Source organism: Streptomyces sp. 4N124 (assembly GCF_052245395.1).
Lineage (GTDB): Bacteria > Actinomycetota > Actinomycetes > Streptomycetales > Streptomycetaceae > Streptomyces.
Genome location: NZ_JBQQBS010000005.1, coordinates 167509 through 223946, shown reverse-complemented (window position 1 = coordinate 223946; position 56438 = coordinate 167509). Strand labels below are relative to the sequence as shown.

The window sequence follows — 56438 nt, the reverse complement described above, 5'->3', positions numbered from 1 at the left end:
ACCGCTCCCACCCGGCCCGCGCCCCGCACCTGGACCCGCAGGGAGCGGCGGGCCGCCAGCTGCCGCATCGCGTCGCCCGGTGCGGAGGTGGTCAGGGTCAGGGAGGCCAGGTCGGGGCGCAGCCGGTCGAGGACCTCCTTCTTTTCGCGCAGCGCCTCGGCGGCAGGGCCGCCGCCTGTCGCGTCGTCGACGAGGCCGGACCGCGCCAGCCGCTCCACCAACTCGTCGACATGACCGTCCGGTAGATCCATGCGTCGGCCCTCTTCGCGCAGCAGCGGGAGTCCGCGCGTGCCGTTGAGCAGATCGAGAAAGCTTCCCGTCGCCGTGTCCATCGGACCCAGCGTCATCGCGTGCGCCGGTGTCATCCCGAACTGCACGGTGTTGAGGTCGCGCCAGCCGCGCCTGAGCGCGGGCTTCACCATCGGATGCATGTCAGGCCCCCGTAGCCCCGTGAAAGATCCCCGTACGTTCCCGTACGTCCCCGTTCGTCGGAGAGGCGTGGTCAGTGCTCCGCCGACGAGTGCCAGCATGCCCGCCCCCGCGGCCGGACGCCGAAAGTTGTCCACAGGCGGTGGGTATTCTTCGTACAAATCAGACGCCCGGTGGGGGATCGGAATCGAACCGTCCCGGAGTCGGGACTTCCCCCATGTGCAGCGGGTAACGTCGGGGCGTGTCCGCCGACCCACTGCACCGCGCCGGAACTCCACAGCGCAGTACGACGAGCCCGCCGCCGAGCGGCCCGGGGGCGAGCGCGATCGAGGTGCGCCGGAGCGCCCGCAGACGCAGGACGGTCTCCGCGTACCGCGAGGGCGATCGCACCGTCGTGCTCATCCCCGCCCGGATGTCCGAGGCGGAGGAGCAGCGCTGGGTCAACGTCATGCTCGACAAGCTCGCCGCCCAGGAGAGCAAGCGGCAGCTGGGCGACGCCGAGCTCGCCGAGCGGGCGGAACGGCTCTCGGACCAGTACTTCGGCGGTCGCGCCCGGCCCACGTCCGTGCGCTGGGTCACCAACCAGAACACACGCTGGGGCTCGTGCACCCCGGCCGAGGGCAGTATCCGGCTCTCGCACCGGCTGCAGGGCATGCCCGAGTACGTCGTCGACTACGTCCTGCTCCATGAACTCGCGCATCTGCTGGTCCCCGGACACGGGCCCCGGTTCTGGCGCCTGCTGGAGGCGTACCCGCGGACCGAGCGGGCCCGCGGCTATCTCGAAGGGGTGGTCGCCGCCGACCGGCTGCCGCATCTGCCCGGCGCGCGCACCGAGTGACCACTCCTGCCGACGGGATCCGAAGCGCCGTCGAAGGGTGATTGTGTACCGGGTCTGTACCGACTTCGTCCGGTGTCCGAGTTTGCAGTTAGCCTGACGCGACGCACTCGTATTCGGGATGGGGGACGGTCGTTACGCATGGCCAGGGAATTCCAACGCGGCCACAAGGCCAAGATCAGTGACCTCACCGCGGGCACGGATCTGTACGTAGGTGTGCAGATCTCGGGCCCCGGGCTGAGCTTCGACATCAGCTGCTTCGGCCTCGACGCCGACGAACGGCTCTCGGACGACCGGTACTTCGTCTTCTTCAACCAGCCGAAGTCCCCCGAGGAATCCATCCAACTGCTGGGGGCGCAGGCCGGCGACACGGAGTCCTTCCGGGTCACGCTCGACAGGATCCCGCCGCAGATCCAGAAGCTGTCCTTCACGGCGACGCTGGACGGCGCCGGTCAGCTGTCGCAGATCGCTCCCGGATACATCCGCATCGTCGCCGGTGGCGAGGAAGTGGCCCGCTACCCGTTCAACGGCTCGGAGTTCTCCACCGAACGGGCCGTGATGCTGGGCGACTTCTACCTGAAGGACGTTTGGCGGTTCGCCGCGGTCGGCCAGGGCTTCGACGGCGGTCTCGACGCGCTGCTGAAGAACTTCGGCGGCGAGGTCGTCGAAGAGGAGACGCCCGAGCCGCAGCCGCAGGCCCAGGCCGGCGCGACTCCCGGTTTCGCGCCGCCCGCGCAGGCCGCCGCGCCGCCTGCCTTCGGCGCCCCGTCCACCCCGCAACACGCCCCGGCGCCCCAGCCCGCCGCGCAGGGCTTCGCACCCCCGCCCGCGGCCACTGGGCCGGCAGCACCTCAGCCCCCGGCCCCGGCGCCCGCACCCTCCGTGCACGCCGCGCCCACCATCGTCGCCCCGATGACACCGCCGGGCGGCGCCCAGGTGCCGCCCCCGGCCCCCGCACCGGCGCCCTACGGCCAGCCACCCGGCCAGCAGCAGCCGCCGTACGGCCAGGCCCCCGGCCAGACCGCCCCGCTGCCGCCCGGCTACGCCCAGCCCCAGGCACCGCAGGCCCCCCAGGCACCGCAGTCACCCACGCCGCCGCCCGGCTACGGTCAGCCGACCCCGCCCCCGGGCTATGGACAGCAGCCGCAGTTCGGGCAGGCCCCGGGCCAGCAGGCAGCCCCGTACGGCGCCCCTCAGGGAACCCCGCAGGCTCCCGGTGTGGCCGCCGCGCTCCAGAAGTTCAAGGAGACGCCCACCGGACAGCGCTGGACGCAGCAGAACAAGAAGATGGTCCGCGTCGACCTCGGCGTCGGCGGGCAGCCCGTGCTGGCCCGGCAGGGCAGCATGGTGCTCTACCAGGGCAAGGTCGACTTCAGCTACAAGAGCGCGGGCTTCGCCGGCCGGATCGCGGGCAACGCGACCGGCCAGGAGATGCAGCTGATGCGCTGTACCGGCCAGGGCCAGGTGTTCCTCGCCGAGAACTCCACGATGCTGCACCCCATCGAGCTCCAGGGCGACGGCATCTGTGTCTCCGCAGAGAACGTCCTCGCCTTCGACGAGAGCCTCCAGCACGAGGTCCGACGCATCGAGGGACACGGCATCCCCGGAGGCGCGCTGTTCACGATGCAGTTCACCGGGACCGGCACGATCGTCGTGAAGACGCACGGCACGCCCGTGGTGCTGCCGGTCACGCCCACGACGTTCGCGGACTGCAACGCCGTGGTCGCCTGGTCGGCCGCCGCCCAGGTGGTCGTCTCCAGCCAGGTCCGCATGCGCCGCAACGCCTACCCCGGCGACACCGGGGAGAGCGTCAACCTCCAGTTCCGCGGCGCGCCCGGCAACTTCATCGTCGTCCAGCCGTACGAGATCTGAGGGAGAGCCCGTCATGAACCAGCCGCTCGCGGGCTACGCCCCCGCACCCGTCACGGCCCGCATGGAGAACCACGGCAACCACATGCTGAAGGTCGCCATGCAGACCGGAAACGACCTCCTCGCGCGCGTGGGGTCGATGGTCGCCTACGAAGGGTTCGTCCAGTACGAGCCCAACCCGCCCGCCGTCCGCCAGATCGCCCGTGACTGGGCCACCGGCGAGGGCGCGCCCCTGATGAAGTGCTCCGGCGACGGCCTGCTCTACCTCGCCGACTACGGCGCCAACGTCGTCGTGATCAACCTCAACGGCGACGGGATCTCCGTCAACGCCACCAACCTGCTCGCCTTCGACGCCCACCTCACCTGGGGCGTCGAGCGGGTCAAGGGACTGGCGAAGTTCGCCGGGCAGGGCCTGTGGAACACCAAGATCTCCGGGCAGGGCTGGGTCGCGCTGACCTCCCGGGGCAAGCCGATCGTCGTCGACTGCGGCGGTGGCGAGGACGAGACGTACGTCGACCCGGACGCGCTCGTCGCCTGGTCCCCGAACCTCAAGGTGAAGGGCAAGCGCAGCTTCAAGGCGCAGTCACTCATCGGCCGGGGCAGCGGTGAGGCCTTCCAGATGGCCTTCTCCGGCCAGGGCATCGTCGTCGTCCAGCCCAGCGAGGACAGCACCGACCGTATCCGGGTCCGGGGCTGAGGGGGAGCACCACCATGCAGAGTCCGCTTTTCGCCTACAACGACCAGCAGACCCAGGAGCGTTGGAGCCTGCAGAACAAGCAGATGCTCCGGGTCGCCGTGGATGGTCACGAGGACCTCCTCGCCCGCAAGGGCACGATGGTCGCCTACCAGGGCCTGATCGAGTTCGACGCCGAGTACCAGAGCCGCAATCAGGGACGCGCGCGTGCCCGCACGGGCGAGGGCCTGGACCTGATGCGCTGCCACGGGCAGGGCACGGTCTATCTCGCCAACCTCGCGCAGCACGTCCATGTGATGGAGGTGGACCACGACGGGCTGACCGTCGACAGCAGCTACGTCCTCGCCATGGACTCCTCGCTGCACCACGAGGTCATCGCCGTCGACAGCCTCTACGGCATCTCCGGCTCCGGGAAGTACCAGCTCAACATCACCGGCCGCGGCAAGGTCGCGCTGATGACCTCGGGCGCCCCGCTGATGATGCAGGTGACACCCGACAAGTACGTCAACTGCGACGCCGACGCCATCGTCGCCTGGTCGACCTCCCTGCGCGTGCAGATGCAGGCCCAGACGCACTCCTCCGGGATCTGGCGGCGCCGCGGCAACACGGGTGAGGGCTGGGAGCTCAGCTTCATGGGCAGCGGCTATGCCCTCGTCCAGCCCAGCGAGCTGCTGCCGCCGCAGAACGCCCAGATCGGCTCGGGCGCCGCCGCGCAGTTCGGCATGGGGCAGCAGGGGGCGCGGGGCCAGAACCAGGGCAACGCCTGGAGCTGACCCTACGTGACAGGTAAGGGGTGACCGCCAGGGCGGTCGCCCCTTACACGTTCACAGCCTGGCGCGCGTCGCTTCCAGCAGTCGTACGACCGACTCGTCCGCTACGGTCGCCACCTCGTCGTAGGCGAACCAGCGCAGGTCGAGGGACTCGTCGCTGATCGTGTGCACCGCGTCCGGCGGTGCCAGGGCCGCGTACTGGACGTCGAAGTGGCAGTGGCACGGCGGCGGGATCGGATGACGGTCCAGGCGCACCGGGCCGCCCGGCAGCAGCGTCAGCCCCGCGACACCGGACTCCTCGGTCGCCTCGCGCAGCGCGGCGGCCTGCAGAGAGGTGTCCTGCGGTTCGCAGTGGCCGCCCATCTGCAGCCACATGCGCATCTTCTTGTGGAGCGTCAGCAGCACCTGCTCGCGCGACGGGTCGATCACCATGGCGCTCGCCGTGATGTGCCCGTCCTCGCAGGCCTTCCACATGCCGTCCGGGTGTGCCGCGAGATGGTCCAGGTACGCCTGGCGCAGCTCTTCCTGGCCCTCGTACCCCTTCAGCACGAGGACCGCGTCGTCGTACAGGCTCACTCGGTGTCGTCGTCCTCGCTCTTGTCCCGCTTCTTGAGGTCGGGCTTGTCCGCGGCCTCGCCGAGCATCTTGTCCAGCTCGGAGAAGTCGAGCTGCTCGCGGTGCACGAAGCCGTCGGGGTCGTCCAGGTCGGTGGCCGTAGGCAGCATGTCCGGGTGGGCCCACAGGGCGTCCCGGCCGTCGACACCGCGTGCGTCCGTGAGGGAGGCCCACAGGCGGGAGGCGTCGCGCAGGCGCCGGGGGCGCAGCTCGAGGCCGATCAGGGTGGCGAAGGTCTGCTCGGCGGGGCCGCCCGTGGCACGACGGCGGCGCAGGGTCTCACGCAGCGCGTCGGCGGACGACAGGCGGGGTTTCGCGGCGGCGTGCACCACCGCGTCGACCCAGCCCTCGACGAGCGCCAGAGCCGTCTCCAGACGGGCCAGGGCCGCCTTCTGCTCGGGCGTGTCCTCCGGCTGGAACATGCCCTGCTGGAGGGCGTCCTGCAACTGCTCGGGGTTCTGCGGGTCGAACTGGCCGACCACGTCCTCCAGTTTGGCGGTGTCGACCTTGATCCCGCGCGCGTACCCGTCGACTGCGCCGAACAGGTGCGAGCGCAGCCATGGCACATGGGCGAAGAGGCGCTGGTGGGCGGCCTCGCGCAGGGCGAGATACAGCCGCACCTCCTCCTTCGGCACACCGAGGTCCTTGCCCAGCCCCTCCATGTTCACCGGCAGCAGCGCGGCCTTGCCGGCCGGGCCGAGCGGCAGGCCGATGTCGGTCGAGCCGACGACCTCGCCGGCGAGCACGCCGACGGCCTGCCCGATCTGCGTGCCGAACATGGCGCCGCCCATGGAGCGCATCATGCCGATCAGCGGGCCGGCCATGGCCTGCATCTCCTCCGGCAGGACGTCGCCCATGGCCGCGCCGACGCGCTCGGCGACCGGGTCGACCAGCTCCTTCCACGCGGGCAGGGTCGCCTCGACCCACTCCGCGCGGCTCCACGCCACGGCGGTGCCCGCGCCGGACGGCAGCGAGGTCGCGTCGTCGAGCCACAGGTCGGCCAGGCGGACGGCCTCCTGGACGGCGGTGCGGTCGGCGGGGCCGACGCTCGCGTCCTTGACGCCGTCCGACGTGCCCTGGGAGACCGTCTGGCGGGCGATCTGCTTGGCCATGTCCCAGTTCACCGGCCCGCCCTCGTACGAGAGCATCTGGCCGAGCTGCTGGAACGCGGCGCCCAGGTCGGTGGGGTTCAGCGAGCCGAACATGGCCGCGAACGGATTGTCCGCACCGGGGCCTGAAGCTCCGGGCAGCCCGCCGAAACCGAACGGGTTGGCCGGGCCCTGACCACCACCGCTCTGCTGGTCCTTCTTCTTGCCCTCGTCGCCGTCGTCCGGCTCCTCCGGCGGAAGGCCGAATCCGAATGGGGTGTCACTCACGGGATTCCTCGGCTGTTAAGGCCACCGGTTGGCTCCGGCGGCACGACTGCCCGATAACACCACCCAGCGTAGACACCCGGGGCCGTTCGGGCCTCGGTGCTCCGCCGACTCATGGCCTGCGGCAGGATGGATGCACCTGGTACGCACGCGTCGCTCGCGTTCGTACTGAAGACAACCGCTGGAGACGCCCGGTGAGTTCCCCAGATCCACAGGTTCGCGCAGCGCGAAACCACTCAACCACGCCTGCGTCCGCTCTGCGCGGGCCCGTCGTCGCGGTCACCGGTGCCGCGTCCGGTATCGGTGCGCTGCTCACCGAGCGGCTCGCCGCCTCCGAGGAGATCAAGCAGGTCATCGCGATCGACGAGCGGCGCGGCGAGTGCGCCGGTGCCCAGTGGCACATCCTCGACGTGCGGGATCCGGCGATCGCGGACAAGCTGCGGGGCGTGGACGTGGTGGTGCATCTGGCGCTCGACCTGGATCTGGAGACCGACGCCGCGGCCCGAACGGCCTACAACGTCCGGGGGACACAGACCGTGCTGACCGCCGCGGCGGCGGCCGGGGTGCACCGGGTGGTCGTGTGTACGTCGGCGATGGTCTACGGGGCGCTGCCGGACAACGAGCTGCCGTTGTCCGAGGACGCGGAGCTGCGGGCCACGGCCGAGGCCACCGGGGTCGGGGATCTGCTGGAGATCGAGCGGCTCGCGCGACGGGCCCCGCGGGCGCATCCGGGGCTCAATGTCACCGTGGTCCGGCCCTCGGTGCTGGTCGGGGGCATCGACACCGCGCTGACCAGGTACTTCGAGTCGCCTCGGCTGCTTGTCGTGGCCGGGTCCCGGCCCGCCTGGCAGTTCTGTCATGTCGAGGATCTGTGCAGTGCTCTGGAGTACGCCGTCCTGGAGAAGGTCGACGGGGAGCTGGCCGTCGGGTGTGACGGGTGGCTGGAGCAGGAGGAGGTCGAGGAGCTGAGCGGGATCCGGCGGATGGAGCTGCCGTCCGCGGTCGCGCTGGGCGCGGCGGCTCGGCTGCACCGGATCGGCCTCACGCCGTCTCCGGCGGGGGATCTGGCCTACACGATGTATCCGTGGGTGGTGAGCGGGAGCCGGCTGCATGACGCCGGGTGGCGGCCGCAGTGGACCAATGAGGAGGTCCTTGCTGAGCTGCTGGAGGAGGTCTCCGGCCGGCACACGGTCGCCGGGCGGCGGCTGGGTCGGAAGGACGCGACGGCGGCGGGCGCCGCAGGTGCGACGGTGGCGCTGCTGGGTGCGGCGGCCGTGGTGCGGCGGGCCCGGAAGGCCCGGCGTCGGGTCTGACGGTACGAGTGCCCGGACCCGGGTGCCTGTAGGAGGCTCCGAAGCTCCACGCGCGCGTGCCTGGTGAAAGTTCTATTCCGGGTTGTCAGTGGCGTGGGGCACGATGGAGACATGGCATCCACGAACGATCACCCCGGTGAGCAGGCCGCGCACGATCCCATCCAGCTGATCGCCATCCGGGAGACGGCCCTCTCCCTCGACGAGGTCTTCAAGGCCGTCGGGGACGACGCCGCCGGCGGGACCGCGCTGTTCGTCGGGACCGTGCGGAATCACGACGGGGGTGCCGATGTCGATGAGCTCGGGTACTCGTGCCATCCCAGTGCCGAGGCCGAGATGCGGCGGATCGCCGAGAAGGTCGTCGCCGAGTTCCCGGTGCGCGCGCTCGCGGCGGTGCACCGGGTCGGGGACCTCAAGGTGGGGGACCTCGCCGTTGTCGTCGCCGTGTCGTGCCCGCATCGCGGTGAGGCCTTCGAGGCCTGCCGGAAGCTCATCGACGACCTCAAGCACGAAGTGCCGATCTGGAAGCACCAGAAGTTCTCGGACGGCACCGAGGAGTGGGTCGGCGCCTGCTGACCGAACACCGGGCCACCCTTCCGGTTGCGTAACCCGACCCCCGGCGTGAGCGTTGTCCGTGCAGCTGGTTAATCTGCTGATCAGTCAGTTGCGGTCGCTCATGGGGATGGGAGGACGGCATGGCGGCACTCGCCTGGTTGCTGATTCCGCTTGTGGCTGCGATCGGTGCCGGTCTGTGGGGCAGTTGGGCCAACCGGACCCGGAAGGCGCGGGGTGACGGTCCCGAGCTCGACGGGTACGCACGCTTCCGCGAGGCCATGGAGAAGCCCCGCACCCATACGTGACAGGGGCCGGCCGCCCGGACGGACGGCCCTGACGGTCCGCTGACAGCAGCGTCCCGTACTGTCGTTCCATGCCACGCCGCACTGCGACGATGCTCGCCTCCACCCTGATGCTGATAGCGCTCCTGTGCGCCGGAGTCTTCATCACCGTGCCGTATTCGGAAATGTCGCCGGGACCGACGGTGAACACGCTCGGGGACCACGACGGCGAGCCGGTGCTGCAGATCTCCGGGCGGAAGACGTACGAGACGAGCGGGCATCTCAACATGACCACGGTGCGGGTCACCAGCGCCGACTACCGGATGAACCTCGTCGAGGCGGTCTACGGCTGGCTCGCGCACGACAACAAGGTCGTGCCGCACGACACGATCTACCCGGACGGCAAGACCGAGGAGCAGTCCACCCAGGAGAACGCCGAGGAGTTCAGCCAGTCCCAGGAGAGCGCCAAGGTCGCCGCCCTGAAGGCGCTGGACGTCCCGGTGAAGTCCTGGGTGATCGTCTCGACCGTCCTCAAGGACTCCCCGGCCGAGGGCAGGCTGCACGCCGGCGATGTGATCAAGGCCGTCGACGGGACGACCGTGAAGAAGCCCGAGGACGTCGCCGAACTGGTGACCAAGCACAAGCCCGGTGAGGACGTGGCCTTCACCATCGTGCCCGCCGAGGAACAGGCCGCCGCCGAGAAGGAACAGCGGGCGGCCACCAAGACGGAGAAGGTCACCATACGGACCACGAAGTCCGACGACACCGGCGAGGAGCGCGCCATCGTCGGCATTTCCGCCGGGACGGACCACACGTTCCCGTTCACCATCGACATCAAGCTCGCCGACGTCGGCGGGCCGAGCGCCGGTCTGATGTTCGCGCTCGGCATCTACGACAAGCTCACGCCGGGCAGCCTCACCGGCGGGTCGTTCGTCGCCGGGACGGGCACCATCGACGACGCCGGCAAGGTCGGCCCGATCGGCGGCATCGAGATGAAGACGGTCGGCGCGCGCGAGAAGGGGGCCCAGTACTTCCTGACGCCCGCCGACAACTGCGCGGCCGCCGCCGGCGACACCCCCGACGGCCTCACCCTGGTCAAGGTGAAGACCATCGACGATGCCCTCGGCGCCCTCAAGGACATCCGCAGCGGCGACACCGCCGACCTGCCGAAGTGCACGACGAAGTAGCCGGCCGAGCTACTCCTCGAACGTCGCCGCCAGCGCCTGAGCCAGCCCCGGCACCAGATCGGAACCGGTGAGGACCTCCGTCGGCGTGTCCTTCTCACGCAGCCTCAGGGCCGATTCACGGTCGCCGCCGCGCAGGACCGCGACCGTCATACGGACCTCCTGGCGCTTCGGGTGGTCGGCGACCCACTGGGCGAGCTGCTTCTCGCTCATGCCCTCCGGAACGGACGCTTCGGCGGACGGCGGCAGCATCAGGCGTTCCACGCTGAGCGCGCAGCCGACCACCGCGTCGGGCCAGGCGATGGTGCCGAGGAACTCGTCGAGCGGCTTGCCCGTTGGAAGTTCGTCCTGCTCGATCGGGGTGAGACCGGAGGTGGTCTCCTGCTCGTCCCCCAGGCCGAGCCGGTCCGCGAGCGAGGGCTGCTCGGCCCGCAACCGGGCGGTGTCTACGAGGGCGAAGAGGCGCGCGGGCTGGTCCCAGCCGAGGCCGGAGACGTACTCGTCGATCTCGAGTACGGCCCGGGTCAGGGGGCTCGCTGCCATGGGAGTGTTGGACATGGTCACAATCCTGCCTCGTTCCCTACCGGAATCGGGAACCGAGTAAAGCGTGAGTAAGTTGCATAGGTGAGGGCCTACGATCACGGGGCCCTTCGGATGGCCCGCGAACACGGGGGCCCGACAGACCAACAGCGAACTTCGAGGTGCACACCTTGGCTTTCCAGATGCCGGACCGCGGCGGAGGCCCGACGGGGCCACGGATCAGAGTGGGCCGCCCGTCCCGGCGGGTCCGGACCCTGCTCATGACGCTGGGCGTCCTTGCCGTACTCGGCATGGCGTTCACCATGTTCGCGGGTTTCTGGACCGACTGGCTCTGGTACCGGTCGGTGAACTACTCGTCCGTGTTCACGACCACGCTGTGGACCAAGATCGGGCTGTTCTTCGTCTTCGGTCTGCTGATGGCCCTCGCGGTCGGCTTCAACATCTGGCTGGCCCACCGGCTGCGCCCGCCGCTGAGCGCCATGTCGATGGAGCAGCAGAACCTCGACCGCTACCGCATGGGCATCGCGCCGTACAAGAAGTGGCTGCTGCTCGGCATCACTTCTCTGATCGGCCTGATCGCGGGCGCCTCGGCGTCAGGCCAGTGGCGGACCTGGCTGATGTGGGTCAACGGCGTGCCCTTCAACCAGAAGGACCCGCAGTTCCACCTCGACGTCGCCTTCTACGCCTTCGACCTGCCGTGGTACCGCTTCCTGCTCGGCTTCGGCTTCGCCACCGCGATCCTCTCCCTGATCGCCGCGGCGCTCACGCACTACCTGTACGGCGGGCTGCGCATCACCAGCCCGGGTGCGCGCGCCACCGCTGCGGCCACCAGCCATCTGTCGGTGCTCATCGGCACGTTCGTCGCCCTGAAGGCGGTCGCGTACTGGCTCGACCGGTACGGTCTCGCGGTGAAGTCCAGTGACTTCAAGGCGACCGACAACTGGACCGGCCTCAGGTACGTCGACGCGAACGCCTATCTGCCCGCCAAGACGATCCTGTTCTGCATCGCCGTCATCTGCGCGCTGCTGTTCTTCGCCACGCTGTGGCGGCGCACGTGGCAGCTGCCGCTGATCGGCTTCGGCCTGATGGTGCTGTCGGCGATCCTCATCGGCGGTCTGTACCCGGCGATCGTCCAGAAGTTCCAGGTCCAGCCCAACGAGCAGGCCAAGGAAGCGCCGTACGTCACCAAGAACCTCGAGGCGACGCGCCAGGCGTACGGCATCGACGACGCCAAGGTCACCGACTACAGCGGTGTGAGCAAGACCGAGGACAAGACCACGCTGCGGGACGACGTCGACGCCACGGCGAGCGTCCGCATCATGGACCCGAACATCGTCTCGCCCACGTTCCAGCAGCTCCAACAGATCAGGAACTACTACTCGTTCCCGACCAACCTGGACGTCGACCGCTACAGCGAGAAGGGCAAGGACCAGGACACGGTCATCGGTCTGCGTGAGCTGAACCTCAACGGCATTCCGAAGAACAACTGGATCAACGACCACTTCCGCTACACCCACGGGTACGGCGTGGTCGCCGCCAAGGGCACTCAGGTCGACGCCGAGGGCCGCCCGGTGTTCACGGAGTCCGACCTGCCCTCCAAGGGAGAGCTGGGGACGTATCAGCAGCGCGTCTACTACGGCGAGAAGACCAGCGAGTACTCGATCGTCGGCGGTCCCCAGAAGGAGATCGACTACTCCGACGACAGCGGCGAGAAGACGTACAGCTACGAGGCCAAGAGCGGCGTCAACCTCGCCAACCCGGTCAACCGGGCGGCGTACGCGGTGGCGTTCAGCGAGCCGCAGATCCTCTACTCCGGTGCGATCGGCGAGGGTTCGCGGATCCTGTACAACCGCACGCCCAAGGAGCGCGTCGAGGCGGTGGCCCCCTGGCTGACCATCGACGGCGACGCCTATCCGGCGGTGGTGAACGGCAAGATCCAGTGGATCGTCGACGCGTACACGACGACGAACGGCTATCCGTACGCGTCCCGTACGACCCTCGGTTCCTCGACGGCCGACTCCCTGACCGCGACCAACAACTCGCGCGCGGTGGTGGCCCAGCAGAACCAGGTCAACTACATCCGCAACTCGGTGAAGGCGACCGTCGACGCGTACACCGGCGAGGTCAAGCTCTATCAGTGGGACACCGAGGACCCGGTCCTGAAGACCTGGATGAAGGCGTTCCCGGGCACGGTGGAGTCCAAGAGCGACATCTCCAAGGACCTGATGGCCCATCTCCGGTACCCGCAGGACCTGTTCAAGGTCCAGCGTGAGCTGCTGACCCGCTACCACGTGGAGGACGCGGACACGTTCCTCAGCGGCAGCGAGGTGTGGCAGGTGCCGGACGACCCGACCAACAAGTCGGGCAACGCGGTGCCGCCGTACTACCAGAGCCTGAAGATGCCCGATCAGCAGGCGCAGGCGTTCTCGCTGACGACGACGTTCACGCCCAACGGGCGGGACAACCTCAGCGCGTTCATGTCGGTCGACGCCGAGGCAGGCACCAGTGACTACGGCAAGATCAGAGTCCTGAAACTGCCGACGAGTACGACCGTCAACGGACCCAAACAGGTCCAGAGCCAGTTCAACTCCGAACAGGACATCGCTGAGCAGATCAGGCTGCTGCAGGGCGGCGACTCCGAAGTCGAGTACGGCAACCTGCTGACGGTGCCACTGGACGGGGGACTGCTGTACGTCGAACCCGTCTACGTCCGCGGTGGCGGACTGAAGTACCCGCTGCTGCGCAAGGTGTTGGTGACCTACGGCGGCAACACCGCCTTCGAGGACACCCTCGACGAGGCCCTCAACAAGGTCTTCGGAGCGGAGGGTGCGACGACCGAGCCGCCACCACCACCGGACGACGGCGATACGACTCCGCCGCCGACGTCCACCAACCCGACGGTCCAAGAGGCGCTGAACGACGCCCAGGAGGCCTTCGACGCCGGGCAGGAAGCCCTGAAGAAGGGTGACTGGGAGGCGTACGGGCGGGCGCAGGACGACCTCCAAGAGGCGCTCCAGCGGGCCGAGGACGCGCAGTCGAAGGCCGGCAACACCGGTGGCGGCAGCGGCGGCTCCAGTCCCAGTCCCAGCGCCACTCCGAGCGGCAGTCCCAGTCCCAGCAGGAGCCCGGACAGCAGTTGATCGAGACCGTCCCGCGCCGTGATACGGTTGCCGAACAACGGCGCGGGGTGGAGCAGCTCGGTAGCTCGCTGGGCTCATAACCCAGAGGTCGCAGGTTCAAATCCTGTCCCCGCTACTGATCACGAAGGCCCGGATTCTGAAAAGGATCCGGGCCTTCGGTATGTGTGCGAACGCATGTGCCGACCTGCGGGATGGCCGTGCCGCCGTGGGGAGTTGAGCGAGGTGTGTTTGACTTGTCGTTCTGTGGGCATGTCGACAAAACGCTGAAGTGACCTCACTGGCTGCGGTATACCAGGTGTACCCAGGTTGCAGGTGGTGCGACGATGGACGTTATGGGGGACAAGGCGACTCTGTTGGAGACAGGGCGGTTTGGGGAGCCTGCCGACGTTTCGCAGTCGACGGGTGATATGTCCGTGCCCGAATTCCCGTCACCCAGTGCCTCACCCATGGCCTCATCTGTGACCGATCTTGAGCGTCGCGTGAACGAATTCGTCCAGTCCGCGGACCGGGACGAAACCGGTGATGCCGCCGAGGAGGCCCGGCAGCGGCTCGCCGCCGAAACCGGTGACGTCGAGGCGATGAGTGTCCTCGGGGCCCTGCTGCTGCGCCGCGGCGATCTCGACGGGGCCGAACCCCATCTGCGCGCCGCCACCGCGGCCGGTGACCGGGCCGCCGCCAACAACCTGGGCGTCCTTCTGCACCAGCGCGGGTACGCCGACGAGGCCGCCGGCTGGTGGCGCATCGCCGCCGTCGCCGGTTCCGCCGCCGCCGCGCATGCGCTGGGCCGTCACCACCGGGAGCGCGGCGACGAGCCCGCCGCCGAGTACTGGCTGCGTCAGTCCGCCGAGCAGGGGCACGCCCTCGGCGCGTACGCGCTCGCCGATCTGCTGGAGCACCGGGGCGACGACGGGGCCGGCGCGTGGATGCGGGCCGCGGCGGAGCGGGGGCACCGGGAGGCGGCGTACCGGCTGGCGCGGGCGATCGACCGCAAGGCCGCGCAGGAGGGCGAGACCGGGACCGACGACGGTGCCGGTGCTTCGCTCGTGGGCGAGGCCGAGCAGTGGTACCGGCAGGCCGCCGCGCGCGGGCACCGGCGGGCCGCGCTGCACCTCGGGGCGATCCTGGAGAAGCGTGGGCAGTTGAAGGAGGCAGGGCGCTGGTATCTGACGTCCGCCAAGGACGGTGAGGCGCGGGCCGCCTGCGCGCTCGGGTTCCTGCTGCGCGACGCGGGCGACTCCGAGAGCGCCGCCGTGTGGTGGCTGCGGGCCGCCCAGGACGGCGACGGCAACGCGGCGAACGCGCTGGGCGCGCTGCATGCCGAGCGCGGGGAGACCCAGACCGCCGAGCGGTGGTACCGGGCCGCGATGGACGCCGGTGACGTCAACGGCGCCTACAACCTCGGGCTGCTCTGCGCCGAGCAGGGGCGGACCGCGCAGGCCGAGCAGTGGTACCGGCGTGCGGCGTACGCCGGGCACCGGGAGGCGGCGAACGCGCTGGCGATCCTGCTGCTCCAGGGCGGCGACACGGGTGGTGCCGAGCCGTGGTTCTCCAAGGCCGCGGAGGCCGGGAGCGTGGATGCCGCGTTCAACCTCGGGATTCTGTACGCCGGGCGGGGTGAGGACGAGGTCGCGCTGCGGTGCTACGAGCGTGCCGCCGCCGCCGGGCATACGGAGGCGGCGCTTCAGGTCGGGATCGCGCGGTTGCGTGAGGGCGATGAGCGGGCGGCCGAGAGGCATCTGCGGTGTGCGGCCGGGGGCGGGAGTACCGAGGCCGCGTATCGGCTGGCGACCGTGCTGGATGCGCGGCGGCCGCCTGAGCCGGCGCATGAGCTCGGGGAGCCGGTGCGGGAGCGGAGCGAGTGCGAGGAGTGGTACGAGCGGGCGGCGTCGCAAGGGCATCGGCGGGCGCAGGTGCGGGTCGGGATGCTGGCCGCTGCGCGGGGCGATGTCGTGGAGGCGGCTCGGTGGTATCGGGAGGCTGCGGAGGCCGGGTCCCGGAACGGGGCGTTCAATCTTGGGCTGCTGTTGGTTCGGGAGGGGAGTGAGCCGGAGGCTGCCGTGTGGTGGACGCGGGCTGCTGACGCGGGGCATGGGCGGGCGGCGTTGCGGCTTGCCCTGGTCTACGCGCGTCGTGGGGAGCTGGCTGAGGGGCAGCGGTGGGCTGATCGTGCGGTGACGCTGGGGCCGGCGGAGGTTTCGGAGCGGGCGGGGCGGTTGCGGGACGCTCTGCGGGAGGAACTGTCGGCGTGACGCTGCGCCTGTGCTGCAGCCGCGGCTTGCCGGTTGACCGGCGTGGAGGCTGGGCGGAGGTGGGTCGCGCAGCCCGGCGCTGACGGGGTGCCGCCTGCGCCCACCCGTGCCGCCCCAGGCGGCACGACTGCCCGCAGCTGGGCGGGACGGCTGCCCGCAGCTCAGCAGCCGCGGTTAAGTGATTTGCCTCTGTCCGCGTCCTTGACGTAATGTTCCATTCATCGACGCGGGGTGGAGCAGCTCGGTAGCTCGCTGGGCTCATAACCCAGAGGTCGCAGGTTCAAATCCTGTCCCCGCTACTGAAGGCCTAGGGCCCGGATCCTTTAGGGGATCCGGGCCCTAGGTGTGTGTCAGGGGCGGTGGCCCACTGCCTCCTCGTAGAGGGTTCGGTTCACCGTCTGTGATTCCGGTAGGGGGTCGCCTTCCGCCACGCCCTGGGCGGCGTACGCCGACTGGAGGCGGTCCGTCGTGCCCGCGCGGATCTCCCAGTCCATGCGGAGGGACGGGGTCGACTGGAGGATCTCCTTGTCGGCCTTCAGGAGATTCGCCAAGTATGTGACGAAGCTCGCATTCTTCTTGTAGTCGGACGCGAAGTACGAGTTCACCGTGCGGATGTACGCCCGGATGAGGGCCACGCCCGCGTCCACGTCGTCGTTCAGGAGGCTCGGGCCGTACAGCAGGCCGCCCAGGGGCTCGCCGGGGGGCTGGCCGCCGAGGAAGGCGTATCCGGGTGTGCCGTCGACCTTGCGCCAGACCGGGTCGAGGAGCCAGGCGGAGTCGACGCCGCCGTTCTGGAGGGCGGTGAGGACGTCGGCGGAGCCGAGCTGCTGGTACTGGATCTTGTCGAGGCCGCCGCCGTGCTGCTCCAGGGCCTGTTCCATCGGGTACGCGATCACGGAGCCCTTGCCGATCATCGTGCCCAGCTTGCGGCCGGCCATGGCCACCCGGTCCGCGCTCTCGCCCTCCTTGAGGCGGACCCACAGGCCGCTCTTCGACGTGGGGTCGGGTGAGAAGTTCCCGGCGACCCACTTGATGTCGAAGCCGCCCCGCAGCCCGTTCATCACCGCCGCTTCCGGCGCCGCCCAGAGCGCGTCGATCTCGCCCTTGGCCAGCAACGGCAGCGCGTCCGGCGTGGGCAGCACCTTCAGGGTGACGTCGAGGCCCTCCCGCTTGAACTCGCCCTTGTCGAGGGCGACTTGCAGCGGCGCCACATACTCCGCGCTCAGCGTCCCCGTCGCGATCGTCAGTTTCCGTGTCTCGGGCAGCCGCTGCGGGGCAGGCGCTCCCGGCTCACAGCGCGCCGGTTGTCGCTTCGGGGACATGTCGGCAGGGTCCGTCCACGACGTCTCCCCGCAGCCCCGCACCGGGCGGATCGTGCGCGAAGCCGCGTCCGCCTGAGGCTCCGAGCGGGACGACGGCGACGCCGAGCAGCCTGCCGACGCCAACAGCCCGGCGACGACGACTGCGACACCGTACGAACGAAACAAACGCATCCTCATGACTGGCCCCGTCCCCTGTCGCGTGGTGCCCACGGTGTGAGCAACCGGCCGATGACACGCACCAGTTCGGAGAAGAGCACGCCCAGGACGGCCACGCAGACGATGCCGACGAACATGACGTCGTTCTGGAAGAGCGCGCGGGAGTCGAAGATGAGGTGGCCGAGGCCGTTCGTCGCGGCGATCTGTTCCGAGGCGACGATGACGAGGACCGCCACGCCCGCCGCGATCCGGGCGCCGACCAGGACCGCGGGGAGTGAGGCGGGCAGCAGGACGTGCCGGAACATCTGCCAGGGCGAGGCGCCGAAGACCTGGCCCGCGTCGCGGTGGCCGGAGGGGATCGACATGACGGCGGACATCGTCGAGATCCAGACGAAGAAGAAGACCGTCGCCGCCACCAGGGCCACCTGCGGGCCCTCGCCCAGGCCGAACATGTTCAGGAAGATGGGCAGCAGGGCCAGTTTCGGTACGACGTACAGGGCGTCCAGAAGCGGTTCCAGCGCCGCCCGTACGAGCGACAGGGAGCCCATCAGCAGGCCCAGGGCGTAGCCGGCCGCCGTGCCGACGGCGTAGCCCGCGAGGACGCGTTTCAGGGTCGCCCACACGTCCGGCCAGAGGTCGCCGGCCGCGGCCCGGTCCCAGCCGTCGGCGAGGATCGTGGACGGGGCCGGGTAGACGCGGTCGTCGATCCAGGCCTGGGTGGCGGCGAGTTGCCAGAGGAGGATCAGCAGGAGGGGGACGGCGACCGCCAGGGACAGTTCCAGGGCGCGTCGGCGGCGGTGGGTGCGTACGGGATGGAGTTCGTGCGGGCCCGGAGCGCGGACCAGGACCGATGCGCGGTCGGGAGCGATCGTCGTCATGCCGGCACCGCCTCCTTGCGCAGCAGGTCCCACAGCTCGGTCTTGAGGGTCGTGAATTCGGGGGTGGAGCGGATGTCGCCGGTGCGTGGGCGCGGGAACGGGGGGTGTCGTTCGGCGATGAGCCGGCCCGGGCGGGCCGACATCACCAGGACGCGGTCGCCGAGGACGATCGCCTCCTCCAGGCTGTGGGTGATGAAGAGGGTCGTCGTCCTCAGCGACTGGGTGATGCCCAGGAGTTCGTCCTGGAGGATCATGCGGAGCTGGGCGTCGAGGGCGGCGAACGGCTCGTCCATGAGCAGGAGTTCGGGTTCCACCGCGAGCGCCCGGGCGATCGCCACGCGCTGGCGCATACCTCCCGAGAGCGTGGCCGGGTAGGCGTCGGCGAAGTCGGCCAGGCCCATGCGGGTCAGCCAGGCATCGGCGCGCGCGTTCGCCTCCCGGCGTGGGACGCGCTGGATGTCCAGGCCGAAGCGGACGTTGGCGCGGACGGTCTTCCAGTCGTAGATGCCGTAGTCCTGGAAGATCATGGCGGCCGGGCGGGGGCTGGAGGTACGGATCTCCAGGCGGCCCGTGCTCGGGCGGAGCAGGCCCGCGGCGATACGCAGCAGCGTGGACTTGCCGCAGCCCGAGGGGCCGACGAGGCAGACGAACTCGCCGGGGGCGACGGCCAGATCGAGGGGGCCGAGGGCGTGTACGGCCCCGGGGCCCCGGCCGAAGGTTCGGGTCAGATCACTGGCGCTGAGTTTCGGATACGGCTCTCCCACGGTGTCTCCTCGCGGAGTGCGGAACGGACTGGTGGGTGCCGCCGACGATATGACGACCCGTCAGATACCGGAAGGTCATGGACGGGAGAAGGTTGTACGCAGGAGAAGGTTGTAGGCAGCAGAAAGCCCCGGCACTGGATCAGTGCCGGGGCTCGCAGCCGTACGTATTACGCCGTGGCGCAGTTCGGGCACATCCCGCGGTAGGTCACCTCGACGTCCGAGACCGTGAAGCCGAAGCGCTCCGTGTCGGGGAGGTCGGCCAGCGGGTTGCCGGTGGGGTGGACGTCCCGGATGGCGCCGCACCGGGCGCAGACCAGGTGGTGGTGCGGCTGATGGGCGTTCGGGTCGTACCGCTTGGCGCGCTTGTCGGTGGCGACCTCGAGCACCTCGCCGAGGGTCACCAGCTCGCCCAGCGTGTTGTAGACGGTGGCCCGGGAGATCTCGGGCAGCTTGGCCACAGCCCGCGCGTGGACCTCGTCGGCCGTCAGGTGGACGTGTTCGCCGTCGAGGACCTCGGCCACGACGCGCCGCTGCGCGGTCATCCGCCATCCACGGCCGCGCAGTCGTTCCAGAAGGTCGCTCATGCGCACCAGCTTAACAGCAAGGGACCAGAATCCGAATGGGTGTGACTTTGGAGGTCAGCTTGATTTAGATTAAGTCTAATGTAGGATCGATTCGGAAGCGGCTCAGGGCAGAGGAGCAGCTCGGGGCAGAACTGACGCAGGAGGCGCACGTGACGCAGGGACCGCTCACCACAGAGGCCGGTGCCCCGGTCGCCGACAACCAGAACAGCGAGACCGCGGGCGTCGGCGGCCCGGTACTCGTCCAGGACCAGCTGCTGCTGGAGAAGCTGGCTCACTTCAACCGGGAGCGCATCCCGGAGCGCGTGGTGCACGCCCGCGGCGCGGGGGCCTACGGCACCTTCACCGTGACCGCCGACGTGACGCGGTACACCCGCGCCAAGTTCCTCTCGGAGACCGGCAAGCAGACCGAGACCTTCCTGCGCTTCTCCACGGTCGCGGGCAACCTCGGTGCGGCCGACGCGGTGCGCGACCCTCGCGGCTGGGCGCTGAAGTTCTATACCGAGGAGGGCAATTACGACCTCGTCGGCAACAACACCCCGGTGTTCTTCATCAAGGACGCCATCAAGTTCCCCGACTTCATCCACACCCAGAAGCGCGACCCGTACACGGGCTCCCAGGAGGCGGACAACGTCTGGGACTTCTGGGGTCTCAGCCCCGAGTCGACCCACCAGGTGACCTGGCTCTTCGGCGACCGCGGCATCCCGGCGTCGTACCGCCACATGAACGGCTACGGCTCGCACACGTTCCAGTGGAACAACGAGGCGGGCGAGGTCTTCTGGGTCAAGTACCACTTCAAGGCCGACCAGGGGATCAAGAACCTCACGCAGGCCGAGGCCAACAAGCTCGCCGGTGAGGACCCGGACAGCCACCAGCGGGACCTGCGCGAGGCCATCGAGCGGGGCGAGTTCCCGACCTGGACCGTGCAGGTGCAGATCATGCCGGCGGCGGACGCGGCGACGTACCGCTTCAACCCGTTCGACCTCACCAAGGTGTGGCCGCACGCGGACTACCCGCCGATCGAGATCGGCAAGCTGGAGCTCAACCGCAACCCGGAGAACATCTTCGCCGAGGTCGAGCAGTCCATCTTCAGCCCCGCGCACTTCGTGCCGGGCATCGGTCCGTCGCCGGACAAGATGCTCCAGGGGCGGCTGTTCGCCTATGGCGACGCCCACCGCTACCGCGTCGGCATCAACGCCGACCACCTGCCGGTGAACCGCCCGCACGCCACCGAGGCGCGCACCAACTCCCGTGACGGTTTCCTGTACGACGGCCGGCACGGCGGTGCGAAGAACTACGAGCCGAACAGCTTCGGTGGCCCCTTCCAGACGGACCGCCCGCTGTGGTCCGCCACCGCGGTGAACGGCGGTACGGGCAACCACCCGGCCGCGGTGCACGCCGAGGACGACGACTTCGTGCAGGCGGGCAACCTCTACCGGCTGATGTCCGAGGACGAGAAGGAGCGTCTGATCGGCAACCTGGCGGGCTTCGTCGCCAAGGTCTCGCGCGACGACATCGCCGAGCGCGCGATCGACAACTTCCGTCAGGCGGACGGTGACTTCGGCAAGCGGCTGGAGGCCGCGGTCCAGGCCCTGCGCGGCTGACACACCCACCAGCACTGGATCGCTTGCCGAAGCGGGCCGGATTCCCTGCGAGGGGGTCCGGCCCGTTCGCGTGGGCTCAGGCCGGTACCTGCTGCCGCAGGGGAGCCCAGCAGCGGATGATGTCGCGGACCGAGACGATGCCGACGGGTTCGTCGTGGTCGAGCACGATCAGGTGGCGGAAGCCGCCGTGTGCCATGGCGTGAGCGGCCTCCTCCAAGGTCCAGGACGGAGCCGCGAACACGACGTCGGTGGTGGTGTGCGCGTGGGCGTACTCCGTGTCCGGGTCCTCGCCGAGACCGACGGAGATCAGGATGTCGCGTTCGGTGAGGATGCCGATACCGCCGGCGTCGGGGTCGAGGACGACGGCCGCGCCCACCCGGCGGGTGGACATCAGCGCGGCGGCCTGGCGAAGGGTGTGGGTGGGGCCGATGGTGAGGACCACGGTGCTCATGGCGTCGCGGACGAGCATGGATGCAGCCACCTCCTGAGGGTCTCCGCCGCTTGTTCATCCGCTTGTTCATCGTTTCACAAATTCACAAGGGGCGGGGCTTTCAGGGTGACAGGCAAAGAGACGGTCAACAAGGGGGCGCGTGGAGCTCAGTAGCGCTGGTTGAGATACCCCAGGAACTCGTCGTGCAGCAGACCGTTCGACGCGGCCGCGTTTCCGCTGTGCGGGCCCGGGCGGCCGTCGAGGCCGGTGAAGGAGCCGCCCGCCTCAGTCACGATGATCGCGTTCGCGGCCATGTCCCACAGGGACAGCTCGGGCTCGGCGCAGATGTCGACCGCGCCCTCGGCGACCAGCATGTAGGGCCAGAAGTCGCCGTACGCGCGCGTGCGCCACACCTCGCGGGTCAGGTCCAGGAAGCCGCCCAGGCGGCCCTGGTCCTCCCAGCCGGTGAGCGAGGAGTACGCGAAGGAGGCGTCGGACAGCTTCGAGACGCGGGAGACGCGCAGCCGGGAGGCCGAGGAGAGGCTGCGGCCGGTGAACGCGCCGTGCCCCTTCGCGGCCCACCAGCGGCGGCCGAGCGCGGGGGCGGAGACAAGGCCGACGACGGGCTCGTACCCGCCCTCGCTCGCCTCTGTCAGGGAGATGAGCGTGGCCCAGACGGGCACGCCGCGTACGTAGTTCTTGGTGCCGTCGATCGGGTCGACGACCCAGCGCCGGGGGCCGGTGCCCTCGATGCCGTACTCCTCGCCGAGGACCGCGTCCCGGGGGCGGGCGCGCTGCAGCTGGCCGCGGATGAGTTCCTCGGTGGCCTTGTCCGCCTCGCTCACCGGAGTCATGTCCGGCTTCGTCTCCACCTTCAGGTCGAGGGCCTTGAAGCGGGCCATGGTCGTCGCGTCGGCGGCGTCCGCGAGGACGTGGGCGAAGCGGAGGTCGTCGAGGTAGTCGGCCATGCGTGAACCGTATCTTTCGCGGTCGCGGCCGGGCTACAGCGGGATGTGGGGGAACAGTGTGCACGGGATCCGATCGCCCGGATGGCCTACGACGGACGTCGCGCGCCCCCTTGTGCCCTCGCGAACCCTTGACAGTGCCCCCGTGCGCGTCAAATCTGGGCGCAGAGTCGGTCGGGCTCGGGAGGCGATGATGCCTGCAGCGCGGGAATCCCTACTGGACGCCGCTTACACGGCGCTGGCGCGGCGGCCGTGGGCCGCGGTGCGGATGGTGGATGTGGCCGCGGCGGCCGGGGTGTCCCGGCAGACGCTGTACAACGAGTTCGGGAGCAAGGAAGGGCTGGCCAGGGCCCTAGTCCGCAGAGAGGCCGACGCCTATCTCGCCGGCGTCGAGCGGGCCCTCGCCACCAACCACGACGCCCGCGAGCGGCTCACCGCCACCGCCGAGTGGACCGCGTCGGCGGCCCGGGAGAACGCGCTGGTACGGGCCATGCTCACCGGCTGCTGGAGCGAGCGGCTGCCCTCGCCGACGCTCTCGGCCGTGCCGTCCACCTCGGCGGTGCCGGCGCAGCGCCGGGCGGACGGGCCGCTGCCCTCACCCGGCGACTTCGTGGCCCTGGTCCGTGACCGTGCCGTGGCGGTGCTGGCCGGACCCGGCACCCACAAGTCGGAAGCCGCCGAGCTGGCCCGCTCCTGCGAACTGGTCGTCCGGCTGGCGCTGTCCTGCGTGGCGGCCCCGCCCGGCGAGGGAGGCGTCGCGGATCTCGTACGGGGCGCGCTGCACCGGCAGTTGGTGTGAACCGGCGTCAGTGGGCCGAGCCGGACAGCTGGAGCCCGATGACGCCGACGATCACCAGGCTGATCGAGACGAGCTTCAGCGTCGACACGAGGTCGCCCAGGAAGACCATGCCGTAGATGGCGGTGCCCGCCGCGCCGATGCCCGTCCACACCGCGTAGGCCGGGCCCACGTCGAGCTTCTTCAAGGACAGAGTCAGCAGGCCGAAGCTGCCGAGCGCGAAGATGCAGAACGCGACCGTCGGCCACAGCCTGGTGAAGCCGTGCGACAGCTTCAAGCAGACGGCGAAACCGGTTTCGAGGAGTCCTGCCACAACCACCAGCAGCCACGCCATGTCTTGTCCTCCCGTGTGTACACGTCGACTGCTTCGTCTGGCCAGGATCGGACTCGGTGCGATTATGCACTTACCGACCTTGCGTTCAGACAAACAACGCGAAGGTCAGTCGCCTTCCTTCCGTTCCCTCGTGGACAGCAGCCGCCGCAGGGAGTAGAGCCGTGCCGGGTCCGCATGTCCCTCGGCCACCCACGCGTCCAGCGCGCAGTCGGGCTCGTCGTGACTGCACGCGCGCGGACAGCCCTCGGTGCCCGGCTCCAGATCCGGGAAAGCATGGATGACCCGGGACGGATCCACGTGGTGCAGCCCGAAGGACCGTACGCCCGGGGTGTCGATGACCCAGCCGCCGGCGAGCAGCGGCAGCGCGAGCGCCGAAGTCGTCGTGTGCCGGCCGCGGCCGGTCACCGCGTTCACATGTCCGGTGCTGCGCCGGCGGTCCTCCGGCACCAGGGCATTGACCAGCGTGGTCTTGCCGACGCCGGAGTGGCCCACGAACGCCGTGATCTTGCCGTCCAGTTGCTCGTGCACCCGGTCCGCCGCGTCGCCGTTCTCCAGCTCCTCGCGGCTGGTGACGACGTGCGGGATGTCGAGGGCGCCGTACAGCTCCAGAATCTTGTCGGGCGGGGCGAGGTCCGACTTCGTGAGCACGAGCAGCGGTTCCAGGCCGCCGTCGAACGCCGCCACCAGGCAGCGGTCGATGAGGCGGGGGCGCGGTTCGGGGTCGGCGAGCGCGGTGACGATGGCGAGTTGGTCGGCGTTGGCGACGACCACGCGCTCGTACGGGTCGTCGTCGTCCGCGGTGCGGCGCAGCACCGAGGTGCGCGGCTCGATGCGGACGATGCGGGCGAGGGAGTCCTTCTTGCCGGACAGGTCGCCGACGATGGCCACCCGGTCGCCGACGATCGCCGCCTTGCGGCCCAGCTCGCGGGCCTTCATCGCCATGATGATCCGGTCGTCGACGAGGCAGGTCAGACGGCCGCGGTCGACGGTGAGGACCATTCCCTCGGCCGCGTCCTCGTGCTTGGGGCGGATGTTCGTCCGCGGCCGGTTGCCCTTGCGGTTCGGGCGGCTGCGGATGTCGTCCTCGTCGGTGTGCTTGCCGTAGCGACGCATGGCGTGTGTCCCCTACGCCCTATCGCTCCCGAGCATCCCGGTCCACAGGTCGGGGAAGTCCGGCAGCGTCTTCGCCGTCGTCGCCACGTTCTCGATCTGTACGCCCTCCACCGCGAGGCCGATGATCGCGCCGGCGGTGGCCATGCGGTGGTCCTCGTACGTGTGGAAGATCCCGCCGTGCAGCGCGCGCGGGCGGATGTGCAGCCCGTCGGCGGTCTCCGTCACATCGCCGCCGAGTTCATTGATCTCCTTGGTCAGCGCGGCCAGCCGGTCCGTCTCGTGCAGCCGCAGATGCGACACGCCGCGCAGCGTGGAGGGGGAGTCGGCGAGGGCGGCCACGGCCGCGATGCCGGGGGTGAGTTCGCCTACGTCGCTCAGGTCGACATCGATGCCGTGGATCGCGCCGGACCCGGTGAACTCCAGGCCGTACTCGGTCAGTTGGCAGGAACCGCCCATCTCGGTGAAGATCTCCCGCAGCCGGTCACCGGGTTGGGTGGTCCGCGCCGGCCAGTCCGGGACGAGCACCTTGCCGCCGGTCACCAGCGCCGCCGCCAGGAACGGCTGGGCGTTGGACAGATCCGGCTCCACCGTCAGGTCCCGGCCGAGCAGCGCACCCGGCGTGACCCGCCAGACGTTCGGCTCGCCGCCCGACTCCGGGGTGTCCACCTGGGCGCCGACGCTGCGCAGCATGTCGACGGTCATCCGGATGTGCGGCAGCGAGGGCAGCGTCGCGCCGATGTGGCGGACCTCCACACCCTGGTTGAAGCGCGGGCCGGAGAGCAGCAGCGCGCTCACGAACTGGGACGACGTGGACGCGTCGACCTCCACCGGGCCGCCGTCCAGCGCACCGCCGCCGTGCACGGTCAGCGGTAGCGTGCCGCGGCCGTCGTCGTCGATCCGGGCGCCGAGGACGCGCAGGGCGTCGATCACGCCGCTCAGGGGGCGCTCGTACGACCTCGGGTCGCCGTCGAAGCGGATTTCGCCGTCGGCGAGGGCGGCGACAGGGGGCAGGAAGCGCATGACGGTGCCTGCGTTGCCGACGTCGATCGTGGCGGGGCCACGGAGCCCAGCGGGCAGGACGCGCCACGTCTCGCCCGTGCCGTTGGGGCCGACGCCCTCCTCGATGCCGACGCCCATCGCCCGGAGAGCGTCGGCCATCAGCAGGGTGTCGCGGGAGCGGAGGGGGCGGCGGAGCCAGCCGGGCTCCGAGGCGAGGGCAGACAGTACGAGTGCGCGGTTGGTGACGGACTTGGACCCCGGTACGTGGACCGTCGCGTCGACGGCTCCGCTCGCGTGCGGGGCGGGCCAGAGGGCGGTGTCTGAGGGGTTCAAAGCCATAGGCCCACTCTAGTAGGGGGCTGTGCTTCGGGTGCGGCGCCGTCGTGGCTGGTCGCGCCACGCGGCGGAGCCGCAAATCGATACAGCCCCGCGCCCCTGAAGGGGCGCTGACCTCACGTGTCCAGCAACCAACGGCCTCCACCTATCAGCGAACACAGCGACACCGCGTGGAACAGGAACAGCCACATCCCCGCCGGCACATGCGTCAGCCTCGACAGCTGGTCCGCGTCCGAATCTCCCGCCCCTCCCCGCGCCCGCTTCGCCTGCAGCTCGAACGCCGGGCGCACGCCCCCGAGCAGCAGGAACCACACCACCGCATACGCGAACGCCGCCTGCACCTGGGGACCTGCCAGCCAGGAGACCAGGACGAACGTGCCGCCGGTGAGGACGACCGTCACGGCGCCGTAGGCGTTGCGGATCATCACCAGCATCGCGAGTAGCAGGGCTGTGGCCAGCCACAACAGCAGCGTGATGCGGCCCGCGCCGAGGAGGGCGGCGCCGCCGAGGCCGAGGAGTGGGGGAGCGGTGTAGCCGGAGGCGGCGGTGAGGATCATGCCGAGGCCGTACGGCTTCCCGCGGCTGACCGTGAGGCCGCTGGTGTCGGAGTGCAGGCGTATGCCGGTGAGCTGCCGGCCGGTGAGCAGTGCGACCAGGCCGTGGCCGCCTTCGTGGGCGATGGTGATGGCGTTGCGGGCGAGGCGCCACAGGCCGTGTGGGACGACCACCGCGACCGCGGCGACGAGGGTCGCGATCACCACCCACACGTCCGGGTCGGTCTGGGTGCCGATCAGCTCGTCCCACAGAGAGGTCGCTGTGCTGCTGTCCATGTGTCCGGGGTGCTCCCTCTGTTCATACGGAGTCTGGCAGTGTGGCACGTATGTGCGGACGGTATGCATCGAGTCGTAGGCCCGAGGATCTCGCAGGAATCTTTGAGATCGAGAAGTGGGAGCCCGAGGAGACCCTGGAGCCCGACTACAACGTGGCCCCGACCAAAGAGGTCTACGCGGTCCTGGACCGTCCTGTGAAAGACGCCGACGAGAAGCGACCGGTTCGGCAGCTGCGCAAGCTCAAGTGGGGGCTCGTCCCTTCCTGGTCGAAGACCCCCGAGGGTGGCGCGCGGATGATCAACGCGCGGGCGGAGACGGTGCACGAGAAGCCGTCGTACCGCCGTGCCTTCGCCGCCCGCCGGTGCATCCTGCCCGCCGACGGCTACTACGAGTGGGTCACCGGCAAGCAGGAGCGGGACCTGGAGGAGGAGGGGAAGAAGAAGCGGCCGCGCAAGCAGCCCTACTTCGTGCTCCCCGCCGACGGGTCCGTGTTCGCCATGGCCGGGCTGTACGAGTTCTGGCGGGACAAGACGCTGCCCGACGAGCATCCGCTGGCCTGGTGGGTGACCTGCTCGGTGATCACGACGGAGGCGGAGCAGACCCCGCTGGCCGTGGCGCCCGCCGACGGGCCGTACACGCTGTCCGACATCCACCCCCGGATGCCGCTGATGCTGACGCCCGACCGCTGGGACGCCTGGCTCGACCCGTCCCGCTCCGACCCCGACGACCTGCGCGGACTGCTCGCCCCGCCGCCCCCCGGACTGATGCGCGCCTACCCCGTCACCACCGCGGTCAGCAACGTCCGCAACAACGGGCCGGAGTTGCTGAAGGAGCTGGAAGGGCCCGAAGAGGGCACACTCTTCTAGCGTGACGACCGAGATCATCAGCACCGACGCGGGGGACGCCCGCATCACCTGGCACCGGGCGAAGAAGGCGCGGCTCGTGCTGGCGGTGAGCCATGGCGCGGGCGGCGGCATCGAGGCGCGGGACCTACGGGCGATCGCCGCCGAGCTGCCGGGGCACGGCGTGAGCGTCGCCCTCGTGGAGCAGCCCTGGCGGGTGGCCGGGAAGAAGCTGGCGCCCGCGCCGAAGACCCTGGACGTGGGATGGCGGGGCATCTGGCCCGTGGTCGCCGAGTCCGGGCTGCCGGTGATCTCGGGCGGGCGCAGTGCCGGGGCCCGCGTCGCCTGCCGTACGGCCGTGGAGCTGGGAGCCGTCGGCGTCCTCGCCCTCAGCTTCCCGCTGCACCCGCCCGGCAAGCCCGAGAAGTCCCGCGCCGACGAGTTGCTCGGCGCCGGGGTGCCCACGCTCGTCGTACAGGGCGGCAACGACCCGTTCGGGAGGCCTGAGGAATTCCCAAAGGGCACTTATGAACTGGTCGAGGTGCCGTACGGCGATCATGGCTTCGCCGTGCCGAAGCGGGCGGAGATGGGGCCGGACGAGGTCGTGGCGATCATCACCGACGCGGTCGTGAAGTGGACCGGGTCACTGGGGTGAAGCCCCGGGAATGTTGGGCCGCGGACCACTGTTGAGCGGGACAGAAGTGCTGAGAAACCAGCACCGACGTCGTGGGAGAGGAAGTCCGCCGCATGGGTTCGACCGTATGCCCGAGCCGCAGCAGCCGCACTGACCTGGACTGGACGGTGCTGCACGCGGCCAAGACCACCCCGATTCGAGGGGCGGCGGGGACGGGTCGTCGTCTATCCTCCGAGTCTGGTGACACCGGTGTCGGTGCTGCCCGGAATCTTGAGGAGGTGGGTCCGGTCACTGGGATCGACGCAGGGACCGACAACGGCCAGGCGGAGCAGCCCGAGGGCCAGGGCATGGGCGCGGAGTCCACCGCGGAGCGCAACGTGCGCTTCGAGCGGGACGCGCTCGAATTCCTCGACCAGATGTATTCGGCCGCGCTGCGCATGACGCGCAACCCGGCCGACGCCGAGGACCTGGTGCAGGAGACGTACGCGAAGGCGTACGCGTCCTTCCACCAGTTCCGTGAGGGCACCAACCTCAAGGCGTGGCTGTACCGGATTCTCACCAACACCTTCATCAACTCGTACCGCAAGAAGCAGCGTGAACCCCAGCGCTCCGCGGCCGAGGAGATCGAGGACTGGCAGCTCGCCCGTGCCGAGTCGCACATGTCGACGGGTCTGCGCTCCGCGGAGTCGCAGGCGCTCGACCACTTGCCCGACTCGGACGTGAAGGAAGCGTTGCAGGCGATCCCCGAGGAATTCCGTATCGCCGTCTATCTCGCGGACGTAGAGGGCTTTGCGTACAAGGAGATCGCGGACATCATGGGGACACCTATCGGTACGGTGATGTCCCGGCTGCACCGGGGCCGCCGTCAACTGCGCGGCATGCTCGAGGACTACGCCCGTGAGCGCGGGCTTGTCCCGGCCGGCGCCGGAGAGTCGAACGAAGCGAAAGGCTCGGGCTCATGAGCTGCGGAGAGCCGCACGAGACGGACTGCAGTGAAGTCCTGGACCATCTCTACGAGTTCCTCGACAGTGAGATGCCGGACGTCGATCGCGACAAGTTCAAGCAGCACTTCAAGGAGTGCTCGCCGTGCCTGGAGAAGTACGGGCTCGAAGAGGCCGTGAAGAAGCTCGTCAAGCGGTGCTGCGGTCACGACGACGTACCCACCGACCTGCGCTCCAAGGTCCTGGGGCGGATCGACCTGATCCGCTCCGGGCAGACGGTGCCGGACCATGACGTGACGGCGACCCCACAGGAGTCCTGAACGGCCTGTCGTCACTCGAACGTGCTAACCGCGGGTCATCGACCCGCGGCCGTCCCACCCGCCGCCCTAGGCTCCTGAGCCGGTACGGGCACCGTCGGGGAGGGACGTCATGGAGGCGATACCAGCGCGGGCACGCGCGTACGTCGCCTGCGTCGCCCTCGGTGCGCTGGTCTGCCTCCTCCCGCTGCCGTCCGTGCACACGCCCTGGTGGGCGGTCGCGCTGCTCGCCGCGCTCTACGCCGGATGCGAGCAGATCACCCGGTGGCGGTTCCTCGGCACCTTCTATCCCGTCCTGCTGGCCGGGGCCTTTCTGCTGCCGCCGCCCGCCGCCGCGCTCGTCGCGGTGCCCGGAGCGCTGCTGTCCCCCGTAGCGGGTCGGCCCCGGGCGCTGCGGCGGATCTGGCGGGCGGCCGAACTCGTCGTCGCCGTCTGGGCGGCGGCCCGCGTCCACTGGGCGCTGGGCGGCCGGGACGCGGTCGTGGCATCCGACTTCCCGTACGCGCTGCTGCCCGCCCTGGGCGCGGTGCTCGCGTTCTGCCTGGTGCTCAGCGCGCTGGACGGCTCGATTCTGGCCCTCGCCGAGCGAGTGCCGGTACGGCGGGCCTGGCGCGGTCTGTTTCTACGATCCCTTGCGCCGATCGGCGTCCACGGGCTCGCCGGGCTGATGATGGCCGTCCTGTGGCGCAGCCCGTACGGGCCGTTCGCCGCGCTGCTCGTACTGCTGCCGATGTGCGTGTCGGCCTGGGTGTTCGCGCAGTACCACCGGGAGCGGGCGGCGCACCAGGCGACCATCCGGGCGCTGGTGCAGGCCGTCGACATCAAGGACGAGTACACGCGCGGGCACAGCGAGCGGGTCGGGCACGCGTCGACGATGATCGCGCGTGAGCTGGGCATGGACGACGAACGCGTCGAAGTCCTGCGGTTCGCCGGAATCCTGCACGACGTGGGGAAGTTGGGCGTGCCTACGCGGCTGCTGCGCAAGGACGGGCCGCTGACCCCCGAGGAGCGGCGGGTCATCGAGCTGCATCCCGAGTACGGGCACGAGATGGTGCGCGGGATCGCCTTCCTGGGCGAGGCGCGGGCGGCGGTGCTGCATCACCACGAGCGGCTGGACGGGAGCGGGTATCCGTACGGGCTGGTGGGCACCCAGATCCCGGAGTGCGCGCGGGTGGTGGCCGTCGCCGACGCCTTCGACGCCATGACGTCCACGCGGTCCTACCGGCGGGCCAGGCCGGTCGCGGTCGCGCTGGAGGAGCTGCAGCGGTGCGCGGGAGCGCAGTTCGATCCCCGGATGGTCGAGGCACTGGTCCGGGCCCTGGGCAGACACGGCTGGCACCCGAAGGTCACCGCGGGGGAGGAACCGTGCGCCACCCCACCCGCGACGCCCGCCGCGAGCCGCCTGGGAGCGCGGCGATGAGCCTCGCACGCCGGCGGCCGCTGGTGACCCTCATCCACACCTGCGCGCTCTGTCTCGCCGCCGCCTCCCTCGCCCACACCCTCTGGACCGGCCTCGACGACCGTTCCGTCGCCCTCGCCTTCGCCGTCCTCGTGGCCCTCGGTGAACTCGCCCGCTGGAGCGGGGCCGAGGTCAGGGAGTCAGCGCCGCTCGGGGCGGCGGGGGCGCTCGCCTACGCGCTGCTCGGGGAGGACGCGGGACGGGCCACGGAACACGGCGTCCCGCAGGTCGTCACCGTCGTGCTCGCCGCCTCGCTCGTCGGGAGCGTGCCGCACATCGCGCGAGGACAGGGGCCCACGGCCGATCATCTGGCCCGGCGCATCCTGACCGTCGCCTTCGCCGCCTTCTGCTTCCAACCCCTGTACAACCAGGGCGCGTTCGGCAAGGGCGCGGGACCCGCGTACGCCCTGCTGCTCGTCGCGCTGCTCACACTCACCGCGCTGTGCGACGCCGTCCTCACCGCGGCCCTCGCGCACTCCCGCACCGGGTGGCCCTTCGGACCGCTGCTGCGGGACGAGCTGCGGGGCATGCTCGGTATCGGGTCCGCCGTGTGCGCGACCGGCGCGGTGATGGCGCTCGCGGTGGCCGTCGTGGGGCTGTGGGCGCTGCCCGTCTTCTCGCTGCCGCTGCTGCTCACCCAGCTCTCCTTCCGGCGCTACGCCGCCGTCCGCACCACCTACCGGCAGACCATCGCCTCCCTCGCCCGCGCCACCGAGATCGCCGGATACACCCCCGCGGGCCATGCCCGGCGGGTGGCCGCGCTCAGCCGGGCGGTCGGGCGCGACATGGGTCTGTCCGGGCCCGACCTCACCGTCCTGGAGTACGCGGCACTCATGCACGACATCGGTCAGCTCAGCCTCGTCGATCCCGTCCCGGCGGGAGCCACCGCCGCGCTCCCGGCGTCCGAGCAGCGGCGGATCGCGCTGCTCGGCGGGGCCGTCGTACGGCAGACCGGGGTGAGCCCCCAGGTCGCCACGGTCGTGGAACGGCAGGCCGACCCCTGCCGGGAGCAGCCCGTGGCCGCACGGATCGTACGGGCGGTGAACGCCTACGAGGAGAAGGCGCGGGACGCCGGCCCCGGCGGGCCGCTGCGGGCCCTGGAGGAACTGCGGCTCGCGACCGCCGGGGACTACGCACCCGAGGTGGTCGAGTCGCTGGCCCGTGTGCTGGCCAAGGACTGTCTGACCCTGCCCGGGGCTGGGTAACCCATGGGTAATGAGCGCCCCTCCAGCCGTACGTGGTTTGATGCGCAGGAGAGGGTGTCCGGGGGCGCGAAAGGCACAGCCAGCCCACTCCACGGAACTGGCAGGCGGGAATCGTGAGGATCTTCGGCAAGGGACGGCACCGGCCCTCCGCCTCCTGGCGGCAGGCCACCGACCGCGCGTTCACGCTGATCGGGGACGGTCGGTACGAGGACGCGGGCGCGCTCCTGACACGGGCCGCCGATCTGGAGCCCTGGCTTTCCGAGTCCTGGTTCAACCTGGCCCTGCTGCACAAATTCCGGCACGACTGGGAGCAGGCGCGGGCCGCGGGCCTCAGGGCCGTCGCGCTGCTCGACCGGGAGACCGGCGCACCTGACTGGTGGAACGTCGGCATCGCCGCCACCGCACTCCAGGACTGGCCGCTGGCCCGCCGTGCCTGGCAGGCGTACGGGCTGCGGGTGCCGGGCGGTCCCAGCGCGTCCGGTGAGCCCGTCGGGATGGACCTGGGCAGTGCGGCCGTACGGCTGTCGCCGGAGGGCGAGGCCGAGGTCGTGTGGGGGCGGCGGCTCGATCCCGCGCGTATCGAGGTGCTGTCCATTCCGCTGCCGTCGTCGGGGCGGCGCTGGGGCGAGGTCGTGCTGCACGACGGGGTTCCGCACGGCGAGCGGACCATCGCCGCGGGGCACGCGTATCCCGTGTTCGACGAGATCGAGCTGTGGGCGCCGTCCCCCGTGCCGACCTGGGTGGTTCTGCTGGAGGCGGCCAGCGAGGCCGACAGGGACGCGTTGGAGCAGTTGGCTGCGGATGCGGGGTTCGCCGCGGAGGACTGGTCGTCTTCGGTGCGGTTGCTCTGTCGGATGTGCTCCGAGTCCCGGATGCCGTCCGACGAGGGCGACGGGGAGCATCTCGATCCGCATGATCACAGTGAGCCGGGGCATCCCGGGCCGCTCGGCCATCGGACCGACGGGCAGCTGTGGGTGCCGGAGCGGGAGTGCGGGGTGGCTGCGCCGGCCTCGCTGGTTCGGGGGTTGCTGGACGGGTGGGTTGCTGACAGTCCGGATTCGCGGGATTGGCGGGATCTCGAAGAGGTCTGCTGAGGACCGAGGCCGACTGCGGGTCCGTTGTGGCTGGTCGCGCAGTTCCCCGCGCCCCTGACGGGGCGCTCCCCGTACCCTGTATCAGCATCACACCCTCTTTTCTTGTGCAGGAAGGCATACGTCGGTCATGGCCCAGCAGGACACCGAGCAGCAGCACGCGGGCGTGCTCCCCGTGGACGACGAGGGGTTCGTCGTCGACACCGAGGACGCGGAGGAGCGGGAGCACGCCTGGCGTGAGCACGGCACCTCGCGGCCGATCACCGTCGTCGGGAACCCGGTACTGCACAAGGAGTGCAAGGACGTCACCGACTTCGGCGAGGAGCTCCAGCAGCTGATCGCGGACATGTTCGCCTCGCAGCGCACCGCCGAGGGCGTGGGCCTGGCCGCCAACCAGATCGGCGTCGACCTGAAGGTCTTCGTCTACGACTGCCAGGACGACCAGGGCGTCCGGCACGTGGGCGTGGTCTGCAACCCGAAGCTGGTCGACCTGCCCGCCGAGCAGCGCCGGCTGGACGACAGCAACGAGGGCTGTCTGTCGGTGCCGACGGCCTACGCACCGCTCGCCCGGCCCGACTACGCCGAGGTGACCGGTCAGGACGAGCAGGGCAACCCGATCAAGGTGCGCGGCACCGGCTACTTCGCCCGGTGTTTGCAGCACGAGACGGACCACCTGTACGGGTACCTCTACATCGACCGGCTCTCCAAGCGCGAACGCAAGGACGCGCTGCGGCAGATGGCCGAGAACGAGCCCCGCTACCCCGTGGTCGCGAACGACTGAAGCCGACCGGGGGCCACTGGAGCCCCACAACTCCCTTCCGTACGGCGCCTGTTCAGGATCCCCTTCCTGACCAGGCGCCGTTCGCATGTCCGTCGCACGTTCGATCGTATGCGTGCAGCCGGTGACCCATATTCAGTCACACAAGGGGACGTTCTCGGCACCGTGGGGTAGTGAATGGAGCAAATGCGTTCCCAGATCGGTCAGTTGTGGTGCTGAATGGAAGTGCGGGGATACGCAACGGCGCACGCCCGGCACGGCGGGAGGGGTGTGTGCAACTGGCGGCTGAGAGGGGTTTGTTCGTGCATGCTTTCTCGCACAGCACCACATCGACACCGACGGCGGTCGCGGTCCCACCATCGCTCTCTCTACCGGTGATCGAGGCAGCGTTTCCCAGGCAACTCCATCCGTATTGGCCCAGGCTCCAGGAGAAGACCCGCACCTGGCTACTGGAAAAAAGGCTCATGCCGGCGGACAAGGTGGAGGAATATGCCGACGGCTTGTGCTACACGGACCTCATGGCGGGCTACTACATTGGTGCCCCCGAGGACGTCCTCCAGGCGATTGCGGACTACAGTGCGTGGTTCTTCGTCTGGGACGACCGGCACGACCGCGACATCGTGCACGGCCGGCCGGCCGCTTGGCGGCGGCTGAGGTTCCGGTTGCATACGGCCCTCGATTCCCCCGAGGACCATCTGCACCACGAGGATCCCCTGGTCGCGGGGTTCGCGGACAGCATGGTGCGGTTGTACTCGTTCCTGCCCGAAACCTGGAACGCGCGGTTCGCCCGGCACTTCCACGCGGTGATCGAGGCGTACGACCGGGAATTCCGCAACCGTACCGAGGGAGTCGTCCCGACGGTCGAGGAATATCTCGCACTGCGCCGCCTCACTTTCGCGCACTGGATCTGGACGGATCTGCTGGAACCGAGCGCGGGCCAGGAACTGCCGGACACCGTGCGGAAACACCCGGTATATCGCCGGGCGGCCCTGCTGAGCCAGGAATTCGCCGCCTGGTACAACGACCTCTGTTCGTTGCCCAAGGAAATCGCAGGCGATGAGGTCCACAATCTCGGAATCAGTCTCATCAAGCATGAGGGGATGACACTGGAAGCGGCGATCGGGGAAGTGCGGCGACGCGTCGAAGGATGCATCTCCGAATTCCTGGTCGTCGAAAAGAAGGCCCTGCGTTTCGCCGACTGGCTCGACGACGGAACGGTGCGGGGAAAGGAATTGAGCGCCGCCGTGCGGGCCTGTGTCTGCAATATGCGGAACTGGTTCAGCACGGTCTATTGGTTCCACCACGAGTCCGGCCGCTACCGGGTCGACTCCTGGGACGACCGGTCCACGCCCCCGTACGTCAACAACGAAGCGGCAGGTGAGAAATGACCGTCGAGTCCGTGAAGCCCGAAGCCCCGGAACATGGGGCATCGGAGCTGCGTGAGCCGCCCCTCGCGGGCGGCGGGGTCCCCGGCCTCGGCCATGGCCTCAAGCTGGTCCGCGACCCGCTGGCCTTCATGGCCCGGCTGCGCGAGCACGGCGACGTCGTCCGGCTGAAGCTCGGCCCGAAGACGGTGTACGCCGTCACCACCCCGGCCCTCACCGGAGCGCTGGCGCTGAGCACCGGCTTCAAGATCGACGGCCCGCTGTGGGAGTCGCTCGAAGGCCTGCTCGGCAAGGAGGGCGTGGCCACCGCGAACGGCCCGCGGCACCGGCGCCAGCGCCGCACCATCCAGCCCGCCTTCCGGCTCGACGCCATCCCGGCGTACGGGCCGATCATGGAGGAGGAGGCGCATGGGCTGACAAAGCGCTGGCAGCCCGGCGAGACCATCGACTGCACCTCCGAGTCCTTCCGGATCGCGGTGCGGATCGCCGCCCGCTGTCTGCTGCGCGGCGATTACATGGACGAGCGGGCGGAACGACTGTGTGTCGCGCTCGCCACCGTGTTCCGTGGTATGTACCGGAGGATGGTCGTCCCGCTCGGGCCGCTCTACCGGCTGCCTCTGCCGCCCAACCGCAAATTCAACCGGGCGCTGGCCGATTTGCATCTCCTGGTCGACGAGATCGTCGCCGAACGCCGGGCATCTGGTCAAAGGCCGGACGATTTGCTGACGGCGTTGCTGGAGGCGAAGGACGACAATGGCGACCCCATCGGGGAACAGGAGATCCACGACCAGGTCGTCGCGATACTCACCCCCGGCAGCGAAACAGTGGCGTCCACGATCATGTGGCTGCTGCACATGCTCGCGGAACAACCCGAACACGCGGACAAGGTGAAGGCGGAGGTCGAATCCGTGACCGGCGGCCGGCCCGTCGCATTCGACGACGTCCGTAAGCTCAGGCACACCAACAATGTCGTCGTCGAAGCCATGCGTTTGCGACCGGCCGTATGGATATTGACGCGACGGGCGGTGACCGACACGGAACTCGGTGGCTACCGCATTCCGGCCGGGGCCGACATCGTGTACAGCCCGTACGCGATCCAGCGCGATCCGCTCTCCTACGGGCGCAACGAGGAGTTCGACCCGGACCGCTGGCTGCCCGAGCGGGTCAAGGACGTGCCCAAATACGCCATGAGCCCCTTCAGCGTCGGCAACCGCAAGTGCCCCAGCGACCACTTCTCGATGGCCCAGCTGACGCTGATCACGGCGGCACTGGCCACCAAGTACCGCTTCGAGCAGGTGCCCGGCTCCAAGGACGGCACCCGGGTGGGCATCACACTGCGCCCGCACCGACTGCTGCTGAGGCCCGTACCGAGGTGACGCGTCAGGCCGCTTCGGGGCCCCGGAATGTGCGCCGGTAGGCCTGCGGGGTCGTCCCGATCGACCGTACGAACTGATGGCGCAGCGCGGCCGCGGTACCGAACCCGGTGCGGGCCGCGATCGCGTCCACCGTCTCGTCCGTCGCCTCCAGCAACCGCTGGGCCAGCAGCACGCGCTGACGCAGGATCCAGCGGTAGGGAGTCGTGCCGGTCTCCTGCTGGAAGCGGCGGGCGAAGGTGCGCGGCGACATGTGCGCCCGCGCGGCGAGCTGCTCGACGGTGACCTCCTCGTCGAGGTGCTCCTCCATCCAGACCAGCACCTCGCCGACCGTGTCGCACTGCGACCGGGGCAGCGGCCGCTCGATGTACTGGGCCTGCCCGCCGTCCCGGTGCGGTGGTACGACCATGCGCCGGGCGATGGCGTTGGCGACCTCCGGCCCCTCGTCCTTGCGCACGATGTGCAGACAGGCGTCGATGCCGGCGGCCGTGCCCGCCGAGGTGATCACCGGGTCCTCGTCCACGTACAGCACATCGGGCTCGATGATCGCGCGCGGGAAGCGCCGGGCCAGCTCGTCCGCCTGCCGCCAGTGCACCGCGCACCGCCGCCCGTCGAGCAGCCCGGCGGCACCGAGGACGAAGACGCCGGAGCAGACGCTGAGCACCCGGGCACCCCGGTCCGTGGCCCTGACCAGGGCGTCGAGCAGCTCGTCCGGATAGTCCCGGCCGATGTAGTCGCTGCCCGCCGGTACGGCGATCAGGTCGGCCTCGTCGAGCCGCTCGAGCCCGTACGGCGTGGAGACCGTGAACCCGGGGACATGGGTGCGCAGCGCGGGGCCCTCCGCCGAGACGACCGCGAAGTCGTACACCGGCAGCCCTTCGTCGCTGCGGTCGAGGCCGAAGACCTCACAGACCACACCGAGTTCGAAGGGATGAACGCCGTCGAGCAGGGCGACGGCCACGTTTTTGAGCATGCTGCCAGTGTGCCACTGCCGCTGGCAGTAATTCGAGGGTGTCCGGCAGTCCTGCCACTGTCAGGAGTGTCTTGCCAGTACGAGACTTACCGCATGAACACATTCCTCGAACTCATGGCCCTCGTGATCCTCTTCTCCATGCTCGGCGGTCCGGCGCTCGTGGGGGCGATCCACGACCGCCGGATCGACCGACAACTGAGGGAGGCGGAACGTAAGACTCAGAAGTCCTCGTCCAGGTCGACGGTGCCCTCCACCGCCACCTGGTACGCCGAAGGACGCCGCTCGAAGAAGTTGGTGAGTTCCTGAACCCCCTGCAACTCCATGAAGGAGAAGGGGTTCTCGGAGCCGTACACCGGAGCGAAGCCGAGGCGGCTGAGCCGCTGGTCGGCGACGCACTCCAGGTACTGCCGCATCGATTCCGTGTTCATCCCCGGGAGGCCGTCACCACAGAGGTCGCGCGCGAACTGCAGCTCGGCCTCGACGGCCTCCCTCAGCATGTCGGTGACCTGCTGCTCAAGCTGGTCGTCGAAGAGCTCCGGCTCCTCCTTGCGGACCGTGTCGACCACGTCGAACGCGAAGGACATGTGCATCGTCTCGTCGCGGAACACCCAGTTGGTGCCGGTCGCCAGGCCGTGCAGCAGACCCCGGCTGCGGAACCAGTAGACGTACGCGAAGGCCCCGTAGAAGAACAGGCCCTCGATGCACGCGGCGAAGCAGATCAGGTTGAGCAGGAAGCGGCGCCGGTCGGCCTGTGTCTCCAGGCGGTCCAGCTTCTCGACCTCGTTGATCCACTTGAAGCAGAACCCGGCCTTCTCGCGGATGGACGGGATGTTCTCCACGGCGTCGAACGCGGCGGCCCTGTCCTCCGGATCGGGGAGGTAGGTGTCCAGCAGCGTCAGGTAGAACTGGACGTGGACGGCCTCCTCGAAGAGCTGACGGCTCAAGTACAGCCGCGCCTCGGGGGAGTTGATGTGCTTGTACAGCGTCAGCACCAGGTTGTTGGCGACGATCGAGTCACCCGTCGCGAAGAACGCCACCAGGCGGCCGATCAGATGCTGCTCGGCGGGCGTGAGCTTGGCGAGGTCGGTGACGTCCGAGTGGAGGTCGACCTCCTCGACGGTCCAGGTGTTCTTGATGGCGTCCCGGTAGCGCTCGTAGAAGTCGGGGTAGCGCATGGGGCGCAGGGTCAGCTCGAAGCCCGGGTCGAGGAGATGCTGGTTACGGGTGGTCATTACTGGCAGGCCTCGCAGGACTCGGGGTTTTCCAGGGAGCAGGCGACGGCTTCTTCTGCGGCCGCCTGAACGGGGACAGTGGCTTGTGCGGCACGGGCGATCCGGGTCGCCGGGCGCGAGCGCAGGTAGTACGTCGTCTTCAGCCCGGACTTCCAGGCGTACGCGTACATCGAGGAGAGCTTGCCGATGGTCGGCGTCTCCAAGAAGAGGTTCAGGGACTGGGACTGGTCCAGGAACGGGGTCCGGGCGGCGGCCATGTCGATCAGTCCGCGCTGCGGGATCTCCCACGCCGTGCGGTAGAGCCGTCGTACGTCCCCGGGGATCCAGGCGAAGTCCTGCACCGAGCCGTTCGCCTCACGCAGCGCCTCGCGGGTGCGGGCGTCCCAGACGCCGAGCGCCTTCAGCTCCTGCACCAGATAGGAGTTGACCTGGAGGAACTCGCCCGACAGCGTCTCCCGCTTGAACAGGTTGGAGACCTGCGGCTCGATGCACTCGTACACGCCGGCGATGGACGCGATGGTCGCGGTGGGCGCGATGGCCAGGAGCAGCGAGTTGCGCAGGCCGACTTCGGCGATGCGTTCCCGCAGGGCCGCCCAGCGCTCGGGCCAGGTCAGCTCGACGTCGTAGTGGTCGGGGTGCAGGACACCCTTGGCGGTACGGGTCTTCTGCCAGGCGGGGAGGGGCCCGTTGCGCTCGGCGAGGTCGGCGGAGGCCTCGTACGAAGCCAGCATGATGCGCTCGGCGATACGGGTGGACAGGGCCTTGGCCTCGGGTGAGTCGAAGGGCAGGCGCAGCTTGAAGAAGACGTCCTGGAGGCCCATCGCGCCGAGCCCGACGGGGCGCCACTTGGCGTTGGAGCGGCCCGCCTGCTCGGTCGGGTAGAAGTTGATGTCGACGACGCGGTCGAGGAAGGTGACGGCGGTGCGGACCGCCTCGTCCAGCCGCTCCCAGTCGATGTCCCCGTTGTTCACGAACGCGCCGAGGTTGACCGACCCCAGGTTGCACACCGCCGTCTCGCCGTCGTCCGTGACCTCCAGGATCTCCGTGCAGAGGTTGGAGGAGTGGACGACATGGCCGGGCTCGGCGGTCTGGTTGGCGGTGCGGTTGGCGGCGTCCTTGAAGGTCATCCAGCCGTTGCCGGTCTGCGCGAGGGTACGCATCATGCGGCCGTACAGGTCACGGGCCGGGATGGTCTTGCGCGCGAGCCCTGCGGCCTCCGCCTTCCGATACGCGGCGTCGAACTCCTCGCCCCACAGGTCGGCCAGTTCGGGCACGTCGGCGGGGGAGAAGAGGGACCACACCCCGTCCGCGTTCACCCGGCGCATGAACTCGTCCGGGACCCAGTGCGCGAGGTTCAGATTGTGCGTACGGCGGGCGTCCTCACCGGTGTTGTCGCGCAGCTCCAGGAACTCCTCGATGTCGGAGTGCCAGGTCTCCAGGTACACCGCCGCCGCGCCCTTGCGCCGGCCGCCCTGGTTCACGGCGGCGACCGAGGCGTCCAGGGTCTTCAGGAACGGGACGATGCCGTTGGAGTGCCCGTTCGTGCCGCGGATCAGTGAACCGCGGGAGCGGATGCGGGAGTAGGCGATGCCGATGCCGCCCGCGTGCTTCGAGAGACGGGCCACCTGGTGGTAGCGGTCGTAGATGGAGTCCAGCTCGTCCTTGGGGGAGTCGAGGAGGTAGCAGGACGACATCTGGGGGTGCCGGGTGCCGGAGTTGAAGAGGGTGGGGGAGGAGGGGAGGTAGTCCAGGCGGCTCATCAGCGCGTAGAGCGCGGCGACCTCGTCGACGGAGCGGACCGTGTCGTCCTCGGCGAGACCGGCGGCTACGCGCAGCAGGAAGTGCTGGGGCGTCTCGATCACCTTGCGGGTGATCGGGTGCCGGAGGAGGTAGCGGGAGTGGAGCGTGCGGAGGCCGAAGTAGCCGAAGCGGTCGTCGGCCTCACGGTCGATCAGGTGGTCCAGGCGGGCCGTGTACAGCCGTACGAACTCGGCGGTGCGGTCGGCGATGAGGCCCTCGCGGTGACCGACGGCGACCGACTCGGAGAACGACGTGACGCCCTGCGAGGCTGCCTCGGCGGCGATGCTGATCGTCAGGAGACGGGCGGCCAGCCGGGAGTACGCGGGGTCCTCCGAGATGAGGCCGGCCGCGGCATCGGTGGCCAGCTCGCGCAACTCCGACTCGTCCGCCCGGGCCGACTTGCCGCGCAGCGCGGCGGCGGCGACCCGGCCGGGGTCGGCGTCGGGGAGGTCGGCGGTCAGCTCGGTCAGGGTCCGCAGCAGTGCGGTTCCCGGTCCGTCGGTGTCCTGGATCGCTGAGGCCGGTTCGGCTGGCGCGATGGTCACGTGGGGCTCTCCCTCGCTCGGCACGGGGCCTTGCGGAGGGCAGGGGGCAGCACACGAGCGCACATGGCGTCGCGCCCACCGGCCCATTCCACGAGGCCCGGACGTCGGGCGCACCGGCCGAGTGGCCGGGCGCGCTGTCGGCAGGTCCTCGGACTGACTCCCATACGTGTATGAACACGCATGAGTACACCGTTGCGGGACAGTTCCGGATTCGCACCGGATTCCCCTGCGGCGACAGCGAGCATGAGCATACATCTTGTGCCGGGCGGGAGTAGCACCCCCATATGTTGTGTCGCCATCGGCTTCAGAGCGTCAACTCATAAGTGAGGAGAGTGAACTCGGGCTGCTCCGGGATCGGGTTCCAGTCGCGTTCCGGGGCGCGGGTGAAGCCGAGGCGCTCGTAGATGCGGTGGGCGGCGAGCATGGTGCGCTGGGTCGACAGGACGACGGCGGTGCGCTCCGCGGTCCTCGCCCGGTCGACGCAGGCTCGCACGAGGGCTTCTCCGGCGCCTCTGCCGCGGGCCGCCCGGGCTACGGCGAGCATGCGGATCTCCGCCTCTCCGGGGCGGGCGAGTTCGGCCATGGGGCCGGGGGAGGGGACGAAGGTGACTCCGCCCAGGAGTTGGTCGCCCTGTGTGGCCACGAGGACGTCGGCCGCGGCGGCGCGCTTCGCGATGTCTTTCAGTTCGCTCAGGTACGAGTCGCTCTCGCCGAAGGCCAGGAGGCCGTCCTGGAGGTAGGCCTGGGCTGTGATGTCGCCGAGGGTTTCGTATTCGGTGGGTTCTACGGGCCGGATCACTATGTCCATGCAGGTGAGTGTGCATGAAGAGCGGGCCGCCGTAGTGCTTGATTTCGGCGGCCCGCTGCGGGTTCGTCGTGGCTGGTCGCGCAGTTCCCCGCGCCCCTAATGGGGCGCTGCAGCCGCCGTCGCCGGGGGCAGTTCCGTCTTGACTCCCGGGTCGCCTGCCTCGCCCGTGTAGTCCGCCGGGCTTGTCTCGTCCACGCCCTCGGGGGCCTTCATCGCCTTCAGTGCGAAGGTGAGGACGACCGTCACGACCAGGTTGAGGACGAACGCCGTCAGGCCGATGTAGCCGATCTCGCCGATGCCGGGGATCTCCTTGTTGGAGCCGCCGAAGTGGTCCTGGGTCGGGGAGGCGACGCCGTACGCGGCGACTGTGCCGTAGATCATGCCGACCGCCCAGCCGGCGAGCAGGGCCCAGCGGTGGAACCAGCGGGTGAAGAGGCCGCCGACCAGGGCCGGGAAGGTCTGGAGGATCCAGATGCCGCCGAGGAGCTGGAAGTTGATCGCGACCGTCTTGTCCATGGTCAGGACGAAGACCAGCGCGCCCACCTTCACGAGCAGGGACACCAGCTTGGAGACCTTGGTCTCCTGCGCCGGCGTGGCGTCCGGCTTGATGAAGTCCTTGTAGATGTTGCGGGTGAAGAGGTTGGCCGCCGCGATGGACATGATCGCCGCCGGCACCAGCGCGCCGATGCCGATCGCCGCGAAGGCCACACCCGCGAACCAGTCGGGGAACATGGTCTCGAACAGCTGCGGGATCGCCAACTGGCCGTTCTCCACCTTGATTCCTGCCGCGATCGCCATGAAGCCCAGCAGGCCGAGCAGGCCGAGCATCAGCGAGTACAGCGGCAGGATCGTGGAGTTGCGGCGGATGACGTCACGGCTGCGGCTGGAGAGCACGGCCGTCACCGAGTGCGGGTACATGAACAGTGCGAGGGCCGAGCCGAGGGCCAGGGTCGCGTACGTCCACTGGTTCGCGTCACCCGGGACCGTCGCACCGCGTGGCGCGCCCGTCGCCGGGTTGGTCTGGCTGAACGCGGCGCTCGCCTTGGCGAAGATGTCGTCGAAGCCGCCCAGCTTGATCGGGATGTAGATGACCGCGACCGCGATGACGATGTAGATCAGCGCGTCCTTCACGAACGCGATCAGCGCCGGGGCCCGCAGACCCGAGGAGTACGTGTACGCGGCCAGCACGCCGAAGGCGATCAGCAGCGGCAGGTCCTTGATGAACCAGTTGGTGTCCTCGCCGCCGCCGACGCCCATCACGTCCAGCACAGCCTGGATGCCGACCAGTTGGAGCGCTATGTACGGCATCGTGGCGAGGATGCCGGTGACGGCGACCGCCAGCGACAGCGCCTTGGAGTCGAAGCGGCCCCGGACGAAGTCCGACGTGGTGACGTAGCCGTGCTTGTGCGAGACCGACCACAGCCGCGGCAGGAAGACGAACATCATCGGGTAGATGAGGATCGTGTAGGGCACCGCGAAGAAGCCGGCCGCGCCCGCCGCGTAGATCGCCGCCGGTACGGCGACGAAGGTGTACGCCGTGTACAGGTCGCCGCCTAGCAGGAACCAGGTGATCCAGGTGCCGAACGAGCGCCCGCCCAGGCCCCATTCGTCCAGGGTCTGCTCGTTCTCGGCCCTGCGCCAGCGCGAGGCCATGAAGCCCATGACCGTGACGGCCACGAAGAAGAGGATGAAGACGGCGAGTGCGACGCCGTTCACGCCGTCCTTCACTTTCCGGCACCCCCCTTGCGTGCCTGCTGGTCACGCTGCCACAGCTTGTACGCGACCATCGTCAGCACGGTGGAGATGACCACCCAGGCCATCTGGTACCAGTAGAAGAACGGGATGCCGATGAAGGCCGGGTCCTCCTTCGCGTACGAACCCACCCACAACATCGCCACGAAGGGCGCGAATAGGCAGAGCGCGATGACGACCCTGGCGGGTGTCACCGTCCCTCTGTTCACTTCCGATGTTTGTGACATCCCGCGGCTCCGTCCCCTCACTGATCACCTGTGTAACGCGCAGGCAATCTAGGTCACGGTGTCGCGAAAGCGGAAGTCCCCGTCCGCATTCCGGGCGCGATCCTCACCAGACGTCCCCACCAGGCATTCTCAGCAGCAGCGGAAACCCTGCCGCGGATCCTCCTCCTGCCGGTCCGTACGCATCCGCTCGAAGTCACGCCGGGACGGCACCTCGGCCTGAGGGTGGTCCTTTCGTATGTGCGCGACATACCGGTCGTACGCCGACTCGTCGGTCAACTCCCGCACGTACCAGCGCACACCCCTAAGAGCCCGTGCCACTGCCGACCGCATCGCGCTCCTCCTCCTTCTCCTCCCGGGTCGGGATCAGCCCGGCCGGGGCGACGAGCTTGGACTCGACGTACGGTGCCTCGCTCAGCGTGGACAGGGCCGGGCGGCGGACATGACGGACGCAGACGCGGGTCGCGTCGACGATCACGACGACGATCAGGATCGCCAGGATCGCGGTGAGGACGCCGTCCACCGTGGAGTTGGTGACCACGGTGCGCATGTCGTCCATGGACTTGGCGGGCGCCAGCACCTCGCCCCGGTCGATGGCGTCCTGGAACACCTGGCGCTGCTTGAAGAAGCCGACCTTCGGATCGGACGAGAACACCTTCTGCCAGCTGGCGGTCAGCGTGACCGTCGCGTCCCAGGCGAGCGGAACCCCGGTGATCCAGGCCCACTTGAGACGCCCGGACTTCACCAGCAGGGTCGTGCAGACGGCCAGGGCGACGGCGGCCAGCAGCTGGTTGGAGATGCCGAAGATCGGGAAGAGCTGGTTGATTCCGCCGAGGGGTTCATGGACGCCGACCCACAGGAAGTAGCCCCACAGCCCGCACACGATGCCGCTGGTGATGACCAGGCCGGGCTTCCAGCTGATGTTCTTGAACGGCCGGTAGATGTTGCCGAGGGTGTCCTGGAGCATGAAGCGGCCCACGCGCGTGCCGGCGTCCAGCGCGGTCAGGATGAACAGCGCCTCGAACATGATCGCGAAGTGATACCAGAAGGCCTTGAGGCCCCCGCCGGTCACCTCGGAGAAGATCTGCGAGACCCCGACGGCGAGCGTGGGTGCGCCGCCGGTGCGGGACAGCAGCGTCGACTCCTCCACGTCCTGGGCCGCCTTGGCGAGTTCGGCGGGGGTGATCTGGTAGCCCCAACTGCCCACCACCTGCGAGGCGTTCTCCACGGTCGTGCCGATGACGCCGGACGGCGCGTTCATCGCGAAGTACAGGCCCGGGTCGATGATGCTCGCCGCCACCAGCGCCATGATCGCGACCGACGACTCCATCAGCATGGAGCCGTAGCCGATCATCCGGACCTGCGTCTCCTTCTGGATCATCTTCGGCGTCGTACCGGACGAGATGAGCGAGTGGAAGCCGGAGAGGGCACCGCAGGCGATCGTGATGAAGACGAACGGGAACAGCGAACCCGCGAACACCGGCCCGTCACCGCGCGAGGCGAAGTCGGTGACCGCCGGCATCTTCAGCGTCGGCAACGCGATCACGACGCCGAGCGCCAGCAGCAGGATGGTGCCGATCTTCATGAAGGTAGAGAGGTAGTCGCGGGGCGCGAGCAGCATCCACACCGGCAGGATCGAAGCGATGAAGCCGTACGCCACCAGCCAGATGACCAGCGTGGACGGCGCGAGGGTGAAGGTGTCGGCCCAGGACGACTCGGCGACCCAGCGGCCCGCGACCAGCGCGAACAGCAGCAGCGCGACGCCGATGAGGGAGACCTCGGCCACCCGGCCCGGACGCAGCACCCGCAGATAGAAGCCCATCAGCAGCGCGATCGGGATCGTCATCGCGATGGAGAAGGTGCCCCACGGGGACTGCGCGAGGGCGTTGACGATGACCAGCGCCAGCACCCCGAGCAGGATGATCATGATGGCGAAGGCGGCCAGCAGCGCCGCCGCACCGCCGAACGGGCCGATCTCCTCCCGCGCCATCTGGCCCAGCGACCTGCCGTCCCGCCGCGTGGAGAAGAACAGCACCACCATGTCCTGGACCGCGCCCGCGAAGATGACGCCCACGATGATCCAGATCGTGCCCGGCAGATAGCCCATCTGCGCCGCGAGCACCGGCCCGACCAGCGGTCCGGCGCCCGCGATCGCGGCGAAGTGGTGGCCCAGCAGGACCCGGCGGTCGGTGGGATGGAAGTCGATGCCGTTGTTCAGCCGCTCCGCCGGAGTGGCCCGGGTCTTGTCGACCTTCAGGACCTTGTACGCGATGAACTTGGCGTAGAAGCGGTAGCCGATCGCGTACGAGCCGAGGGCCGCCGCGACCATCCAGGCGGCGGACACGTCCTCGCCCCTGGCCAGCGCGAGCACGGCCCAGCCGATGGCTCCGACCAGCGCGACAAGACTCCAGATGACGATCGTTCGAACGTTCGCGGTGCGCACCGGCTCGCCCTCCCGTCCATGCGATGACGGGAGGACCGTAGAACAGGAATGTGATCTGCGCTACACCGCGTGCAGGTGTTCGCTCTACGAACGGGCCCTATTCCTGCGGCCGCTTCAGTCGGGCGACGAACTTGTAGCGGTCCCCCCGGTACACCGAGCGCACCCACTCCACCGGTTGTCCCTCCCGGTCCAGCGAGTGGCGGGACAGCATCAGCATCGGCAGGCCGACGTCGGTGCCGAGCAGGCCGGCCTCGCGGGGGGTGGCCAGCGAGGTCTCGATGGTCTCCTCGGCCTCGGCGAGATGGACGTCGTAGACCTCGGCGAGGGCGGTGTAGAGCGAGGTGTACCTCACCAGGCTGCGCCTGAGTGCCGGGAAGCGCTTGGCGCTCAGGTGGGTCGTCTCGATCGCCATCGGCTCGCCGTTGGCCATGCGCAGCCGCTCGATCCGCAGCACCCGGCCGCCGGCCGTGATGTCGAGCAGTTCGGCGAGGCGGTCGTCGGCGGTGATGTAGCCGATGTCGAGGAGCTGCGAGGTGGGTTCGAGGCCCTGGGCGCGCATGTCCTCGGTGTACGAGGTGAGTTGGAGCGCCTGCGAGACCTTGGGCTTGGCGACGAAGGTGCCCTTGCCCTGGATCCGCTCCAGACGGCCCTCGACGACCAGCTCCTGGAGTGCCTGGCGCACGGTGGTGCGCGAGGTGTCGAACTCCGCGGCGAGGGTGCGCTCGGGCGGGACCGGGGTGCCGGGCGGCAGCGTCTCCGTCATGTCGAGCAGATGCTTCTTCAGGCGGTAGTACTTGGGCACGCGCGCGGTACGGACGGTGGCCCCACCCTCGTTCTCCGCACTGCTGACGTCGGTGCTCATGCTCTGCCTTCCCGGCTCCGGATGCGGGTCACATCGTGATCCCCTCTGTATACCGTCGCCGCCTCTTTTGGTCTAGTCCACAGAGGTAAGTGGTCTAGCGGACGACAGTACTCCGCGCGCGCTCATTTCGCTGTCTTCTTACTTAAAGGTTCCTGCATATGTAGGTCGCATAACGGCTGGTCGGAGGCGTTTCGAACACTCTTGACAGGCGTGTTGGTCTGGTCCAGGCTCCCGGTACTGGTCTACACCATTGGTCCAGTCCCGGCCCCGATGGCGGTACGGGGGGGCATCCCTGAGGAGGGTGGCGTGAAGCGCAAGCTGATAGCCGCGATCGGTATCGCGGGCATGATGGTGTCCCTCGCGGCGTGCGGGGACAGTGACAGCGGGGGTTCGGACAACACCGGCGCGGACGCCAAGGAGCTGACTGTCTGGCTCACCGTCGACGCGCAGAACAACTGGCCCGAGCTGGTGAAGGCCGCGGACGACGCGATCAAGAAGAAGCACCCCGGCATCAAGATCAACCACGAGTACTACGGCTGGCCCGACAAGAACGCCAAGCTCGACGCCGTCCTCGCCACCGACAAGGCCCCCGACGTGGTCGAGATGGGCAACACCGAGATGCTCGGCTACATGGTCAAGGGCGCCTTCGCCCCCGTCGACCCGGCCAAGTTCGACAACGCGGACGCCTGGCTGGACGGCCTCAAGGCCTCGGTGACGTACGAGGGCAAGACCTACGGCGTTCCGTACTACGCCGGCGGCCGGGTCGCCAACTGGCGCAAGGACGTGGCGGCTTCGGTGGGCGTGAAGTCCGCGCCGAAGACGTACGAGGAGCTGACCTCCGCCCTGGACAAGATCCAGAAGGAGGAGGGCGACAAGTTCAGCGCCTGGTACCAGCCCACCCGTGACTGGTACGCGGCCATGTCCTTCGTCTACGACGCCGGCGGCTCCATCGCCGAGGAGTCCGGCGGTCAGTGGAAGGCCAACCTCTCCTCGCCCGAGTCGGTCAAGGGCCTGGAGGAGTTCAAGAACGTCGTCGACTCGTACATGCACGGCGACAAGACCAAGGACGAGTCCGACCGTTACATCGTCTACGGCCAGGGCAAGTCCGCCATGATCTTCGGTGCGGCCTGGGAGGGCGCGACCTCCGAGGACCCGAAGAACGACAAGACCGGCAAGCTCAAGGGCAACCTCGAGAGCTTCGTGATGCCCGGCCCGTCCGGCAAGAACCTCCCCGTCTTCCTGGGCGGCTCCGACCTCGCCGTCCCGGTGAAGTCGGACGCGCAGGCGGTCGCAGCCGAGTGGATCAACGCCTTCGCGGGCGCCTCCGGCCAGAAGGGCCTGATCGCCAAGGGCAACCTGCCCAACAACAAGACCGACCTCGCCACCCTCAAGGACGACCCGGCGACGGCCGTCCCGGCCACCGCCGCCGAGTCCAACTGGTTCGTCCCGATGGCGCCGGGCTGGGGCCAGGTCGAGAAGGCCCAGATCCTGCAGACCATGCTGCAGAGCATCGGCACCGGCAAGAAGACGGTCGAGGCCGCCGCGAAGGAAGCGGACGCCGCGATCGACAAGGTCATCAACACCAAGTGACCTGAGGCAGGGCCCCGTTGACCCCGGGGGGATTTCCGGGGGCGGGGCCCTGCTTCCCGTACGCACTTACCGGTACGGGCCTTCGCTTTCGTACGACCTGAGGGACCGCTGAGGAGCGCGCGATGAGTGCCGCAGACACCACCACCCCTGCCAAGGTGCCGCCGCGGCGGCAGTCGCCCCCACCACCGGCTGTCGCGAAGCAGCCACCGAAAGGCCGGACGACGGCGGGTGGCCGCGGCCTGCCCTGGCTGCTGCTCGCCCCCTGCCTCCTCATCCTCGCGCTCGTCCTCGGCTACCCCCTGGTCCGTCTGGTCACCCTCTCCTTCCAGGAGTTCGGCCAGTCCCAGCTGTGGGGCTTCCAGCCGGCGAAGTCGGTCGGGCTCGACAACTTCACCAAGGTGCTGGGCGACAGCCAGTTCTGGACGGTCGTCGTACGGACGATCGTCTTCGCGGCCGGCTGCGTGATCTTCACGATGGTCATCGGCATGCTGATCGCGCTGCTCCTCCAGCGGGTCTCCGGCTGGGTGAAGACCCTGATCAACATCGCCCTGGTGGCGAGTTGGGGCATGCCGATCATCGTGGCGACCACGGTCTTCAAGTGGCTGTTCGACGCGGACTACGGCATCCTCAACGCGCTGCTCAGCAAGTTGCCCGGCGTGGAGATGATCGGCCACAACTGGTTCGCGAGCGGACCTGAAGGCCTCGCGGTGATCATGCTGCTGGTGGTGTGGGGGGCCGTGCCCTTCGTGGTCATCACGCTGAGCGCCGGTCTGACCCAGGTCCCCAAGGAGATGGAGGAGGCGGCCCGGCTGGACGGCGCGGGCGCCTGGGGCGTGTTCCGTTACGTCACGCTCCCCATCCTCAAGCCGATCATCGTGATGCTGACGACCCTGTCGGTCATCTGGGACATGGGCGTCTTCCCGCAGGTCTTCGTGATGCGCAACGGCCATCCCGAGGCCGAGTTCCAGATCCTCACCACCTACTCGTACGACCGTGCCTTCGTGGTCAACGACTACGCGCAGGGCTCGGCGATCGCCCTGCTCACCGTGGTGCTGCTGCTGGGTGTCGTGGCCGTCTACATGCGCCAGATGCTGAAGATCGGAGAGGTCGAATGAGCACCGTGGTCCCTCAGGCCCCCCGGAAGTCCAAGGCGGGCTGGAACCTCCTGGGCCTCCTCGTCTTCCTCACCGCGGGCTTCCCCGTCTACTGGATGCTGAACACGGCGTTCAAGCCGGAGAAGGACGCCATCGACCCGGACCCGAGTCTGTGGCCGACCGCCCTGACCTTCTCCAACTTCGGCCGGGCGCTGGACATCGCGGACTTCTGGGGCCCGGTCGGCCGCAGCCTGATCGTGTCGCTGGCGGTGGTCGTGATCGGCATGGTCGTAGGCCTGCTGGCCGCGTTGGCGATCTCCCGGTTCGCCTTCCGCGGCCGCAAGATCGTGATCGTCGGCATCCTGGCGGTCCAGATGGTCCCGCTGGTCGCCATGATCATCCCGGTCTTCCTGCTGCTCAACGACCTTGGTCAGTACGACAGGCTGAGCGGCCTGATCATCACGTACCTGACCTTCATCCTCCCCTTCACGGTGTGGACCCTGCGCGGCTTCATCGTCAACATCCCGAGGGAACTGGAGGAGGCGGCGATGGTCGACGGCTGCACCCGCACCGGCGCCTTCGTCCGGGTCGTCTTCCCGCTGCTGGCTCCGGGCATGGTCGCCACCTCGGTCTACGGCTTCATCCAGGCCTGGAACGAGTACCTCTACGCCCTGATGCTGCTCAGCCAGAACAACCAGACCGCGACCGTGTGGCTCAGCAACTTCAGCACCAAGCACGGCACCGAGTTCGCCCCGATGATGGCCGGCGCCACGATGATGGCCGTGCCGATCGTCGTCCTGTTCCTGCTCGTCCAGCGCAAGATGGCCGCGGGTCTGACCGCGGGCGCCGTGAAGGGATAACGCCACCCGATGACGACATTCGCCAGCGGCACAGACACCCTGACGCGCGATGCGCTGACCGTCCTCCAGCCCGGCTTCCCGGGCACCACCGCCCCCGACTGGCTGCTGCGCCGCCTCGGCGAGGGCCTGGCCTCCGTCGGCCTGTTCGGCCGCAACATCGCCTCCCCCGACCAACTGGCCGCACTCACCGCCCAGTTGCGCACCGAACGCGATGACGTACTGGTCGCGATCGACGAGGAGGGCGGTGATGTCACCCGCCTGGAGGTGAGGACCGGTTCCTCCTTCCCCGGCAACCATGCGCTGGGCGCGGTCGACGACGTCTCGCTCACCGAGCAGGTGGCGTACGAACTCGGCCGCCGTCTCGCCGAGTGCGGGGTGAACCTCAACTGGGCCCCGTCCGCGGACGTGAACTCCAACCCCTCCAACCCGGTCATCGGCGTCCGCTCCTTCGGCGCCGACACGGACCTGGTCGCCCGCCACACCGCCGCCTACGTCACCGGCCTCCAGTCGTCCGGGGTGGCCGCCTGCACCAAGCACTTCCCGGGCCACGGCGACACCGCGGTCGACTCCCACCACGCGATGCCCCGCATCGACGCCGACGCCTCGGTGCTGTCGTCCCGCGAACTCTCCCCGTTCCGCGCCGCCATCGCCGCCGGCACCCGCGCGGTGATGAGCGCCCACATCCTGGTCCCGGCCCTGGACCCGGACCGCCCGGCCACCCTGTCCCGCCCGGTCCTGACGGAGCTGCTGCGCGGCCGGCTCGGCTACGACGGCCTCATCGTCACCGACGGCATGGAGATGCAGGCCATCGCCGCCACCTACGGCATCGAACGCGGCAGCGTCCTCGCCATCGCCGCCGGCGCCGACGCGATCTGCGTGGGCGGCGGCCTCGCGGACGACGAGACGGTACGCCGCCTGCGCGACGCCCTCATCTCAGCCGTCCGCTCGGGCGAACTCTCCGAGGAACGCCTGGCGGACGCGGCGGAACGCGTACGCGCGCTGGCCCACTGGACGTCCGAAGCCCCGACGAACACGGGCGAGCCCCGAACGGACATCGGCCTCATCGCGGCCCGCCGCGCCCTGAGAGTGACGGCCGAGGAGCCCTACGCCCCCCTGACCAAGGCCCCCTACGTCGCCGCCTTCACCCCGGTCGCGAACATAGCCGTCGGCGACGAAACCCCCTGGGGCGTCGCCGCGGAACTGACCCGCCTGCTCCCCGGCACGGAGACGGGCAGCTTCACCGGCGACGAGGCAGGCCCCAAGGCCCTCGCCGCAGCGAACGGCCACCGCATCGTCGCCGTCGTCCGCGACGAACACCGCCACACCTGGATGTCAGCGGCCCTCGACACGGTGCTACGGGAACGCCCCGACACGATCGTGGTCGAGATGGGCGTGCCCCAGGCGCCCCCGAGGGGCGCGCTCCACATCGCGACGCACGGGGCGGCACGGGTGTGTGGACGGGCGGCGGCGGAGGTCATAGCGGGCGAGTGAGGGGTACGAGGACGAAGGCGCCGGTCCCTGTCCAGGGACCGGCGCCTTGAACGTGGCCAGGGGCGCGGGGCTGTATCAATTTGCGGCTCCGCCGCGTGGGCGCGACCAGCCACAACGAACCCGCAGCCGACACTGAAACAGAACCCCGCAGACGCCTAGATCCCCTGCCACTCCGGCTTGTTGGCAAACGTATGCCGAAAGTAATCCCCCAGCTTCAACTTCGACGCAGCCCCCTCATCCACAACAACCGTCGCATGCGGATGCAACTGCAACGCCGAGGCAGGACACACCGCAGCAACCGGCCCTTCCACCGTCGCCGCCACCGCATCGGCCTTCCCCTCACCCGTGGCGAGCAACACCAGATGCCGAGCCTCAAGGATCGTTCCGATCCCCTGAGTGATGACGTGATGCGGCACCTGCTCGATGTCCCCGTCAAAGAACCGCGCGTTGTCCACCCGCGTCTGCTCGGTCAACGTCTTGATCCGAGTCCGTGAGGCCAGCGACGAGCACGGCTCGTTGAACCCGATGTGCCCGTCCGTCCCGATCCCGAGCAACTGCAGATCCACCCCACCGGCGGCGCCCAACGCAGCGTCATACGCCTCGCACGCCCCCTGCACGTCCTCAGCCGTACCGTCCGGCCCCATGAACGCGTCCATCCCGAGCCCCAGCGGCTCCAGCACCTCCCGCCGCAGCACCGAACGGTACGACTCCGGATGCTCGGCCGGCAGCCCCACGTACTCGTCGAGCTGGGCGATCCGCGCCCGAGAGGCATCCACGGCACCGGACTTCACCTTGGCGGCCAGCGCCTCATAGATGGGCAGCGGCGTCGACCCGGTGGCCACGCCGAGCAGGGCATCGGGCTTGCGCCGCAGGAGCTGCGCCATGGCCTCGGCGATCAGTTCGCCACCCGCCTTGGCGTCCGGAACGATGACAACTTCCACGCTGGGCCTGCCGATCTGAGAAGAGGGGCTCTGGGGGACCCGTAGGGGCTATGTGGTTTAGACCAATCTAACAGAGACGGGCCTTGCGCCCCAGGTGAAAAGGGGCATCCGCACCACCACAATCCCTCCCGCATGTTGACACGATCCGGCGCAACAGCGGTCGTCCCTCAGGTCAGCGAACCCCCCGTCGCATCCACCCAGCTCCCGGTCACCCACCGTCCTCCCCCGGACGCCAGAAACGCGACCACCTCCGCCACATCGGCCGTCTCGCCCACCCGGCCCAGCGCGGATATCGCCGCTGCCTCGCCCCACGCCTCCTCGCTCGCATGCAGCAGCTCATACGTGTTGTCGGTGGCGATGATCCCCGGCGCCACCGAGTTCACCGTGATGTTCCGCGAGCCCAGCACCTTCGACAGGTCGCGGGAGAAGACATCGAGGGCGCCCTTCGTCATGGCGTACGCCATGTTGTTCGGCATCACCGCGGTCCGGGCCAGTCCCGACGAGATGTTGATGACCCGTCCGCCGTCGCGCAGTCGCGCCAGGCCGTGCTTGGCGATGAAGAACGGTGCCTTCACATTGACCGCGAAGACCCGGTCGTACTCCTCCTCCTCGATCTCCCCGATCGGCCGGGACACACCGATCCCGGCGTTGTTCACCAGGATGTCCAGCCCGTCCGCGTGCCGGTCGAACTCCTCCCACAGTGCCTCCGCGTCCCCCGGCAGCCCCAGCTCGGTGCCGATCGCGAACGCTGAGCCGCCCGCCGCCTCGATCGCGGCGACCGTCTCCTTCGCGGCCGCCTCGCTCCTGCCGTAGTGCACCGCGACCCGCGCCCCCTCGCGCCCCAGCCGCTCGGCGATCCCGCGCCCGATTCCCCTGCTCGCCCCCGTCACCAGTGCCGTCCTGCCGGCAAGCACGCCCATGTCGGCGCCCCCTCTCATTTGTCTAGTGGTCGCTACAAAAAGACCGTACAACACCCCACCGACATTTCTCTAGCACCCGCTATAAAATGAACCCCATGGTGGGAACCGAGACGACCGGCGAGCAGGGGAGGGCGAAGGGCAGGGCGCGTGGCCGCCCCCGCTCCTTCGACCGGGAAACCGCGCTGGAGAAGGCGATCATGGCCTTCTGGGAGCACGGCTATGAGGCGACCTCCGTCTCCGACCTCACCCGCGTGATGGGCATCGGCGCCCCGAGCCTGTACGCGGCGTTCGGCGACAAGCAGGCGCTCTTCGCGGAGGTCGTCAGCGAGTACGGCACGCGGTACGGCGCCTTCGGTGACCGCGCCCTCGCCGAGGAACCCACCGCCCGGGCGGCCGTCGCGCGCATGCTGCGGGAAGCCGCCGCGACATACACGGCACCCGGCCTCCCGCACGGCTGTCTCGTCGTCCATGCGGCGACCAACTGCAGTAACCCCGAGGTGGAGGCGTCCCTGCGCGACCGGCGCAACGCCAACATCGCCGCCTTCGAGCGCCGTATCAGAGCGGGCATCGCCGCAGGTGAACTCCCGGCCGACACCGACGCCGCCGCGCTCGCCCGGCACACGGGCGCGGTGATCCAGGGCATGTCCCAGCAGGCGCGCGACGGCGCGAGCCGGGAGGAGCTGGAAGCGCTCGCGGAAATTGCCATGGCCATCTGGCCCCGCGCGTAGCCCGAGCGGGTTAGGCTGCGAAGCGCCAACAACGCACAGGGTTCAACAACAAAACAGCTCCCGATGCATGGACACGTCTAGTGGTCTAGTCCACAATGCGTAGGGAAGCTCAAGCGCGTATCAAGCACGGCGCGCTTCACTAGAGCCTCCGTCTTCCCCGCACAGGAAGGCGGACCGAGGAACCGGAGCTCTCTGCCCTGACTGCCCCGGCTCCTCACCCTTCGGCCGACCGGGACCGCACACCCCGCGGCCGATGCTGCTCCGGGCTGCGGTGCCGGGAGGGTTGAGGGTCCCTCTCAGGCGCCGCGGCCCGCGGGTGTCTTCGGGGCCGTACGGCAGGTCGTATGAGAGCCCGTACATTTCAGAGCCGTACAAACCGCCAGGTACGCTCGCACACGTGCCCTCCATGAACGAACTGGTCCGCCAGCACACCGCCCTCGACGACTCCGATCTCGAGTGGCTGCATCTGCTGGTCTCGGAGTGGCAGCTGCTCTCCGACCTCTCCTTCGCCGACCTCGTCCTGTGGGTCCCCACCCGCGACGGGACCCGCTATGTCTCCGTCGCCCAGATGCGCCCCAACACCGGGCCCACCTCCTACCAGGACGACATGGTCGGCCACCTCGTCCCGCGCGGCCGCCGCCCGATGCTGGACGCCGCCCACGACGAGGGCCGGATCGTGCGCGAGGGCGACCCCGAGTGGCGCGAAGAGGTGCCGGTCCGGGTCGAGTCCATTCCGGTACGACGGGAAGGGCGCGTCCTCGGTGTCATCGCGCGCAACACCAACCTCCTGACCGTCCGCACCCCGAGCCGCCTGGAGTTGACGTATCTCCAGAGCGCGTCGGACCTCGCGCAGATGATCGCGGCGGGCTCGTTCCCGTTCCCGAACCAGCAGATGGACATGGACGCCGCCCCGCGCGTCGGCGACGGACTGATCCGGCTCGACGCCGACGGCATCGTCCAGTACGCCTCCCCGAACGGACTCTCCGCCTACCACCGGATGGGCCTCGCCGCCGACCTCGTCGGCTGCCACCTCGGCAAGATCACCGCCGAACTCGCCCCGTCCCGCGGCCCGGTGGACGAGGCGCTCGCCAAGGTGGCCAGCGGCTGGGCGCCGCGCGAGTTCGAGATCGAGGCCCGCGACGGGGTGATCCAGTTCCGCACGATCCCGCTCAAGCCCAAGGGCACCCGCATCGGTTCG

At 69.4% G+C, this 56438-nt stretch carries 53 protein-coding genes, 2 tRNA genes and 1 riboswitch (2 of these 56 only partly in view); of the genes, 30 read left to right on the top strand and 25 right to left on the bottom strand.

The features are described from left to right. On the bottom strand, positions 1-431 hold the beginning of the coding sequence (locus ACTWQO_RS07455) for a ThiF family adenylyltransferase (protein WP_443236412.1). It extends 784 nt beyond the left edge of the window; only the first 431 of its 1215 coding nucleotides appear in the window; its start codon is at positions 429-431; its stop codon lies off the left edge, out of view. Positions 432-670: 239 nt separating this feature from the next. Between ACTWQO_RS07455 and ACTWQO_RS07450 the strand changes: the two genes are divergently transcribed. From ACTWQO_RS07450 to ACTWQO_RS07435, 4 genes are all read left to right on the top strand, one after another. Next, positions 671-1267: a M48 metallopeptidase family protein gene (locus tag ACTWQO_RS07450; protein ID WP_443236411.1), complete on the top strand. Its 597-nt coding sequence runs from the start codon at positions 671-673 to the stop codon at positions 1265-1267. Between the two features lie 138 nt (positions 1268-1405). Beyond that, positions 1406-3136 (top strand): TerD family protein, encoded by a 1731-nt coding sequence (locus tag ACTWQO_RS07445; protein ID WP_443236410.1) that lies wholly within the window; start codon positions 1406-1408, stop codon positions 3134-3136. 13 nt (positions 3137-3149) lie between these two features. Then, a complete protein-coding gene (locus ACTWQO_RS07440; RefSeq protein WP_443236409.1) occupies positions 3150-3830 on the top strand; it encodes an AIM24 family protein in 681 nt (226 codons plus the stop codon). Between the two features lie 14 nt (positions 3831-3844). Then, positions 3845-4600, top strand: coding sequence for an AIM24 family protein (locus tag ACTWQO_RS07435; RefSeq protein WP_328438651.1), 756 nt, complete (start codon positions 3845-3847; stop codon positions 4598-4600). A 51-nt stretch (positions 4601-4651) separates the two neighbouring features. Here the strand turns inward: ACTWQO_RS07435 and ACTWQO_RS07430 are convergent, their stop codons facing one another. After that, positions 4652-5173, bottom strand: a complete 522-nt coding sequence (locus tag ACTWQO_RS07430) for an NUDIX hydrolase (protein WP_443236408.1) — start codon at positions 5171-5173, stop codon at positions 4652-4654. Further along, entirely contained in the window at positions 5170-6588 is a 1419-nt protein-coding gene (locus tag ACTWQO_RS07425; RefSeq protein ID WP_443236407.1) for a zinc-dependent metalloprotease, read from the bottom strand. The genes ACTWQO_RS07430 and ACTWQO_RS07425 overlap by 4 nt, the downstream gene beginning before the upstream one ends. A gap of 191 nt (positions 6589-6779) precedes the next feature. Between ACTWQO_RS07425 and ACTWQO_RS07420 the strand changes: the two genes are divergently transcribed. The 4 genes from ACTWQO_RS07420 (at position 6780) to ACTWQO_RS07405 (ending at position 9918) form a co-directional block, all read left to right on the top strand. Further along, complete coding sequence (locus tag ACTWQO_RS07420; RefSeq protein ID WP_443236406.1) at positions 6780-7898, top strand: SDR family oxidoreductase; 1119 nt, start codon at positions 6780-6782, stop codon at positions 7896-7898. A 111-nt stretch (positions 7899-8009) separates the two neighbouring features. Beyond that, the gene (locus ACTWQO_RS07415) at positions 8010-8471 is read left to right on the top strand and encodes a molybdenum cofactor biosynthesis protein MoaE (RefSeq protein WP_443236405.1); all 462 of its coding nucleotides are present in this window, start codon (positions 8010-8012) and stop codon (positions 8469-8471) included. A 119-nt stretch (positions 8472-8590) separates the two neighbouring features. Then, complete coding sequence (locus tag ACTWQO_RS07410) at positions 8591-8755, top strand: hypothetical protein (RefSeq protein WP_443236404.1); 165 nt, start codon at positions 8591-8593, stop codon at positions 8753-8755. Between the two features lie 68 nt (positions 8756-8823). Continuing rightward, positions 8824-9918, top strand: coding sequence for a YlbL family protein (locus ACTWQO_RS07405; protein ID WP_443236403.1), 1095 nt, complete (start codon positions 8824-8826; stop codon positions 9916-9918). 9 nt (positions 9919-9927) lie between these two features. Here the strand turns inward: ACTWQO_RS07405 and ACTWQO_RS07400 are convergent, their stop codons facing one another. Next, positions 9928-10473: a PPA1309 family protein gene (locus tag ACTWQO_RS07400; RefSeq protein ID WP_443236402.1), complete on the bottom strand. Its 546-nt coding sequence runs from the start codon at positions 10471-10473 to the stop codon at positions 9928-9930. A 164-nt stretch (positions 10474-10637) separates the two neighbouring features. On the opposite strand from ACTWQO_RS07400, the gene ACTWQO_RS07395 reads away from it, so the two are divergent. The 4 genes from ACTWQO_RS07395 to ACTWQO_RS07380 all read left to right on the top strand — a co-directional run bounded on the left by ACTWQO_RS07395 (position 10638) and on the right by ACTWQO_RS07380 (position 16143). Then, entirely contained in the window at positions 10638-13595 is a 2958-nt protein-coding gene (locus ACTWQO_RS07395) for a UPF0182 family membrane protein (protein ID WP_443236458.1), read from the top strand. Positions 13596-13636: 41 nt separating this feature from the next. Beyond that, a tRNA-Met gene (locus ACTWQO_RS07390) sits at positions 13637-13710 on the top strand. Between the two features lie 208 nt (positions 13711-13918). Further along, positions 13919-15844, top strand: coding sequence for a sel1 repeat family protein (locus tag ACTWQO_RS07385; protein WP_443236401.1), 1926 nt, complete (start codon positions 13919-13921; stop codon positions 15842-15844). A 225-nt stretch (positions 15845-16069) separates the two neighbouring features. After that, positions 16070-16143: transfer RNA gene (locus tag ACTWQO_RS07380), tRNA-Met, on the top strand. A 51-nt stretch (positions 16144-16194) separates the two neighbouring features. Here the strand turns inward: ACTWQO_RS07380 and ACTWQO_RS07375 are convergent. The 4 genes from ACTWQO_RS07375 to ACTWQO_RS07360 form a co-directional block, all read right to left on the bottom strand. After that, the gene (locus tag ACTWQO_RS07375) at positions 16195-17337 is read right to left on the bottom strand and encodes an ABC transporter substrate-binding protein (RefSeq protein WP_443236457.1); all 1143 of its coding nucleotides are present in this window, start codon (positions 17335-17337) and stop codon (positions 16195-16197) included. A gap of 2 nt (positions 17338-17339) precedes the next feature. Next, the gene (locus tag ACTWQO_RS07370) at positions 17340-18200 is read right to left on the bottom strand and encodes an ABC transporter permease (protein ID WP_443236400.1); all 861 of its coding nucleotides are present in this window, start codon (positions 18198-18200) and stop codon (positions 17340-17342) included. Further along, entirely contained in the window at positions 18197-18964 is a 768-nt protein-coding gene (locus ACTWQO_RS07365) for an ABC transporter ATP-binding protein (RefSeq protein ID WP_328357271.1), read from the bottom strand. Before ACTWQO_RS07365 ends, ACTWQO_RS07370 begins: the two co-directional genes overlap by 4 nt. Positions 18965-19131: 167 nt before the next feature. Further along, positions 19132-19548, bottom strand: a complete 417-nt coding sequence (locus ACTWQO_RS07360) for a Fur family transcriptional regulator (protein WP_443236399.1) — start codon at positions 19546-19548, stop codon at positions 19132-19134. A gap of 131 nt (positions 19549-19679) precedes the next feature. Between ACTWQO_RS07360 and ACTWQO_RS07355 the strand changes: the two genes are divergently transcribed. Continuing rightward, positions 19680-21149, top strand: a complete 1470-nt coding sequence (locus ACTWQO_RS07355) for a catalase (RefSeq protein WP_443236456.1) — start codon at positions 19680-19682, stop codon at positions 21147-21149. A 76-nt stretch (positions 21150-21225) separates the two neighbouring features. Here ACTWQO_RS07355 and ACTWQO_RS07350 read toward each other — a convergent pair whose 3' ends face one another. Together ACTWQO_RS07350 and hisN are read right to left on the bottom strand one after the other, a co-directional pair. Then, positions 21226-21618, bottom strand: a complete 393-nt coding sequence (locus tag ACTWQO_RS07350; RefSeq protein WP_210572943.1) for a CBS domain-containing protein — start codon at positions 21616-21618, stop codon at positions 21226-21228. Between the two features lie 128 nt (positions 21619-21746). Then, entirely contained in the window at positions 21747-22547 is an 801-nt protein-coding gene (hisN, locus tag ACTWQO_RS07345) for a histidinol-phosphatase (RefSeq protein WP_443236398.1), read from the bottom strand. A 187-nt stretch (positions 22548-22734) separates the two neighbouring features. On the opposite strand from hisN, the gene ACTWQO_RS07340 reads away from it, so the two are divergent. Continuing rightward, complete coding sequence (locus tag ACTWQO_RS07340) at positions 22735-23343, top strand: TetR/AcrR family transcriptional regulator (protein ID WP_443236397.1); 609 nt, start codon at positions 22735-22737, stop codon at positions 23341-23343. Positions 23344-23350: 7 nt separating this feature from the next. Here ACTWQO_RS07340 and ACTWQO_RS07335 read toward each other — a convergent pair whose 3' ends face one another. From ACTWQO_RS07335 to ACTWQO_RS07320, 4 genes are all read right to left on the bottom strand, one after another. Continuing rightward, on the bottom strand, positions 23351-23674 hold the full coding sequence (locus tag ACTWQO_RS07335; RefSeq protein WP_362938841.1) for a DMT family transporter: 324 nt from the start codon (positions 23672-23674) through the stop codon (positions 23351-23353). Positions 23675-23779: 105 nt separating this feature from the next. After that, complete coding sequence (gene rsgA, locus ACTWQO_RS07330; RefSeq protein WP_443236396.1) at positions 23780-24787, bottom strand: ribosome small subunit-dependent GTPase A; 1008 nt, start codon at positions 24785-24787, stop codon at positions 23780-23782. Positions 24788-24799: 12 nt separating this feature from the next. Next, on the bottom strand, positions 24800-26125 hold the full coding sequence (aroA, locus tag ACTWQO_RS07325) for a 3-phosphoshikimate 1-carboxyvinyltransferase (protein ID WP_443236395.1): 1326 nt from the start codon (positions 26123-26125) through the stop codon (positions 24800-24802). Positions 26126-26238: 113 nt separating this feature from the next. Next, positions 26239-26952: a M50 family metallopeptidase gene (locus ACTWQO_RS07320; protein ID WP_443236394.1), complete on the bottom strand. Its 714-nt coding sequence runs from the start codon at positions 26950-26952 to the stop codon at positions 26239-26241. A gap of 50 nt (positions 26953-27002) precedes the next feature. On the opposite strand from ACTWQO_RS07320, the gene ACTWQO_RS07315 reads away from it, so the two are divergent. The 10 genes from ACTWQO_RS07315 (at position 27003) to ACTWQO_RS07270 (ending at position 36980) form a co-directional block, all read left to right on the top strand. After that, a complete protein-coding gene (locus ACTWQO_RS07315) occupies positions 27003-27818 on the top strand; it encodes an SOS response-associated peptidase (RefSeq protein WP_443236393.1) in 816 nt (271 codons plus the stop codon). 1 nt (position 27819) lies between these two features. Then, positions 27820-28449 carry an alpha/beta hydrolase family protein gene (locus ACTWQO_RS07310; protein ID WP_443236392.1) on the top strand — a complete coding sequence of 210 codons (630 nt, stop codon included), beginning with the start codon at positions 27820-27822 and terminating at the stop codon, positions 28447-28449. Positions 28450-28706: 257 nt separating this feature from the next. Continuing rightward, positions 28707-29390 carry an RNA polymerase sigma factor SigR gene (gene sigR / locus ACTWQO_RS07305; protein WP_362938823.1) on the top strand — a complete coding sequence of 228 codons (684 nt, stop codon included), beginning with the start codon at positions 28707-28709 and terminating at the stop codon, positions 29388-29390. After that, a complete protein-coding gene (gene rsrA, locus ACTWQO_RS07300; protein WP_443236391.1) occupies positions 29387-29689 on the top strand; it encodes a mycothiol system anti-sigma-R factor in 303 nt (100 codons plus the stop codon). Before sigR ends, rsrA begins: the two co-directional genes overlap by 4 nt. 109 nt (positions 29690-29798) lie before the next feature. Beyond that, entirely contained in the window at positions 29799-31106 is a 1308-nt protein-coding gene (locus ACTWQO_RS07295; RefSeq protein WP_443236390.1) for an HD-GYP domain-containing protein, read from the top strand. Beyond that, complete coding sequence (locus ACTWQO_RS07290) at positions 31103-32350, top strand: HD-GYP domain-containing protein (RefSeq protein WP_443236389.1); 1248 nt, start codon at positions 31103-31105, stop codon at positions 32348-32350. Before ACTWQO_RS07295 ends, ACTWQO_RS07290 begins: the two co-directional genes overlap by 4 nt. Positions 32351-32463: 113 nt before the next feature. Next, positions 32464-33444 carry a tetratricopeptide repeat protein gene (locus tag ACTWQO_RS07285; RefSeq protein ID WP_301983862.1) on the top strand — a complete coding sequence of 327 codons (981 nt, stop codon included), beginning with the start codon at positions 32464-32466 and terminating at the stop codon, positions 33442-33444. Between the two features lie 127 nt (positions 33445-33571). Beyond that, positions 33572-34222, top strand: coding sequence for a peptide deformylase (gene def, locus ACTWQO_RS07280; protein WP_443236388.1), 651 nt, complete (start codon positions 33572-33574; stop codon positions 34220-34222). A gap of 299 nt (positions 34223-34521) precedes the next feature. Continuing rightward, on the top strand, positions 34522-35607 hold the full coding sequence (gene cyc1, locus ACTWQO_RS07275) for an epi-isozizaene synthase (protein ID WP_443236455.1): 1086 nt from the start codon (positions 34522-34524) through the stop codon (positions 35605-35607). Next, positions 35604-36980 (top strand): bifunctional albaflavenone monooxygenase/terpene synthase, encoded by a 1377-nt coding sequence (locus ACTWQO_RS07270; RefSeq protein ID WP_443236387.1) that lies wholly within the window; start codon positions 35604-35606, stop codon positions 36978-36980. Before cyc1 ends, ACTWQO_RS07270 begins: the two co-directional genes overlap by 4 nt. A 4-nt stretch (positions 36981-36984) precedes the next feature. Here ACTWQO_RS07270 and ACTWQO_RS07265 read toward each other — a convergent pair whose 3' ends face one another. The 9 genes from ACTWQO_RS07265 to ACTWQO_RS07225 all read right to left on the bottom strand — a co-directional run bounded on the left by ACTWQO_RS07265 (position 36985) and on the right by ACTWQO_RS07225 (position 47616). Then, positions 36985-37950 carry a GlxA family transcriptional regulator gene (locus tag ACTWQO_RS07265; RefSeq protein WP_443236386.1) on the bottom strand — a complete coding sequence of 322 codons (966 nt, stop codon included), beginning with the start codon at positions 37948-37950 and terminating at the stop codon, positions 36985-36987. Positions 37951-38168: 218 nt separating this feature from the next. Next, on the bottom strand, positions 38169-39182 hold the full coding sequence (locus ACTWQO_RS07260; protein ID WP_443236385.1) for a ribonucleotide-diphosphate reductase subunit beta: 1014 nt from the start codon (positions 39180-39182) through the stop codon (positions 38169-38171). Continuing rightward, a complete protein-coding gene (locus ACTWQO_RS07255; RefSeq protein WP_443236384.1) occupies positions 39182-41527 on the bottom strand; it encodes a ribonucleoside-diphosphate reductase subunit alpha in 2346 nt (781 codons plus the stop codon). The genes ACTWQO_RS07260 and ACTWQO_RS07255 overlap by 1 nt, the downstream gene beginning before the upstream one ends. A gap of 122 nt (positions 41528-41649) precedes the next feature. Next, a riboswitch (cobalamin riboswitch) is annotated at positions 41650-41778 on the bottom strand. A 53-nt stretch (positions 41779-41831) separates the two neighbouring features. Beyond that, entirely contained in the window at positions 41832-42335 is a 504-nt protein-coding gene (locus tag ACTWQO_RS07250; RefSeq protein WP_443236383.1) for a GNAT family N-acetyltransferase, read from the bottom strand. Between the two features lie 96 nt (positions 42336-42431). After that, complete coding sequence (gene mctP / locus ACTWQO_RS07245; RefSeq protein ID WP_443236382.1) at positions 42432-44063, bottom strand: monocarboxylate uptake permease MctP; 1632 nt, start codon at positions 44061-44063, stop codon at positions 42432-42434. Next, complete coding sequence (locus ACTWQO_RS07240; RefSeq protein WP_443236381.1) at positions 44060-44314, bottom strand: DUF3311 domain-containing protein; 255 nt, start codon at positions 44312-44314, stop codon at positions 44060-44062. The genes mctP and ACTWQO_RS07240 overlap by 4 nt, the downstream gene beginning before the upstream one ends. A 129-nt stretch (positions 44315-44443) precedes the next feature. Continuing rightward, positions 44444-44644 (bottom strand): YbdD/YjiX family protein, encoded by a 201-nt coding sequence (locus tag ACTWQO_RS07235; RefSeq protein WP_443236380.1) that lies wholly within the window; start codon positions 44642-44644, stop codon positions 44444-44446. After that, positions 44616-46754, bottom strand: a complete 2139-nt coding sequence (locus ACTWQO_RS07230) for a carbon starvation CstA family protein (protein ID WP_443236379.1) — start codon at positions 46752-46754, stop codon at positions 44616-44618. The genes ACTWQO_RS07235 and ACTWQO_RS07230 overlap by 29 nt, the downstream gene beginning before the upstream one ends. A gap of 97 nt (positions 46755-46851) precedes the next feature. Beyond that, positions 46852-47616: a GntR family transcriptional regulator gene (locus ACTWQO_RS07225; RefSeq protein WP_443236378.1), complete on the bottom strand. Its 765-nt coding sequence runs from the start codon at positions 47614-47616 to the stop codon at positions 46852-46854. A gap of 306 nt (positions 47617-47922) precedes the next feature. Between ACTWQO_RS07225 and ACTWQO_RS07220 the strand changes: the two genes are divergently transcribed. From ACTWQO_RS07220 to ACTWQO_RS07205, 4 genes are all read left to right on the top strand, one after another. Beyond that, positions 47923-49206: an extracellular solute-binding protein gene (locus ACTWQO_RS07220; protein ID WP_443236377.1), complete on the top strand. Its 1284-nt coding sequence runs from the start codon at positions 47923-47925 to the stop codon at positions 49204-49206. Between the two features lie 122 nt (positions 49207-49328). Next, positions 49329-50321 (top strand): carbohydrate ABC transporter permease, encoded by a 993-nt coding sequence (locus ACTWQO_RS07215; RefSeq protein ID WP_443236376.1) that lies wholly within the window; start codon positions 49329-49331, stop codon positions 50319-50321. Beyond that, the gene (locus ACTWQO_RS07210) at positions 50318-51160 is read left to right on the top strand and encodes a carbohydrate ABC transporter permease (RefSeq protein WP_443236375.1); all 843 of its coding nucleotides are present in this window, start codon (positions 50318-50320) and stop codon (positions 51158-51160) included. Before ACTWQO_RS07215 ends, ACTWQO_RS07210 begins: the two co-directional genes overlap by 4 nt. A 9-nt stretch (positions 51161-51169) precedes the next feature. Next, complete coding sequence (locus ACTWQO_RS07205) at positions 51170-52651, top strand: glycoside hydrolase family 3 protein (protein ID WP_443236374.1); 1482 nt, start codon at positions 51170-51172, stop codon at positions 52649-52651. 155 nt (positions 52652-52806) lie between these two features. On the opposite strand, the gene nagB is transcribed toward ACTWQO_RS07205, so the two are convergent. Then, on the bottom strand, positions 52807-53592 hold the full coding sequence (gene nagB / locus ACTWQO_RS07200) for a glucosamine-6-phosphate deaminase (protein WP_328501674.1): 786 nt from the start codon (positions 53590-53592) through the stop codon (positions 52807-52809). A gap of 167 nt (positions 53593-53759) precedes the next feature. After that, positions 53760-54512: an SDR family oxidoreductase gene (locus tag ACTWQO_RS07195; protein ID WP_443236373.1), complete on the bottom strand. Its 753-nt coding sequence runs from the start codon at positions 54510-54512 to the stop codon at positions 53760-53762. Between the two features lie 86 nt (positions 54513-54598). Between ACTWQO_RS07195 and ACTWQO_RS07190 the strand changes: the two genes are divergently transcribed. Next, a complete protein-coding gene (locus ACTWQO_RS07190) occupies positions 54599-55240 on the top strand; it encodes a TetR/AcrR family transcriptional regulator (protein ID WP_443236372.1) in 642 nt (213 codons plus the stop codon). A 397-nt stretch (positions 55241-55637) separates the two neighbouring features. Next, a protein-coding gene (locus ACTWQO_RS07185) for a sensor histidine kinase (protein WP_443236371.1) crosses the window boundary here: on the top strand, positions 55638-56438 show its 5' portion. The gene runs 675 nt beyond the window's last position; only the first 801 of its 1476 coding nucleotides appear in the window; it begins with the start codon at positions 55638-55640; the stop codon falls past the right edge of the window.

What these genes read in the sequence shown, in the direction of transcription:
- ACTWQO_RS07445 (WP_443236410.1), top strand. Translation starts at nt 1,406, where the DNA reads ATGGCCAGGGAATTCCAACGCGGCCACAAGGCCAAGATCAGTGACCTC.
- ACTWQO_RS07440 (WP_443236409.1), top strand. Translation starts at nt 3,150, where the DNA reads ATGAACCAGCCGCTCGCGGGCTACGCCCCCGCACCCGTCACGGCCCGC.
- ACTWQO_RS07435 (WP_328438651.1), top strand. Translation starts at nt 3,845, where the DNA reads ATGCAGAGTCCGCTTTTCGCCTACAACGACCAGCAGACCCAGGAGCGT.
- ACTWQO_RS07415 (WP_443236405.1), top strand. Translation starts at nt 8,010, where the DNA reads ATGGCATCCACGAACGATCACCCCGGTGAGCAGGCCGCGCACGATCCC.
- ACTWQO_RS07410 (WP_443236404.1), top strand. Translation starts at nt 8,591, where the DNA reads ATGGCGGCACTCGCCTGGTTGCTGATTCCGCTTGTGGCTGCGATCGGT.
- ACTWQO_RS07405 (WP_443236403.1), top strand. Translation starts at nt 8,824, where the DNA reads ATGCCACGCCGCACTGCGACGATGCTCGCCTCCACCCTGATGCTGATA.
- ACTWQO_RS07400 (WP_443236402.1), bottom strand. Translation starts at nt 10,473, where the DNA reads ATGTCCAACACTCCCATGGCAGCGAGCCCCCTGACCCGGGCCGTACTC.
- ACTWQO_RS07395 (WP_443236458.1), top strand. Translation starts at nt 10,638, where the DNA reads ATGCCGGACCGCGGCGGAGGCCCGACGGGGCCACGGATCAGAGTGGGC.
- ACTWQO_RS07385 (WP_443236401.1), top strand. Translation starts at nt 13,919, where the DNA reads ATGGACGTTATGGGGGACAAGGCGACTCTGTTGGAGACAGGGCGGTTT.
- ACTWQO_RS07375 (WP_443236457.1), bottom strand. Translation starts at nt 17,337, where the DNA reads ATGCGTTTGTTTCGTTCGTACGGTGTCGCAGTCGTCGTCGCCGGGCTG.
- ACTWQO_RS07370 (WP_443236400.1), bottom strand. Translation starts at nt 18,200, where the DNA reads ATGACGACGATCGCTCCCGACCGCGCATCGGTCCTGGTCCGCGCTCCG.
- ACTWQO_RS07360 (WP_443236399.1), bottom strand. Translation starts at nt 19,548, where the DNA reads ATGAGCGACCTTCTGGAACGACTGCGCGGCCGTGGATGGCGGATGACC.
- ACTWQO_RS07350 (WP_210572943.1), bottom strand. Translation starts at nt 21,618, where the DNA reads ATGCTCGTCCGCGACGCCATGAGCACCGTGGTCCTCACCATCGGCCCC.
- hisN (WP_443236398.1), bottom strand. Translation starts at nt 22,547, where the DNA reads ATGGCCGACTACCTCGACGACCTCCGCTTCGCCCACGTCCTCGCGGAC.
- ACTWQO_RS07340 (WP_443236397.1), top strand. Translation starts at nt 22,735, where the DNA reads ATGATGCCTGCAGCGCGGGAATCCCTACTGGACGCCGCTTACACGGCG.
- ACTWQO_RS07335 (WP_362938841.1), bottom strand. Translation starts at nt 23,674, where the DNA reads ATGGCGTGGCTGCTGGTGGTTGTGGCAGGACTCCTCGAAACCGGTTTC.
- rsgA (WP_443236396.1), bottom strand. Translation starts at nt 24,787, where the DNA reads ATGCGTCGCTACGGCAAGCACACCGACGAGGACGACATCCGCAGCCGC.
- aroA (WP_443236395.1), bottom strand. Translation starts at nt 26,125, where the DNA reads ATGGCTTTGAACCCCTCAGACACCGCCCTCTGGCCCGCCCCGCACGCG.
- ACTWQO_RS07320 (WP_443236394.1), bottom strand. Translation starts at nt 26,952, where the DNA reads ATGGACAGCAGCACAGCGACCTCTCTGTGGGACGAGCTGATCGGCACC.
- ACTWQO_RS07315 (WP_443236393.1), top strand. Translation starts at nt 27,003, where the DNA reads ATGTGCGGACGGTATGCATCGAGTCGTAGGCCCGAGGATCTCGCAGGA.
- rsrA (WP_443236391.1), top strand. Translation starts at nt 29,387, where the DNA reads ATGAGCTGCGGAGAGCCGCACGAGACGGACTGCAGTGAAGTCCTGGAC.
- ACTWQO_RS07295 (WP_443236390.1), top strand. Translation starts at nt 29,799, where the DNA reads ATGGAGGCGATACCAGCGCGGGCACGCGCGTACGTCGCCTGCGTCGCC.
- ACTWQO_RS07290 (WP_443236389.1), top strand. Translation starts at nt 31,103, where the DNA reads ATGAGCCTCGCACGCCGGCGGCCGCTGGTGACCCTCATCCACACCTGC.
- def (WP_443236388.1), top strand. Translation starts at nt 33,572, where the DNA reads ATGGCCCAGCAGGACACCGAGCAGCAGCACGCGGGCGTGCTCCCCGTG.
- ACTWQO_RS07270 (WP_443236387.1), top strand. Translation starts at nt 35,604, where the DNA reads ATGACCGTCGAGTCCGTGAAGCCCGAAGCCCCGGAACATGGGGCATCG.
- ACTWQO_RS07265 (WP_443236386.1), bottom strand. Translation starts at nt 37,950, where the DNA reads ATGCTCAAAAACGTGGCCGTCGCCCTGCTCGACGGCGTTCATCCCTTC.
- ACTWQO_RS07260 (WP_443236385.1), bottom strand. Translation starts at nt 39,182, where the DNA reads ATGACCACCCGTAACCAGCATCTCCTCGACCCGGGCTTCGAGCTGACC.
- ACTWQO_RS07250 (WP_443236383.1), bottom strand. Translation starts at nt 42,335, where the DNA reads ATGGACATAGTGATCCGGCCCGTAGAACCCACCGAATACGAAACCCTC.
- ACTWQO_RS07240 (WP_443236381.1), bottom strand. Translation starts at nt 44,314, where the DNA reads ATGTCACAAACATCGGAAGTGAACAGAGGGACGGTGACACCCGCCAGG.
- ACTWQO_RS07235 (WP_443236380.1), bottom strand. Translation starts at nt 44,644, where the DNA reads ATGCGGTCGGCAGTGGCACGGGCTCTTAGGGGTGTGCGCTGGTACGTG.
- ACTWQO_RS07225 (WP_443236378.1), bottom strand. Translation starts at nt 47,616, where the DNA reads ATGAGCACCGACGTCAGCAGTGCGGAGAACGAGGGTGGGGCCACCGTC.
- ACTWQO_RS07215 (WP_443236376.1), top strand. Translation starts at nt 49,329, where the DNA reads ATGAGTGCCGCAGACACCACCACCCCTGCCAAGGTGCCGCCGCGGCGG.
- ACTWQO_RS07210 (WP_443236375.1), top strand. Translation starts at nt 50,318, where the DNA reads ATGAGCACCGTGGTCCCTCAGGCCCCCCGGAAGTCCAAGGCGGGCTGG.
- ACTWQO_RS07205 (WP_443236374.1), top strand. Translation starts at nt 51,170, where the DNA reads ATGACGACATTCGCCAGCGGCACAGACACCCTGACGCGCGATGCGCTG.
- ACTWQO_RS07195 (WP_443236373.1), bottom strand. Translation starts at nt 54,512, where the DNA reads ATGGGCGTGCTTGCCGGCAGGACGGCACTGGTGACGGGGGCGAGCAGG.
- ACTWQO_RS07190 (WP_443236372.1), top strand. Translation starts at nt 54,599, where the DNA reads ATGAACCCCATGGTGGGAACCGAGACGACCGGCGAGCAGGGGAGGGCG.